Source organism: Streptomyces sp. CA-146814 (assembly GCF_050942385.1).
In the GTDB taxonomy this organism is placed as follows: domain Bacteria; phylum Actinomycetota; class Actinomycetes; order Streptomycetales; family Streptomycetaceae; genus Streptomyces.
In genome coordinates this window covers 4469282-4520692 of sequence record NZ_CP192068.1, presented here as the reverse complement: position 1 = coordinate 4520692, position 51411 = coordinate 4469282, and the positions used below count along the sequence as shown (strand labels likewise).

The following is a 51411-nucleotide window of genomic DNA, read 5'->3' as shown; positions in this document are numbered from 1 at the left end:
GGCGAGCCCGGCACCGGCAGCCGGGGCCCCTCCCGCAGGCACGGGCTCCCGCTCCTCCGCGACGGCCACCGGTCCGTACACCTTCACGCCCCACTCGGCGTGGTGCGCGATCCGTTTCAACACGCTGTGGAAACGGTGCGCCTCGTCGTCGAGCGCGCGGCGGGCCCGGTCGTCGTCGTGGTAGAGCGTGGCGAGCGGCAGCGGGACGGCGGGCCCGTGGACGGCCGCGGCGGACACGACCTCGTGGTGCGCCCGTGCGTACCGCTCGATCTCCTGCCGGTCGGAGAGCCGCGCCTGCCAGACCTCGTCCGTGAAGTCGGCGGCCGGAACGGTCTGGACGACGGCGGTCAGCGGCCCGGACGGCAGCAGCCGGACCGCCGCGCCTCCGGGCAGACCGGCGAGCCCGGTGACGTCCGCCGTGTTCACGGCACGGGTACCCCGGCAGACAGCGAACACGTACGTGACACCGGCGCCCGGCGCCTGGTCCCGTTCCCGGGGGGTGGGGTGCGGGTGCGTCATCGCCGGCCGGCCTCCTTGCCCTCGTCGCTGTCGCTGTCCTTGTCCCTGTCCCTGTCCTTGTCCCTGCTCCGGTACGGGTCCGGGGCGCCGTCCTCGTCCGTGGCGTCCGTGGCCGGTTCAAGGGCCCGGAGGCGTTCCCTCAGCTCACGGTTCTCGTCCTCCAGCGCGTTGCGCCTGGCCCGGGAGCTGAGGGCCGGATCGGTCTCCCACCAGTCGATGCCCGCCTTCTTCGCGGTGTCGACGGAGGCCACGAAGAGGCGGAGGCGGATGGTGAGCAGCTCGATGTCGAGGAGGTCGATCTTGATGTCCCCGGCGATGACGATGCCCTTGTCCAGGACGCGTTCGAGGATGTCGGCGAGGTTGGTGGTGTGCGGGCCGTTGGCCGGCTGTCCTGCCTGGCGGAAGTCGAGGTCGGTCACCGCGCGGCCTCCGACCGGCGCCTGCGGCTCGCACGCTTGGGGCTCGCGCGCTTGGGAGCGGGCGGCTCCTCGGGTTCCTCGTCTTCTTCTTCGTCTTCGGCGTCTTCGGCTTCTTCGTCTTCTTCCTCGTCCCCGTCTCCTTCCTCTTCCTCCTCTTCCTCCTCTTCCTCGTCCTCGTCCTCTTCTTCGTCTTCCGGTTCCTCGTCCTCTTCTTCCTCGTCCTCTCCGGGCTCTTCCTCGTCCTCGTACTCCTCGCCGTCCTCCTCGGACTCCTCGGCTTCCTCCGCCTCCTCGCGTTCGACGGCCTCCTCGTGCGTGACCACGACCTCGCCGTCGCGGATCTCGCCGCGCCACCCCTCGGGCTCCTCCTCGGTGAGGGTCACGTACCGGTGGAAGTGCTTGAAGTCCAGCCGTACGCGGCGGCCTTGGGCGCGCCAGAGGTTGCCCGTCTTCTCGAAGAACCCGGACGGGTAGTACTCCACGACCAGCACGATCCGCGTCAGGTTCGGGGCCAGTTCGTGGAAGCTGATGGCGCCGCGCGTGCTGCCCTTGGCGCCCTCGGACGTCCAGACGATCCGGTCGTCGGGGACCTGTTCCTGCACCGTGGCCTTGAAGCTGCGGGTGGAGGGGCCGACCTTGACCTTCCAGTCGGTCTCCTCGTCCTCGCCCTTCGAGACGCTCTGGACGCCCTTCATGAAGCCGCTGAACTCGTCGTACTGCGTCCACGCGTCGTACGCGGTGCGCAGCGGTACGCCGACGTCCATCACCTCGATGATGTTCATGAACTTTCCGCCGCCGGCCTTGCGGTTGCCCTTTCCGCCGCCGCCGTCGTCGCCACCACCGCCGAAGAGGCCCTTCGCCTTGTCCACCACCGCGTCCTTGGCTCCCTTGGCCTTCTCCGACACGAAGGCCTTGGTGGGGGATTCACCCTGGAGCACGCGCGAGGCGATGGAGGGCAGCGAGCCGCCGTTCTCGGCGCTGTCGGTCAACTGGCCGGTCAGGTCCTTGAGTTTGCCGCCCGCCTTGTCGGCGAGCTGCTGGACCTGGGCACTGGCGAACTTCGACAGTTCCTCTTTGATGCGATCGACGCCCGACTCCGCCGGAGCCTCGGATGCGTCCTTGTCCGTCGTTGCCATGGCTGACTACCTCCGGCGGTCGGCGCGCTTGGATGCTGACCGCTTCGATGTCGCTGCCTTCTTCGCGGCAGACTTCTTCGCTGCCGCCTTCTTCGGAGGAGCGGACTTCTTCGCGGCGGATTTCTTGGCGGGGGCCTTCTTGGCGGCGGGCTTCTTGGCCGCCGAGGTGCCGGACGCCGACTTCTTGGCTGCCGACTTCTTGGCCGGGGCGGCCTTCTTCGCTGCCGACTTCTTCGCGGGTGCGGACTTCTTGGCCGGTGCCTTCTTCGCCGGGGCGGACTTCTTCGCTGCCGACTTCTTGGCTGGGGCCGCCTTCCTGGCGGGTGACTTCTTCGCCCGGGACGGAGGCGGCGGGGCCGCCTCTTCTTCTTCCTCCTCCTCTTCGAACTCCTCGTCCTCCGCGGGCTCCTCGTCCTCTTCCGGCTCCTCCTCGTCCTCCTCCGGCTCCTCGTCGTACTCCTCGTCCGGCTCCTCGTCGTACTCCTCGTCCTCGTCCTCTTCCTCGTACGCGCCTTCCGGCTCCTCCTCGTACTCCTCGCCGTCCACCTCGTCGTCCGCCTCGTCGTCCGGCGCCGCGGTGAGGCGGGCCGTCCGGTCGCCGATGGCGTCCGCCAGGTTGGTCATGGAGCGGTTGGCGGCGGCTGTCACCGCCTGGCGGCCCGCTTCGAGGACCTCGCCCCGCAACTGCTGCTGCAGTTCGGCCACTTGCGGGACTTCGCCGAGCCGGCGCATGCCTTCGGCGGCGAGCTGACGGGGTTCGAGTCCGAACCGGCGCCCGGCCAGATAGGTCGCGACGCTCAGGGCCAGCCGGCCCTTCTTCGTCCGGCCCAGTACGTATCCGCCCACCACGGCGGCGGCCAGCGCCACCTTCGCCTGGTCATCCATGCCTGTCACCTTCTGTCGTCGGTGTCCGGCCGGTCTGCGCGGCGTACAGCCGGTCGAGCAGCCTCTCCTCTTCCGCTTCGAACTCCTCCAGCCCGATGTGCCCCTCGTCGAGCTCGTGGTTGAGGGCCGCGAGCTGCGCGCGGATCACCCCGGGGTCGTACAGCTCGCGCTCGGCGGCGTCCTGGAGCCTCTCCGCGACCCACACCACGCCCCGGGCGGGTGCGAGGGGGAGCAGCAGCAGTCCGGAGATCAGGCCCATGGCTTCAGCCACCACCCACGGCCGCGGGCGGGGCCGGTGCCCCGGGCGCGACGGCCTCGACGAAGCTGTAGCAGGGCAGCGGGCCCGCGAGGCGGAGGTCGACGTGGTCGCCGTGGGCCGCGGCGAACCGCTCGGCGGTCGCGCGGAACCGGTCGCTGTCGGCCTGCGCCACGAGGAAGCACACGTTGAGCGCGCACCCGGGGACCTCGGGGCCTCCGGCGGTCGCGCGGGCCATCGGTGCCAGCTCGCGCAGCGCACGCCGGCCCGCCTCGCCCGCCCGGCGCGCCAGGGCGGAGGCGACGGCTTCGCCCAGGCGCACATTGGCCTCGTAGCCGGGGCGCCTGCGGGTCGCGTCGCGCAGCCGCCGTACGGTCGCGTCCCCGGCCACCAGCGCGGCGAGGGAGTCGTGGGCGGGCAGCGCCTTGAGGTTCATCTCGATGTGCCCGGCGACCCGGTCCAGGGAGGCGAGGTGGCCCGCCTCCGCCGCGGCCAGCTGGGCGCGCAGGGCGTCCTCGTCCGGCGCGACCATGCCGAAGCGCATCGGCAGCACGGGCCCGCTCGCCGCCAGCCGCGTCAGGAGATCCTGGTGGGCCAGCAGGTCGCGGCGCCGGGCGCGCAACTGGGCGGGGGCGGCACTGACCACCGCGGCCACCGGGCCCGCGCCGACGGTCCGCAGCGGGGCGGGCGGGCTGCCCACGCCCCCGGACTTCCGGGGCACTGGCGTTCCGGCCCGGACGACCGCGTACACGTACAGCCCCGGTCCTTCGGCGGCTCCCGGTCCCTCGGCGCGCATCTCAGACCTCCGCTCGGCGGCGACGGCTCGCGGAGCCGCCACCGCTGCTGACGGGGGCGCGCCGCTTCTTCGGGCGCGCGGGCTTCTCCTCGGCCTCCGCCTCGTCGTAGTCGTCGTACGCGTCGTCGTCCTCGTCGTGGGAGTCGTCGGCCCCGACCGCCTTGCGTACGGTGTCGCCGACCGACTCCGCCGCCTTGCGCACCTTCCGCTTGCCGATGGACCGGGCCGCGGAGCCGCCCAGCAGCTCGGGGACGGTGGTGCTGCCGGAGTCACGTTCGAGGTCGAGGCGGTTGCACGCCTCCGCGAAGCGGAGGTAGGTGTCCACGCTCGCCACGACTATGCGTGCGTCGATCTTCAGGATCTCGATGCCGACCAGGGAGACCCGCACAAAGACGTCGATCACCATGCCCCGGTCGAGGATGAGCTCCAGCACGTCGTAGAGCGTGCCGGCGCGGGGCGGGCAGGGGGCGGCTCCGTCGACGTAGGTCGTGGTCGTCATGGGGGTCCTTCCAGCTGTCGTGCGGAGTGGACGGGGTCACTCGTCGGCGGCACCGCGCCGATAGCGGCGGACCCGGGTGTACTCCAGGAGTTCGCAGGACCTGTCGAGCTGCACCTCGTACGAGGCGAGGAGACTGGTCGTGTCCGGGATGCGGGGCACTTCGAGAACGTCCACGACGACGGCCCAGCCGTCGTCGGAGCGCCGGATCGCGGAGACGCCCTCGGCCGGGTGGCTGATCAGCGCTTCCAGGCTCTGACAGGCGGCGCGGGCGGCGTGCTCAGGCCCTTTCCTGGACGGGGCCTTCTTACGGGTCCCCGTCGAGGAGCGTGCGGCGCGCCCTGAACGTTGTTCTGCCATGGTGACCAGTCTGGTCACTGTGGGGCGCTCCGCATCTCGGGAGAGCCAGTGGTGCGACGCCTCCCGCCGGAGGCGAGGGGCGTGCCGGGCCGGCCTGCGGCGGACGGCCGGGCCTGCGGCGGAGGACTGGGCCTGCGGCGGAGGGCCGGGCCGGCACGGAGGCCCGGCGGCCCGGCCCGGCGGCCCGGCGGCCCGGCCCGGCGGGCCTGGCGCAGGCCCTCAGGCCCGGGACCGGCCGGAACAGGCCGGTCAGACCTCCCGCGGCCGCCGCGCGAGCACGAACCCCTGCGGCGTCCGCTCCGGGAACGGCCCCTCCGTCTCCCGCTCCTTCCGCACCACGGCCCGCACCTCCAGCCCTGCCGCCCGCAGCAGCGCGGCCACCCGCTCGGGCTGCCGCCGGTGGAAGACGAGCGAGACCTCCTCGCCCAGCGCCTCCGTCATCCGCAGCGGCTCGTCGCCCACCTGGAAACCGAGCTGTACGGGGGCGCCCGGCGCCAGTACGCGGTGGAACTCGGCGAAGGCGCGCGGGAGTTCCTCGTCCGGGACGTGGATGGTCGAGTACCAGGCGAGCAGGCCGCCGAGCGACCCGTCCGGGAGGCCGAGGCCGAGCATGGAGCCCTCCTCGAACCGCAGCCCGGGGTGGTCCTGCCGGGCGACCGCGAGCATCTGCGGCGAGAGGTCGATCCCGAACACGTCGAATCCCAGACCGAGTTCGCTCAGGTGCGCGGTGACCCGGCCGGTCCCGCAGCCGACGTCGGCCACGGGCAGGCCGCCACCGCCCGCCGCCGCGAGTTCCGCGAAGGTGGCCAGCACGCCGCGCTCCAGCGGCTTGGCCGCCAGCTCGCCGCGCGAGAACTCGGCGTAGGCGGGGGCGATGGCGTCGTACGAATCCCGGGTGGTGCGCTGGAAGTCGGCCGACGGGCCGGAGGCGGTCATGGCCGACACTTTAGGCGGCGCCTCCCCGGCACCGGAGCCGGCCCCGGACCCGGCACCGGCCCAGGCCCCGGTGTCAGACCATCGGTTCGCCGCTGACCGTCTCCTCCGGCGGGACGAGGTCCTGGACGACGTCCCAGTGCTCGACGATGCGGCCGTTCTCCAGCCGGAAGATGTCGACGATGGCGACGGGGCCCGGCGCCCAGCCGTGCACGACGCTGTGGGTGAAGACGAGGTCACCCTGTGCCGCGATCCGCTGCGGCTCCCACCGGAAGCCCCGCAGATCCGGGACCGCGGCGCGCAGCGCGTCCAGCCCGCCGGGCATCCCGGGACTGTGCTGGACGTAGGGCTCGGCCCAGTACCGGTCGAGCGCCGTGAGGTCCTTCTCGCCGAAGAGCTCCCGCATGGCGGTGAGCACGATCCCGGTGTTGCGCCGGGCCCGGTCCGCCTCGGGGTCTTGGGTCACAGTCATCTCTCCGCTCTCCTCATCTCTCCTCGATGGTTCTGACGGGCCGGGGCCCTCCCCGCCGCCCTCATGCGGAAGGGGGCCGGGCTTCCTCCCCGCCGTCCGTACGCTCGTACCGCAGCGCGCCCGAGGGGCAGCGCCGCACCACCTCCGCCACGCGATCGGCGTCGGCCCCGTCGGGCCGGATCCACGGACGCCGACCGGTGTCGAACACCTCCGGCAGACCGCGGACGCACTCGGCGGCGTGCCGGCAGCGTCCGGCCTCGAAGGTCACGGTGATCGACCGCCCTTCGTACGACCGCCTGTCCGTCCCCTCGCTCATTCCGGGCCTCCGTTCAGTCACTGACCCTGCTGCGGGACTGGTAGAGCAGGTCCTGGTACTCGGGGTGCCGGGCGATCCACCCGGCGAAGAACGGGCAGGTGGGCAGCACCCTCAGCTGCGCCGCGCGCGCCTCGTCGAGGGCGGTGCGGGCCAGGGCCGACCCGACGCCTTTGCCCTCGTACCGGGGCGAGACCTCGGTGTGGAGGAACGCGATGAGTTCCGCCGTACGGAGATAGTCCGCGAAGCCCGCGACCTCGGACTCCCCCTCGATCCGCGCCTCGTACCGCTTGGCCTCGGGAACGTCCTTCACTGCGACTGCCATGTGTCCTGACCTCTTCTTTCCGTCCGTGCGCACCGGCCCGGTCCGGGTGGTGCGTCCTCGTCCCTCGTCGTACCCGCCCGGGTCAGGCGGCGCTTGTGGACCGCCCGGTGGAGAGGAGCTGCATCTCCCAGGCGAAGGCCACCCCGGAGGCGCCGCCGTGCTGGGCCTGGACCTCCGCGGCGGCCTGCACGGTCTCCTCGCGGGCCCAGTCGCGCTGCCACTCGCCCAGCACGGCCATCCAGGTGATCGGGACGACGCCCGCCTGGACCATGCGCCGTACCGCCATGTCGTGGGCCTCGGCCGACACACCCCCCGACGCGTCGGTGACGGCGTAGACGTCGAAGCCCTCGCCGGCCGCCTGGATGGCGGGCATGGCCAGGCAGATCTCCGTCCAGAGCCCGGCGAGGATCAGCTTCTTCCGCCCGGTCGCCTTGACGGCGTCGACGACGCGCTGGTCCTGCCAGGTGTTGATGAAGGTCCGGTCGATCGGCTTCTGCTCCGGGAACACGTCCTGGATGCCCTGGATGAGCAGGCCACCGCGCTCCTCCAAGACCGTCGTCAGGATGGTCGGGACGCCGAAGGCCTTGGCCGCCTTGGCGAGTCCGACCACGTTGTTGACGACCATCGTCGGCTCATGGCTGTTCAGGTTGGCGAACTGGAACGGCTGGTGGTCGATCAGCACCAGGACGCTCTCCTCAGGCGTCAGCAGCGCGTCGAGTCCGGCCTTGTTCGGGGTGCTGACGGTGCTCGCGGTGCTCATGGGGGTGTCCCTTCTGGAGCCGTACGCCATTTAGTTGACGTGTCACCCACCCTAGGGAGTTGGTGGTTGATACGTCAACCATCCCTGATGGCAACTACGCTTCACCCCATGGACGCACCGCCTCGCTGGCTGACCCCGGAACAGCAGGCCGCCTGGGACAGCTTCATCCGCATGCAGGAGAAGCTCATCGGACGGCTCTCCCGCCAGGTCCAGGCCGACTCCCGGATGTCCGCCGCCGACTACCTCGTCCTGGCCAAACTCACCGAGGCCGGCGGGCGGATGCGCCTCACGGACCTGGCCAAGCTGCTGGAGTGGGAGAAGAGCCGCATGTCCCACCAGGTCGGACGGATGACCAAACGCGGACTGGTGGCGAAGGAGGAGTGCGCCGACGACGGACGCGGCTCGCTCGTGGTCGCCACCCCGGCCGGCCGCACGGCGATCGAGGAGGCCGCGCCCGTCCATGTGGACCACGTGCGGCGGCTGTTCGTCGACGCGCTCACCCAGGAGGAGCTGGACACCCTCGCCCGCATCTCCGACCGTGTCCTCGTCCACATGGAGAAGCAGCCCGACTGACAGCAGCCCGACTGACAGCAGCCCGGCTGACAGCGGCCCGGCTGACAGCAGCCCGACCGGCCGGCCGCCACGGCTCCGGGCCTCCCGCGCTCACCGACTCAACAGCCGGAACCGCCGTACCGCCAGCGGCAGGAAGACCAGCGTGATCACCACCGGCCACACCACGGCCATCAGCAGGGCGTGCTCCTCCACCCAGGTGGAGCCGCCGGCCACCGGATTGCCGAACAGTTCGCGGGTGGCGGTCGCGGTCGACGAGATCGGGTTCCAGGCGGCGACCGTGCCCAGCCAGCCCGGCATCAGGGACGGCGCGACGAAGGTGCTGGAGATCATCGTGAGCGGGAAGGCGACCGCGTACAGCCCGCCCGCGGCCTCGGGCGTCGGAACCAGCAGGCCCAGCCAGACGCCCACCCAGATCAGGCTGAACCGCAGCAGCAGGAGCAGCCCGAACGCGCCCACGGCAGGCAGCACCCCGCCGCCCGCACGCCAGCCGATCAGCAGCGCGGTGACGGCCAGGATCGCCAACTCGGCACCCGCCACCACCAGGTCGGCCGCACCGCGCCCGGAGGCGAAGGCGGACGGGGCCATCGGCATGGAGCGGAAGCGGTCGACGACGCCCTTGCCGGCGTCGGTGACGACGGCGACGGCGGTGTTCATGAAGCCCATGGCCATGGTCATGGCGAACATGCCGGGCATCAGGAACTCGCGGTAGTCGCCGCCGCCGGGCACCTTCATGGCGCTGCCGAACACGTACCCGTACAGCAGGACGGAGAGGATCGGGAAGCCGAGCTGCCAGACGACGGCGGAGGGCTGGCGCTGGTAGTGGGTGAGGGTGCGGCGGGTGATGTTCCAGCAGTCGGTGACCGCCCAGTAGACGAGGCCGTGGTCGCGGGGCGCGTCGGTCGCGGTGCGTACGGTCATGCCGCTGCCCCCTCTCGTACGGCCTGCGCGTCGCCGGCAGCCGGGTCGCCGGCCCCCGGGTCGTCGGCAGCCAGGCCGTCGGCACCCGCGCCGTGGCCCGTCAGCCGGAGGAACACGTCGTCCAGGCTCGGCCGGCGCAGCCCGATGTCCTCCACCGCGATCCCGTCGTCCTGGAGGCTGCGGGCCACCTCGGTCAGCGCGGCCACCCGGTCGGCGACCTGGGCGTGCACCCGGCGGGTGGCGTCGTCGGTGACGACGAGCCCGCCCCCGGCCACCCGACCGACGGCCCGCGCCACGGCGGCCAGGTCGCCCTCGTCCGCGGCGACGACCTCGATGCGGTCGCCGCCGACGCGGTTCTTCAGCGCGTCCGGAGTGTCGTCGGCGATGGCCCGTCCACGGTCGATGACGGTGATGTGCGAGGCGAGCTTGTCGGCCTCGTCCAGGTACTGCGTGGTGAGCAGCACCGTCGTGCCGTCCGCGACCAGGGCCCGTACCGCGTCCCAGACCTCACCCCGGCCGCGCGGGTCGAGCCCGGTCGTCGGCTCGTCCAGGAAGAGCACGTCGGGCGAGAGGATCATCGAGGAGGCGAGGTCGAGCCGCCGCCGCATGCCGCCGCTGTACTCCGTGGCGCTCCGGTCGGCCGCCTCCACCAGGCCGAACCGGTCCAGCAGCTCCCCGGCGCGGAGCCGGGCCCCGCGGTTGCCCAGGTGGAAGAGGCGCCCGAACATCTCCAGGTTCTGCCGCCCGGTGAGGCCCTCGTCGACGGCGGCGTACTGACCGGCGAGCCCGATCCTGCTCCGTACGCGGCGGGGCTCGCGCCCCACGTCGATCCCGGCGACCTCGGCCCGGCCCGCGTCGTACCGCAGGAGCGTCGCGAGGACGCGTACGGCGGTGGTCTTCCCGGCCCCGTTCGGGCCGAGCAGGCCGTGGACGGTACCGGGCCGGACGGCGAGGTCGAACCCGTCGAGCGCCCGCTTCTCCGCCCCGCCCCTCCCCCGCGCCCGGTACCGCTTGACGACCCCTTCGGCGAGCACGGCGTACCTGGACACCCCGGACGCGAACTCCGGTTTCGACGGAACGGACATGGCGCAACCCCCTGTCTCTCCGGCCTCCGACCGACCCGGAAGCGAATTGAGTACACCGTACCCCAAACTGAGTACGATGTACCTTAATACGAGTACGGCGTACCCACACCGCCTCCGGCGCACTACGCTGCCCCCATGGCGAAAGACGGATCGACAGCGGCGACAACACCGGCGGCGGCACCGGCGACGACACCGGCGACGACCGGCCGGACGACGGACGACACCACGGCCGGGAGCGGCGACATAGCGCGCAGCCTGGAGCTCCTGTGGGGCACCGGCGACCGCCCCAGCCGCGGCCCCAAACCGGGCCTCACGCTGGACCGGATCGTCACGGCCGCGATCGCCGTCGCGGACGCGGAGGGCCTCTCCGCCGTCTCCATGCGCCGGCTCTCCACGGAGCTCGGCACGGGCACCATGTCGCTCTACCGGTACGTCCCCGGCAAGGCCGAACTCCTGGACCTGATGCTGGACCGGGTGCTGGGCGAGCCGCTCCCCGCCGAGCATGACGGCGGGGACGGCGCGCCTGAGGCCGCCGAGCCCAGGAGTGGGGGCAGCACCCCCGGCGACTGGCGGTCGGCGATCGACACCATGGCCCGGACCCACCTGGACAACCTGCGCCGCCACCCCTGGCTGCTGAAGATCAACCAGGCCCGTACGGTGCTCGGTCCCAGCGCCCTGCGCGGCCTGGAACTCTCGCTCACCGCGCTGCGCTCGATGGGCCTGCGCGATCCGGAACTGATCGGCGTGATCATCACGGTCAACAGCTTCGTGGAGGGCCTCGCCGGCACCCAGGCCGACGCGGCGGAGGCGGTGGCGCAGACCGGGCTGAGCGACGAGGAGTTCTGGGACAGCCAGCGCCCGTACCTGGAGCGGGCCATGCTCAGCGGCGCGTACCCGATGATGGCGGGGATGGCCGAGGACACCTTCAGCGCCGACTTCGACCACTTCACGTTCGGGCTGGAACGGCTGATCGCCGGTTTCGAGGCCCTGGTGGCGGAGCGGAAGGCGGACGGGCCAGCCGGCTGACTGACGTACCGCACATGACCGGACATGACAGGGCGCCCGGCGCGTGCCCCAATGGATATATGGACGCCAGCCGGGAGCTAGCCCCTTTCGTGAAGCAGTACGCCGTCCTACTGAGCACGCACCGCCAGGACGGCACGTCGGTCGGTACGCCCGTGAACATCGCGGTGGAGGGCGATCACGCGTTCATCCGTACGTTCGCGTCCGCCTGGAAGGTCGAGCGGATGCGCAACCATCCGAAGGTGGAGCTGGCACCGTGCACGGTCCGGGGCAGACCCACGGGTCCGCAGATCAGCGCCCACGCACGGCTGCTGCGGCCGGGCACGAAGGAGAACACGTACGCGGCGCGGATGCTGTCGCGGAAGTACCCGATCGTGCAGGGCGTGCTGGTGCCGCTGGTGCACCGGCTGAAGCGGGACAGGACGCTGCATTACGAGGTGTGGCCGGTGGTGAACGGCGACTGAGGCCGGCGACCGGGGCTCGCGTACGAAGCGCTCTCCGCCCCCCTACCCCCTCACCCCCGCTTCTTCCGGAGCGCGAACCACAGAACTCCGACGCCGATGACGACCACGGCACCGAGCCCCACGCTCCCCTTGCCGTCCTCGCCCTGACCGTCACCGGCCCCCTGAGCAGGACTGCCGCTCCCCGAGGGCTTCCCCTTCTCCTCGCCGCCCCCCGACGGCTTGGCGCCACCTTCGATCTCGACCCGCACGACCTCGCTGCCCGCCCCCTCGGAGCCGAACATCAGGGCCGAACCGTCCGCCGTGTACGTCACGGACTCCGCCTGCCGCTGGAACGGCGCGGCGACCGAGCGGCTCTCTCCGAGGCGGCCGTCCGCGAAGTCGTACACGCGGGCGCTGAAGTACGAGCGCAGCACCAGCGAGCCGCCGTCGGGCGAGAAGGCCCCGTCGGTCACCCACGGCACCTCGCCGACCCGCCGGAAGGTGTTCGTGGACCCGGCGGTGAGTTTGGTGGGCCCTTCGTAGAGCCTGCCGCCGTCCTCGTTCTTGGAGGCGATGTAGACGCGTCCGGTCTTCGGGTGGACCATCAGCGCCTCGGCGTTGCGCGCGCCGTCGGCGTACTTCACGTCGTACTGGGTGGCGGTGACGGTGGCGTCGCGGAGAGCCTTGGGCTCGGGAAAGCGGTAGATCCAGACGTGGCTCCAGGTGCCGTCCAGGTTGTCCCCGATGTCACCGACGTAGAGGTCCCCGTCGGGCCCGATCGAGATGCCCTCCACATCGCGCGGCTCCCCCACGCCCCGCATGGTGATGGTCGCGACGGTCTTCCCGGTGCGGGAGTCGACGGCGAAGACGTAGGGGCCGTCGTCGCTGTCGTTGTGCGTCCAGTAGACGCCGGGGTGCAGACGGCTGGCGGCGAGGCCGCTGGACTCGGTGATACGGGGGTCCTCGATCGTGAAGTCACGGTCGGGCTCCCCGTCGGCGGCGACGGCGGGGCAGGCGGCCCCGAGGAGCAGCAGGAGGGCTGCGGCGGGAACGGCGAGACCTGCGGCGGCCCGGTGGCGGCTCGGATACGAACGCATGGCCCAAGTGTCCACGGTCGCGGGCCCGTCCACCGCGGAGTCCGCCCCCGCCCACCCCACCGTGTCCATCGTCACGTCGCAGGCCACAGCCGTGATCGGCCATGATGACGCCATGCGTTTTCTCCCGGTCGGCGACTCCATGACCATCGGCGCCACCGGCGACTTCACCTGGCGCTACCGGCTGTGGCAGCACTTCGAGGCGGTCTGCCCGGCCTCGTACGAGATCGTCGGCCCGCGCACGGCGCTGCACGACCCCGAGGCGAACGCCCCGCTCTCCGACGCGTACGCCGACCCGTCCTTCCCGCCCGCCGCGCGCAGGCACCTGGCGGGCTGGGGCGAGGGGTGGCTGCACATGGCCCCGGTGATCGCGGACGCGGTGCGCGCGGCGGAGGCGGACGTGCTGCTGGTCTCGCTGGGCCTGATAGACCTCGGGTTCTACACGGACGCCGAGCAGACGGCGGCCAACGCGCGCACGTTCATCGCGGCGGCCCGCACGGCCGACCCGCACATCCGGATGGTGCTGCTCCCGGTGATACCGAACGTCCGGGCCGAGTCGGACGCGCCCTTCGCCGCCTCCTGCGCCCGCTTCAACGAACTCCTCGCCAAGGCCGTGGCCGACCTGGACACCCCGGTCTCCCCACTCCTCCTGGCCTCGCGCCCGCCGGGCTACGACATCCACACGGACACGTACGACGGCACCCACCCGGGCCCGACCGGCGAACACCTCCTGGCGGCCGCCTTCGCGGACGCGATGCACCAGGCGTGGGGGCTGGGCGGCCCGTACGCACGGCAGCCCGCGCTCGTCGGCGCACCGGTCACCGCGGAGGGCTGACACGCCCGGACGCCGGCTCCCACACCGAGCAGTCGTGCGCGAAGAACACCCGCCCCGGCCCGAACGCGGCCAGCCGGTCCATCCAGGGCCGGTACGGCGGAAGTGGCGGCGCCATCCCGTCGAGCGCGGCGCGGCGGGCCAGCTCGTCGGAGGCGTAGTGCGAGGCGAAGTCATGGGCCTGCCCGGCAAGGACGACGACCGTGCCGTCCCCCTGCCGGACGACGAGCGACTGATGCCCGTCGGTGTGCCCCGGGGTCGGCACGACCCACACCCCGGGCCAGATCTCGGCCTCCCCGGACAACTCCTCGTACCGGGCGCCGGGAAAGTCGACCAGCGCGTCGATGGTGTACCCGCCCCGCCGCGCGGTCGCCAACTCGGCCTCCTGCACCAGGACGGGCACGCCCGCGAGCAGAGGATTGCCGCCGATGTGGTCGAAGTGGAGGTGACAGTTCACGACGAGGCCCACGTCCTCAAGTCCCGCCCCCACAGCGGCCAGCGCAGCCTGCAACGGCCGCCGCCGGGGCCGGTAGTGCGCCTCGGCCCCGGGATCCCCGGCCCCGATCCCCGTATCGAAGAGAAGCCGCCCGCGCTCATGCTCGACGAGGTAGGCGAGGACCGGTTCCACTCTGGGCTGCGGCCCGCCGGTCTCGGACGCGGGCCGCACGAAGAATCCGAGGTCGAGACGGTGGACGGCGACGGTCCCGGTCCCGGTCGCGGTCGCGGTCTCGGTCTCGGTCTCGGTCGCGTTCGTACGCTGGGTCATGCGGCCAGCCTGGCATGTGGGCGGGGCGGTGTGCGGGGGATCTGCCGACAGCAGAGCCGCACCCAAGGGCGTGGGCCACGGCAGACTGGTAGAAGCACGGCCGAGGCCCTCCGGCTCGTTCCCGCCGGTCAGCTCAACGCCTTCTCCACGTCGTCGAAGATGTCGGCGTCGGTCTCCTGCTGCCAGCCGGGCAGGTCGGCCCAGTCCGCCACGTAGCCCGGCTTCGGGTCATCGAAGTGCCGGAACATCTGAGCCGTCCAACAGACCGCAACGAACCGCCCCCGCTGCTCACGGGACAACCGCGACGTACGCCCGCCACTGACCTCGACGAACTGCCGCACCTGCTCGTACACGGCCCCGGCCGCCTCGCGCTCCCACTGCGGGGTCTCATCCCACGGAGTCACGTAACCGGCCTTCGGCTCACCGGGAAAGTGCCGGTGAACTCCCGCGATCCAGGCTTCCCGGAACAGTCGTGCACCTTCGATCTCGGTCTGCGACATGCCATCCCTCTCTCGTCACGGCGTACCCAGCGTGGCGATCTCCGCCCTCAGTTCCGCCACACGGTGGTCACGGCTCAAGGGCCCGAACTCGTCGCACAGGCCTCGGAGTCTACGGCCGACATACCCCGATCCCGAGGCGCGCGCCAGGCTGATCGCCTCCTTGCCGTACGCGACGACCTGCTCTGCATCGCGCCGCTTCGCCCCGACCGCCGCCAGGTCCGTCAGCACCGCACCCCGTCGGCGGTAGGACTGCCCCGGCGCCAGGGCCGTCTGCGCCAGCGCACGCTCCAGGGCCTCCTCTGCCAGGTCGAGACGGCCGAGCCGTACGTAGCGTGAGCCCCGTTCCTCGGCCAGCCTCGCGCCATCGAAACGGAGCCATCCACCGTTGACGCTGTCGGCGGTGAGATCGCGGACAGTCTCCGCGCGGTCCATCGCGCGTTCACACGCCTCCAGGTCGCCGAGAGCCGCGTACGCCTCAGCCTGGACCGAAGAAACCCAGTGACGGGTCGAAAGGTTCCGGTCACCCCGGCCCGCCAGGCGCTCGGCCGCGTCAAGCATCTGTGCGGCCTGCCGGTAGCGCCGCTCGGACATGTCCACGTACGCATGCCGCACCAACGCGCATGCCCACAGGTCGTACGCCTGGGCATCCTTGCTGACCGAGGCCGCGAGCGCGTACGAAGCCGAGGCATCGGCATACCGATTCCCGTCGAACGCCACCTCACCGGCCAGCTGGAACAGATCGGCCGCCGCATTCAACAGCAGGCGAGTGCTTCCATGATGACCGGTCAAGGCATCATTGAGCGTGGCAAGTTGGTCGCGCACGACCGGATAGACGGCTCCCTTGGAACGGGACAGCTGGTAGACCTGCCACAGATGGCTGTTCATCCGGGCGAAATCGGCAGGAACGCCGCCTCGGACACCCTCGGCTAGGGCTTCCGCCTCGTCTACGGGCAGCACGGTCAACGCACCGCTGACGGTCAGTATGCGGAGGAATGCGCGGCGGATCATTTCGTCAGGGTCTCCCGCGTTCGGGGGCTCGCTGGACTGGTTACCACCGGTTTCCCGGGCTGAGCCTCGCAGTGGGCCGAGGAGGGCGTCCAGCTCTTCGAGGCTGACTTCGAGCACGGCAGCCAGGCCCCGCCGCTGGGGTGGCTGCGGGTAGACCCTGCCGTTCTCCCAGCGCCCAACCGTTGTGCGGTCCACACCGAGTAACTGAGCCAACTCTTCCTGACTGTAGCCCAGGGCCTTGCGCCGTTCCGCCAGTCCCATGCCCCCCACTCCCCGCAGCGTCGGCCCCTTCGGCGACTATGCACAGATCTGCTTCAAGAGTGCCGCACCGATGCCGTGGTTGCTCCCGACTCCAGCCGATTTCCTGGTTGTTGACCCGGACGAGTCCCGGGACAGCTGAAGGAGCCCGGCGAATGACCACGAGAGACGAGACCTCCGTGTACGAGCTCGGAGGCGACACACAGGCCGATGACCTCAGTACCCGACCGCGAGTTCTCCTGAGACTCAGAGTGTCCCGTGACTCGGGCCGGACGTGGGGGCCGGTGACGGAAGTACGGGAGGACGACAATCTGCCGCTTCTGGACAACCCCTGTGCTCTCCCGCCCTGCGCATGCCGGCTCTGCACGGGGTGCGGCTCGGACACCGAAGGCTCTCTGCAGGAGGTGTCGTGATGCGGTGCACACACTGGCGCCGGGTACCACTCGCCCTGGCACAGGAAGCACGGCAGAAGGCCCCGGACGGCTGCGTCGACCGCGCCCTCCAGTGCCAGTTGTCCTCCCACGAGGGCGACGAGCACTACGGCCTCCTGGCCGAACTCGCCACGTACGGCACCGCGCTGTGGCTCCGCTGGCGCGCGGACTACGTGAACCTGGTCGTACTACGCGACTGCCCCGTCACCGGCCCCGAACCCGAACCCGACAGCCAGGGCTGCTGCCTGTTCGCCGGCCACCCCGAGCAGCACACCTGGCAGAACGCCCCGGGGGAGGCCTCGTGCGCCAGCTGATCGCGAGCCCGTACAACGGAACGTTCCTGATCGCCCGCCCCGGCTCCAAGGGCGGCATGCGCATCCCCAGGGCCCTGTACGAGGAGCTGGCCTCGACCGCTGAGAGCAGCAGCCCCTTACCGCCCTGGCTCCTCGACCATGCCCGTGCGGCCTGGAAGGTGGACCTGACGGCCTCGGTCATGCGGGACGCCGTCGTCGTACGGCCGGAAACCGGGCTCGGTTACGGCCGGGCCACGTACGAGATCAACAAGGGCTGCAACTTCAACTGCGAGCACTGCTACCTCGCGGAGCGGAAGTTCGAAGGGCTGCCCTGGCCGGACAAAGTCCGGCTCCTGCACCTGCTGCGGGACGCCGGAGTGCTGTGGCTCCAGTTCACCGGCGGCGAGCCGCTGATCGACCGGGACTTCGTGGGCGCGTACACACTCGCCCACCGCTCCGGAATGCTGATCGAGATCCTCACCAACGGCTCCCGGCTCCACCGACCCGAGATGATCGGCCTCCTGCGCGACCTGCCACCGCACAAGGTGACCGTCTCCCTCTACGGAGCCACCCCGGACAGCTTCGACGCGCTCACCCGCAAGCCCGGAGCGTTCAAGCTGGTCGAGAAGGGCCTCGTCGCGGCACACGCGGCCGGCATCGCGCTGGAACTCGCGCTGATCATCACCCGGCACAACGCCCACGAGCTGGACGACATGCGCGCTCTGGCCGACCGCTTCGGAGCCGTGCGTACGGAGTACGGGTCGATCTCCCCCACGTACACCGGCACGCCCGAACCGCTGGCCGCGCAGGCCCCCGGCTTCCTGGACAAGACCAGCATCTTCAAGGGCTGCCCCGCCGGCCACACCTTCTTCCACGTCGACCCGCACGGCCTGGCGACCATGTGCAAGGTCGGCCGCGAGAACCCCATCGACCTCCTCGCGGAGGGCCTGAACGGACTCCTCCGTCTGCCCGGCATCGCCGATGCCCAGATGCTTCGCACCGGTGGCTGCGGCGGCTGTCAGCTCTCCGGCACCTGCCGGGTCTGCCGACCGCTCGCCAAGGCCTACCAGGAAGCGAAGGCACCACTGAACACCTACTGCCAACACGGAAGCGAGGAAACGCCATGACCACTGTCACGGTCGAGATCAGCCCCCGGCCACCCGCCCCGGAGGAGCCCGAGGGAGTGATCCTCCTGGACGACCTGGAGGCGCTGTCCGAAGGGGCCGTCCCCGGCTGCAACGACGACAACCCCTACCGGTAGACAACCGGCCGCACAGAACCACGGGGGCTTCGGAACGTTCTTCCATCCGAAGCCCTCACCACTGCCCTCATGGAAAAGTGAAGCCCCATGGCGACCACCCGCATCGGCCTCGACGACCTGCCGCCCGCCGCCCGCGCCGCCGTCGAAGAACACACCGGCCCCCTCCTCACGGTCACGGAGACCACCGAGGGCTTCAACAGCGAGGTCGCCGCCCGGGTCACCTCCGCCACGGGCGCCTGGCACATCAAGGGCCTGCGCACCGACCACCCCCGCGCCTGGACCCAGCACCGGGAAGCCGCCATCGCCCCCTTCCTGAACGGCCTCGCCCCCGCCCTCCGCTGGCGCGTCGAGACCGCCGGCTGGGACCTCCTCGGCTTCGAACCCCTCGACGGCCACCACGCCGACTACACCCCCGGCTCCCCCGACCTCCCCGAAGTCGCCGCCCTCCTACGCCGCCTCGGCACCACCCCTTGCCCCACCATCGAACTGCGCCGAGCCGAACAGCGCCTGGAGCGCTACGTCACCCACCCCGACGAACTCCGCTACTTCGCCGGAACCCACCTCCTCCACACCGACCTGAACAACACCAACGTCCTCATCGACGACCACGGCCCCCAGGGCGACCGGGCCCGCCTGGTCGACTGGGCCTGGGCCACCCAAGGAGCCCCCTGGCTCGACGCCGGCTACTGGATCATCTGGCTCATCGCCGCCGGACACACCCCCACATCCGCCGAACAACGGGCCGCCGAGATCCCCGCCTGGCACACCGCCCCCGCCGAAGCCGTCACCGCCTTCGCCACCGCCAACCACAACCTCTGGCACGAAATCAGCACCCGCGACCCCGACCCGTGGACTCTGCGCCTCGCAACGGCCGCCACCACCTGGCACACACACCGCAAGGGCACGTGAACCGCACCGTCGCATCGGTCGTGCACCACGACGACGAACGGCAGTACGCATCGGCGGAGTCGGCTGCCTGAGCAGGAGGGCCGTCCATTCTGCGGGGCCTCGAAGAGGGCCCGGCACAGTCATCTTCGACGGCATGCGCACACTGCCCGGCCTCCTCGCCGAGCAGTGACCGCCCCGCACCTCCGCCCCCTCACCCCACCCGCTGCGACCCCAGCATCGTCAGGGCCAGCTCCGTCAGTTCGCGCGAGACCTCTTCCGGGCGGGCGCGGCGGCAGCGGCGGGTGTGGTGGGCCATCAGTTCGTGGACCGTGCCGACCATGACCATGACGTCGACCCGGTGGTCCCGGTCCTCCGCCTCACCCCGCTCCACCGCCCGCTCGGCCTCCCCTGTGAGGAACTCCGTCCACAGCGCCCGCCAGAGCTTGCAGTGCTCGTCCACCACCGCGCTGACGCCCAGCACCTCGACGAAGGTCACCCTCGCCTCGCGCGGGTCCCGGGTGACGGACTCCACGTACGCGTCGAAGAGGCGCCGGACCCGCTCCGCGATCGCGCACTCGTCGATCCCCTCGGAGAGCAGGGCGGCCTCCGCGGCCCGCAGGCCGACGGTGGTGACCCGGTTGTGCAGGGCGATGAGGAGCCCCTCCCGTGTCCCGTACTCCTGGCGGAGCACCTCGGGCGTGACCCCGGCCGCCTCGCACAGGTCCGCCTCGGAGGTCTCCCGGTAGCCGACGACCCCGTACAGCTCCCGTGCGGCGTCCAGCAGTTGTTCCCTCGCCTGGGTACGGGCCTGGTCACCGGGCCCCGTCCGCTGAACCGCCCAGCCATCAGCCACCGGTCCTCCTTCAGCGCAAGGTGCGGGAGAGGGCCTCGGCACCTCTGCACGAACCGCCGCCCCATTGTGCGCGTCCGGAGGGCCGCCGGAGCGCCACGCCACACCCGTACGGGCGAATGCCCGCACGCGGAAACGCTTCTTCTCGGCGGGTCGATCGGCGCGTCGCTCGTTGCGTCGCCCGTTGCGTCGGGAGTCGGGGTGGGATTCGGGGCGGAAGTCGGGGTGGGCCGCAGCGGGCGTACTCCCTGCGACCACCCCCGTTGAACGCGTTCAAACGGCTCTGACACGATGGTCCCGTCGGCGCGCGCTGGGGGGATGGAACGGTGGAGAAGAAGCGGCTCTACGGGTTGTCACTGCTGCTCTCGATATGGGTGCTGTTCCTGGAAGCGGCGCTCGCGTTCGTCGTGTCCGACGTGTACGCCAGCACACAGGAGTCGCCCAACTACGGTGGCGGCTCACCATTGTTCATCCTGTTCCTGCCGGTCCTCGCCGTACTCGGGGCCTTCGTCGCGGCCGGGCTGTCCGTGGCCTTCGTCCTGCCCACGGCTTGGCTGAGCGATGCGCTGGGACGCCGGTTCGGCGGGCGCGAGGTGTGGTGGTGGGTGCCTCCGGTGGCGGCGGCCGTCTCCCTCGTCCTCGTCGGCGTCGCCGTGGCCGTGCGCGGCGGCGGGGAGCCGGGGGACATCGCCCTGGGGTGGCTGCTGACCACGGCCGCGCTCACCGTCCCGGCCCTGCTCTGGCGGTCGCCCCGGGAACGGATCTTCGGCCCGGTGACGCTGTGGGGCCTGGGCACCGTGATCCTCACCGGCGTCCTCGGGAGCGTCGCCCTGTCCACGGGCCTCCTCCAGGAGTACCGGCCGCCGACGGTGACATCGGCGGAGGTCGTCGGGCGGTGGTCCGACGGGCAGGGCGGAACACTCACCTTCGGGGCGGACGGCCAGGTCACGGCCGTCGGCATCGAGGACGACCTCCACGACAGGCGCTTCGAGGACAGCGCGGACGAAGAAGGCCACGAGGGCGGCGCGGACAGCAGCTGTACGGGGCAGGGCACCTGGACCTACGACGCGGGCGCGAGCAGCTGGGCTCAGGAGGTGGGCGTCACCGTCGACACGTGTGCGTTCGCCGAGTGGTCCGTCGGCGGGACGGAGAGCCGGCCCACCCTCTACCAGTACATCGGCGACCCGGACTCCTGGGATCTGTACAAGCTGACGAAGGTCTCAGCCGGCTCCTGACGAGCGGCGAACAGCGAACGGCGAACGACTCAAGGGGCCCCCGGCCCATCCTCAGCGCTGCTCCTCCGCGTACGAGAACGCCTCACGGTGCTCGTCGACGCTCTCGATCCCGTCGCGCGCCCGCAGGGCCAGGTCGTGGGCGAGGCGGCGGGCCAGCTCGCGCAGGACGTCGTCCGGCGTGGCCCCCTCGACGTACTCCAGCAGGCCTGCCAAGGCCTCCAGTTCGCCGGTGTGGAGTGCTACGTCGACGATCTCCTGGTCCTCCGCCGTCAGCGCCTCCACGGCGCGCCGCCGACAGGCCGTACTCCGCAGGCGGGTCACGACGTCTTCGGGCCCCGACTCCGCGTCGAAGGCTTCGAGCCGCCGGAGCAGTGTGTCCGGATCGCTGTGCGGCGCGCGGTAGAAGGGCCGCTCACCGCTGCCCGCCTCGCGCGGGTCCAGCCGTACCTCGGAGAGGAACGCGGCGACCCGTACCGGCTCCGGCGTCAGCCCGCTGCCCATCCAGCGGGCCGAGTCCAGGAGCGAGCGGCCGGAACCTTCAGGGATGTGGAAGAAGCACCATCCGGAGACGCCGCACCAGAGCAGCCCCGTCTCGCCGCCGTCGCCGAGGAGCGTCCGGCTGAACGCGGGCGTGAACTCCACGCTCCCTTCCACGTCCCCCGCGAAGTCGTCCTGGCTCGGGTCGTGCACATCCCCGTACGCCGAGACGCCGGCCACCGGAACCTCCTCGGCCAGCAGCACCTCCGCCACCGACGCCATGTAACCGCCTATCACCGATTCGAGCGCGCCCCGCAGCTGAGGCGAGCAGTCTTCGGCATCGGTGTACGTCACGGCGGTTCTCCCACGTCGGTCGCGGCGGCGGGTCCGCCTTCCTATCCGCCGTTGCCCCCATAACGCCTGTTCACACCGGGGGCCGACGCTTCGGCGGGCCCGGTTCCGCTTCCGGCTCCGGTTCCGCTTCCGGTTCCGCTTCCGGCTCCGGTCGCGGTTGCGGCTCCCGCTCCGGCCTCACGTCCGCTCCGCCACCGACTCCACGGGCTCCACCGCCGCCACCGGCTCCACCCGCGCCAACCACCCCGTCAGCAGCCGCTCCAGCTCCGCCGCCTCCTGCGGATCCAGCGCGTCCAGCAGGTTCCGCTCGTTGCGCATGTGCTCGGTGAACGCCCGGTCGATCAGGGACCGGCCCGCCGGGGTGAGCGCCACCACCCGGCCCCGGCCGTCCGCCGCCGAGCGGCGGCGGTCCACCAGACCGGCGCGCTGGAGGCGGTCGATCCGCTTGGTCATCGCGCCCGTGGTGACCATCGTGTGCGCGGCCAGTGCGCCCGGCGCGCGCTCGAACGGCTCCCCGGCCCGGCGCAGCGCGGCCAGCACGTCGAACTCGCCCTCGGACAGGCCGTGGGCCGCGTAGACCACGTCGAGGCGGGCCGTCAGGAGTCGGCCCAGGCGGTGCAGTCGGCCGATGACCGCCTGCGGGGACACGTCCACGTCAGGACGCTCCCGCGCCCACTCGGCCTGGATACGGGCCACATGGTCGAGGGCTCCGCGCTCCACCACGGCCCCGTCCCGGCCCGCACGCTCCGGCATCTCCACCCCCATCTCCGCCCCCACCTCCGCCTCCGCCTCGTCCGAGTCCTCCGGAGCGACGTCCCCAAAATTACCTTCCATAGAAGGCATAATAGCTTCCATGGAAGGTAACCTGAAATGGTCGCTGGTCACGGCGGTGGCCCCCGTGGCCTGGGGCACGACCTACTTCGTCACGCGCGAATACCTGCCCGAGAGCCACCCGCTGTACGGCGCCGCCTTCCGCGCGGTCCCCGCCGGGCTGCTGCTCCTGGCGCTCTGCCGGAAGCTGCCGCACGGCGACTGGTGGTGGAAGTCCCTCGTGCTCGGCGCGCTGAACATGAGCGGCTTCTTCGCCCTCGTCTACGTGGCGGCTCAGCGCCTCCCCACCAGCCTGGCGTCGATCGTCATGGCCCTCGCGCCGCTCTTCATGATGATGCTCGCCTGGCCGCTGGTCGGTGAGCGGCCGGGCTGGAAGCACCTCGCCGGGGCCCTGACCGGCGTCGGCGGCGTCTGCCTGATGGTGTTCACCGCCGCCGGGTCGGTGGACGCCATCGGTGTGCTCGCCTCGGTCGGGGCCATGGCGATGTCCTCGTACGGGTACGTCCTGGCCAAGCGGTGGAGCGGCGGGGTGGACGTACTCGCCGCCACCAGTTGGCAGTTGCTCGGCGGCGGGCTGCTGCTCGTGCCGTGCGCGGCCCTCGTGGAGGGCGCACCGCCCGTGCTCGACGGACCCGCGCTCCTCGGGTTCGGCTACCTCGCCGTGGTCGCCACGGGCATCGCGTTCGCCGCCTGGTTCCTCGGGCTGAAGCACCTGCCGGCGGGGACGGTCGGCCTGCTCGGGCTGCTCAACCCGGTGACGGGCGTGCTGCTGGGGCTCCTGCTGGCCGGCGAGAGCCTCTCGGGCCGGCAGGTCCTCGGCCTCGTCCTCACGCTGTGCGGAGTGGTGCTCGGCCAGCGCGCCGCCCGGACGCCCGCACCACCACCCGAGGCCCCGGAACCCTCCGAGCCCACCACGGCCACCGACCACCCCTCCCGTATCAACCGCTCACCGTGAACTCCCTCCCCCATCGCGTCCACCGCGCTCACCCCTTCACCGTGAACTCGCCTGCAACTGAGCCCACCTCACCCCTTCACCGTGAACTCCGCCCGCAGCAGCGCCTCGTCCCGTGACGACGGCCCCACCAGCAGTTCGAAGCGGCCCGGCTCCACCACACGCCGCCCCTGGGCGTCCACCAACGTGCATTCGGAGACCGGGACTTCGATCACCACCTGGCGCGAATCGCCCGGAGCCAGCGCCACCTGCTCGTACGCCTTCAGCTCCTTCTCCGCCCAGGTCACCGACGTCACCGTGTCGCTCACGTACACCTGGAGGGTCTCCAACGCGGGCCTGGCCCCGGAGTTGGTGAGCGTGACCCGCGCTCGTACCGTCTCCGTCGGCTCGACGACCGCCGTCAGCAGCTCCAGGTCGGTGTACGTGACCGTCGTGTAGCTCAGGCCCTCGCCGAACGCGAACGCCGGGCTCTGCGTGAGGTCCGCGTACCGCGTGCCGTGCTGGCCGCGCACCTGGTTGTAGTACGTCGGCTGCTGCCCCGCGTGCCGGGCGAAGGAGAGCGGGAGGCGGCCGGTCGGCTCGATCAGGCCGAGGAGCAGCTCCGCCACCGCCGTACCGCCGAGCATCCCCGGGTTGGCCGCGTACACGATCGCCGCCGCACCGAGCGCGGACGGCGGCAGCACCAACGGCTTGGAGCTGATGACCACGACGACCAGCGGCTTGCCGGTCGCCGCCAGCGCGTCGAGCAACGCGACCTGGTCACCGACGAGTTCGAGCGTCGCCGTCGACTTGCCCTCGCCGATCAGCTCGATCCGGTCGCCGACGACGGCGACCACGTGGTCGGCGGCCTCGGCGGCGGCAACTGCCTCGCCGATCAGCGCCGGGTCGGGTACGGCCGGGACGACGACCTCGGGGCGCGGCTGCCCGTCCGGGAAGAACTCGCCCTCCGGGTCCGGCCCGACGTCCAGGATGCGGGCGCCGGGCGCGTACGCCACGGTCCAGTCGGCGGGCACCTTGTCGCGGAAGCCGTCGAGGACGGTACGGATCATGGCGCGCGGCTGTCCGTCCGGCAGCCAGTCCGCCTGCCCCGAGGAGCCCGCCCAGTCGCCCAACTGGGTCTGTGCGTCATCGGCGTTGGGGCCGACGACGGCGACCGTACGGGGCCCGGGGCCCGTGGCTCGCCCGTCCCCGGGCGTCTCCAGGCCGCCCGCCAGCGGCAGCGTGCCGTCGTTGGTCAGGAGGACGAGCGAGCGGCGGGCCGCCTCCAGGTTGAGGACCGCGTGCTCGGCGCCGCCGATGAACGCGGCCTGGCGGGCGGGGTCGGGGTGGCGGGGGTTCTCAAAGAGTCCGAGTTCGAACTTGAGCGTCAGGATGCGGCGTACGGCGGCGTCGATCTCCGCCTCCGTGAGCGTGCCCTCCGCCACCGCTTCCTGGGCGCCCTCGAAGAACTTCGACGTCGTCATCACCATGTCGTTGCCCGCGCGGACCGCCGCCGCCGACGCCTGCGCGTAATCGGCGTAGATCTTCTGCTCCCACACCATGCGGCCGACGTTGTCCCAGTCGGTGACCAGCGTGCCGGTGTAGCCCCACTCGCCGCGCAGTACCTCGCCGAGCAGCCAGTCGTTGACGGTGATCGGCACGCCGTCCATGGACTGGTAGCCGAGCATGAACGTCCGGCAGCCCTCCTTGGCGACCCGCTCGAACGGCGGCAGGAACCACGACCGCAGCTTGCGCCGCGAGATGTCCGCCTCGCTGGCGTCGCGCCCGCCCTGGGTCTCGGAGTACCCGGCGAAGTGCTTGGCGCAGGCCAGGATCGCGGTCGGGTCGGAGAGCCCGTCGCCCTGGTAGCCGCGCACCATCGCGGAGGCCAACTCACCGATGAGGTACGGGTCTTCGCCGAAGGTCTCACTCACCCGGCCCCACCGCAGGTCCCGCGTGATGCAGAGGACCGGCGAGAACGTCCAGTGCACGCCGGTCGCCGCGACCTCCACCGCCGTGGCCCGCGCGATCCGCTCCACCAGCTCCGTGTCCCAGGTGGCCGCCATGCCGAGCTGCGTCGGATAGATCGTGGCGCCCTCCCAGAAGGAGTGGCCGTGGATGCAGTCCTCCGCGACGAGCAGCGGAATCCGCAGCCGGGTCTGCTCGGTGAGGGCCGCGGCCTCCAGCACCCGCTCGGGCGAGGCGTGCAGGATCGATCCCGCGTGCAGGTCCTCCACGAGATGCCGCACGCCTTCCTTGGCGTTGAGCTGGAGCATCTGGCCGACCTTCTCGGGCAGCGTCATGCGGCCCAGGAGGTCGGCGACCCGGTCCGCGACGGGAAGCGCGGGGTCGAGGTACGGCGGCAGGAGGCCCACAGGAGTTCCTTTCACGACGGCACTCCGCAGTACCGTACGCTCAATACCGACCGCTTGGTAAGTATTGGAAAGATACGTCTTCACCCCTGTGAGAATCTGAGCCGGAGCACCGGACCCACGAGGAGCGGGCTCGACCCACGCGGAGCGGCCTCGGCGGCAGCGCGGGGGCGGGGACGGGGACGGGGACGGGGACGGCGGGAACGAGAGAGGCGTTGCGATGACAGCGGGTGAATGCGCGTGACTCCGGGAACGCGGCGCGGCTACGCCAAGGGCCGGGCCAAACGGATCGAGATCCTCGACCAGGCGATGACCCTGTTCGGCGAGGCCGGGTACCGGGGCGCTTCGCTCCGCGTCATCGCCACCCGCTGCGGCATCTCCCACCCGGGCCTGCTGCACCACTTCCCGACGAAGGAGGCCCTGCTCCTCGCGGTGCTCCAGCGCCGCGACGACGTGGACGACGAGTGGCTGGCGCTCGGGGTGACCCAGGGTGTGGACCATCTGCGCCGGCTGGTGGACCTCGCGGAGCTGAACGCGAAGCGGCGCGGGATCGTCGAGCTGTTCTCGGTGGTCGCGGCGGAGGCCACCTCCCCGGACCACCCGGCCCACGCGCACTTCGAGGCCCGCTACCGTACGTCGGTCGCCAACACCGAACTGGCCTACCGCCAGGCCCGGGAGGCGGGCGAACTACGCGACGACATCGAACCGGCCGCCGCCGCGCAGCAGTTGATCGCCCTGATGGACGGCCTCCAGATCCAGTGGCTGATCAGCGACTGCGCGACGGACATGGCAGGTGTCCTGCGGGCCCATGTGCAGGCGCAGTTGACCGTACGGTTCTGAGTTCGGGCCCGCGCCCCACGCGACCCGCGGCCCGCACGCGGGCGGCTCGCCCCTTAGCCCGTACGCGGGGAGGCTCGCCCGTCACAGCCTCTTCAGCGTCCACGGCCCCCACGTGGAGACGGAGAGGAAGCCCTTGCCCGGCACGACGACCACACCTCGGATGGCGTGCTCCGCGCTGATCTCCCGGGCGATTCCCCCCGTCACCGAGGTGAAGCGCAGCCGACCGCCCTCGAAGCGGCCTTCCCACACGAACGAGCAGCGTGCGGGGCCGTCGAAGAACACCACGTCGTCGTTCCGGCCGGACAGGGTGTCCGTCAGTACGGAGAGCTCAGCCACATCGAGGGTGCGCAGCTTCCAGCGGGCGAATCCCGAACCGGTGCTCTTCCCCGGGCTGACCCGGTGGACTTCCACACGGTGGTAGCCGCTGGGCAGCATCGCCCTGCGGGCCCTGGGGCCGTACGTGCTCGTGATCTCGTCGCCGTACGACTTGTGCGTGCTCGATCTCCGCATCGCCCGCAGCCTGAACGACGTGGTCAGGCCGCCCTTGAGCTCCAGCACGACCGGCCCCGCCACCCGGCCGGAGCTCGGTATCTCGACCTCCCGCCCGCGCCACCCGCTCGCCCGGAACCGCCCCTCGTCCGCCATGGATCCCCCCTCCGCCCACGAGCCCCTGCCCATGGACCCGCCCTCATCCAACCAGGCCCCCGCCGGCCCCTGCGCCGCGCCCCAGCAGCCGCTCAGGGGCTCAGGGGCCCGCAGGGGCCGCAGGGGCTCAGGGGCTCAGGGGCTCAGGGGCTCAGGGGCTCAGGGGCTCACCCGCGCAACGCCCCGCCGGTCGGCGAGCCACGCCATGCCCAGGCAGTACAGCGGCGCGAAGACGAACTCCAGGGCCATCGCCTGCCACGGCGCGTCGGCGGCCGTCTCGGTGGAGGCGAGTTCGCCGAAGCCGGCCGCAAGGCCGAAGGCGAGGAGGTTGTTGGCGACGTGCAGGGTGATGACCGCCTCCAGGCCGCCGGTCCGGATCACCAGCCAGCCCCACCACAGCGCCGAGTAGAAGAGCAGGATGAACCCGGTGAGTTCGCCGAACCCGTGGGCCAGGGCGAAGAGGAGCGAGGAGAGGACGACGGCGGGCCACGGCGACCGCACGACCCGCCCGATCACCTGGACGAGCCAGCCCCGGAAGACGTACTCCTCGGCCGCCGCCTGGAACGGCACCAGCGCGGCCAGCACCGCCAGGCTCACCAGAAAGGCGGTCCAGCCGGGGAAGCCGTCGCCGGCCGGCTCGGCCGACTCCTCGCCCCAGGTCCACGCGAACATCACCCCGAACTGGACGATGATCAGCGGAACGGCCACGGCGGCGCAGAGCCCGAGCCACTTCCACCGGAGCCGCCCGAGGACCGAGGAGACGGTCCCGGCCGGCCGCCTGCCCAGGTAGCGGGCGCCCCACAGGACGACCGGTATCCCGATGGCGATGCCGGCGAGCTGGAGGGCCGTGTCGGCGACGGGGTCCGCGAAGAACATGTCGCTCTCCGCCGACGCCGGCCCCGCGTCCAGCACCTCCGCGAGGACGAGCCCGATCACCGAGACGACCAGGATGCCGACCACGACCAGCAGCACGACGAGCGACAACTCCCCGAGCCACCCGAACCTGCCGCCTTGCCCGTTACGCCCCTGCTGGTCGTACCGCGACCCGGCCTCGGCCCGTACGGGCCCGGCCGGCGGTACGGCACCGGGCGGCGGCCCGAACCCGTGTGCCGGCCCCTGCCAGCCCTGCTGCCAGGCGGGTCCGGGCGGCTGCTGCCAGGCGGATCCGGGGCCTTGCGGCGGCCACCCAGGCCCGGACGCCTGCGGCCACCTGCCTCCGGGCCCCTGCGGCCAGGCGGGCCCACCGGCCGGAGGCGTGGTCGAGGGCGCGGGCGGGTCCCAGGGCGAAGGCGGTGGTATGTCAGGTTTCACACCGGAGATCTTGCTGGCGCCCGGCACCCGAGGTCAATGCGGCGCGAAACAGCCTCGGGCCATCTCACTTCCGCCAGAACAGGTGGTGCGTCACCCCGCTCGCGCTGGGCACGGCCTCCAGGTGGAACCGGTCGAGCAGCTCGTCCGGCGACTCCCAGAGCCGCAGCCCGGTCCCGAGCGTCACCGGGGAGACCACCACGTGCAGGGTGTCGACGAGGTCGGCGTCGAGGAACTCCCGGATGGTGGTGACCCCGCCGCCGAGCCGCACGTCCTTGCCCTGAGCCGCCTCCCGCGCCTGCGCGAGGACATGGGCGGGGTCGCCGCCGACGAAGTGGAACGTGGTGTCGGAGAGCGTGAACGAGGGCCGCTCGTGGTGGGTCATGACGAACACCGGCGTACGGAACGGAGGCTCATCGCCCCACCAGCCGCGCCACGCGTCATCGGGCCAGGGCCCGCGCTGGGGCCCGAACTTGTTCCGGCCCATGATCTCGGCGCCGATGTTGCGCTCGAAGTCCCGGGTGAAGTAGTCGTCGAGCCCGCGGCTGCCCCCCGTATCCGTACGCATCGGCCAGCTCGCCGTGGCACCGGCCCAGGAGAACATCTGCCCGGGGTCGACATGCCCGAAGGGCCTCTCCAGGGTCTGGTCCTCACCGGCCGCGATGCCGTCACTGGAGACGGTGAAGTTCTGGACTCTCAACAGCTGAGCCATGCGTTCCTCCTGCGTGGTCGACGACGCCCGCACTGCCGGCGGACTCGGGAAGCCATGGCATCGATGCTGCCAGCCGCCACTGACAACCGGCCCGTCACCGCGCGGCTCCGCAGCGAGGAACAGGCTCCAGGTCAGCCCTGAACCGCGGCAGTATGCGAAGCGCTGTCGGTACCGGCCACGTTCTGGAGCCGGGCACGCAGGGTGGCGGCGAAGTCTTCCGCCCGGCTCAGCTGGGTGCGCAGCTCCTCGATCTTCCGGGCCGCGGTCTGCTCGTAGACGGCCATGCGCTCCAGAAGCTCCGCGCGTTCGGCCCTCTCGGCTGCTCGGGAGGCGTCGAGACGGTCGGTGACGTCGAGCAGATCGCGCATCTCGTCCAGGGTGAAACCGAGGGGCTTCATCCGACGGACGACCATGAGTCGCTGCACGTCGGTCTCGGTGTAGAGACGGAAGCCGCCCTGGGAGCGGGCGGAAGGGACGACGAGCCCGACTTCCTCGTAGTGGCGGATGGTGCGCAGGGACAGTTCGGTACGTGCGGCGACTTCGCCGATCTGCATGTGGTCGTCGTCCACGCCTGTGGCCCTCGCCCTTCTCTTCTCTCGTCGTGGCGGCCGCATCGCGCTCGACCCACCCATCCCTACTCTAACGTTAGGGTAGAGTTGCCGATGCGGCAGCGACCGGCCTGCCCCGTTGCTGCCGTTCCCGGGGCCGATGACGCCCCGGCGGACGTCCCGATTCTTGCAGGAGAGAGCGTGCGCGAGCCCATGACGCCGATCGCCGCCGCCTGCCCACCGTGATCCTTCGCGCCCCCTGTGAGCCGCCGGCCGCCCCGCCGCCCGAGCCAGGCTCCGCCCTCTCCCCTTCCGGCCCCCTGCGGGCCGTCCGCAGGTCTCCGCTCCGGCCCTGCGCGTCCTTCCCGCACGCCCCGGCCCGCCGACGGGCTGTGGCCGAGCACGACAGGTGCCTGCTCCCTTGCCCACTTCCGCATCGACTCCCACCGCACGCCTGCGCGGCCTCAAGCCCGAATGGCTGAACAACCCGAAGGTCTGGCGCACCGAGATCCTGGCCGGCCTGGTGGTCGCGCTGGCCCTGATCCCCGAGGCGATCTCTTTCTCGATCATCGCCGGTGTCGATCCGGCGGTCGGGCTGTTCGCCTCGTTCACCATGGCCGTGGTCATCTCGGTCGTCGGTGGCCGCCGCGCGATGATCTCCGCCGCCACCGGTGCCGTCGCCCTCGTCATCGCCCCCTTGAACCGCGAACACGGCCTGGGCTACCTCATCGCCGCCGTCATCCTCGCCGGAATCATCCAGATCGCCCTCGGCGCCCTCGGCGTGGCCAAACTGATGCGGTTCGTCCCGCGGTCGGTGATGGTCGGCTTCGTCAACGCCCTCGCCATCCTGATCTTCATGGCTCAGATCCCCGAGATGCACGACGTCCCCTGGGCGGTGTACCCGCTGCTCGCCGGGGGCCTCGCGCTCATGGTGTTCTTCCCGAGGATCACCAAAGCCGTCCCGGCCCCGCTGGTCTCCATCGTCATCCTCACCGCCATCACGGTCGCGGCCGGGATCGCAGTGCCGACCGTCGGCGACAAGGGCGAGCTGCCCTCGTCGCTGCCCGTGCCCGGGCTGCCGGACGTGCCCTTCACCATGGACACCTTGACCACGATCGCCCCCTACGCGTTCGCGATGGCCCTGGTCGGCCTCATGGAGTCGCTGATGACCGCCAAGCTGGTCGACGACATCACCGACACCCACTCCTCCAAGACCCGCGAGTCCATCGGCCAGGGCATCGCCAACATCGTCACCGGCCTCTTCGGCGGCATGGGCGGCTGCGCCATGATCGGCCAGACCATGATCAACGTGAAGGTCTCCGGAGCCCGCACCCGCCTCTCCACGTTCCTGGCGGGCGCGTTCCTGATGGTGCTGTGCATCGTGTTCGGACCGGTCGTCTCCGACATCCCCATGGCCGCGCTGGTGGCCGTCATGGTCATGGTGTCGTTCGCGACCTTCGACTGGCACTCCATCGCCCCGAAGACGCTGAAGCGCATGCCCGCCGGGGAGATCGCCGTCATGGTCATCACGGTGATCGTGGTGGTCGCCACCGACAACCTCGCCATCGGCGTCGTCGTCGGCTCCGTCACCGCGATGATCATCTTCGCCAAGCGCGTCGCCCATCTCGCCCGCGTCTCCAGCGTCACCGATCCCGACGGCAGCACCGTGGTGTACTCCGTGACCGGCGAGCTGTTCTTCGCCTCCTCCAACGACCTCGTCGGCCAGTTCGCCTACGCCGACGACCCCGACAAGATCGTCATCGACCTGTCCGCCGCCCACATCTGGGACGCCTCCTCGGTCGCGGCCCTCGACGCCATCGAGACCAAGTACGGGCAGCGCGGCAAGACGGTGGAGATCATCGGCCTGAACGATCCGAGCGCCGACCTCCACGGCAAGCTCACCGGTGAACTCACCAGCCACTGACTCCGGCCGACTCCGCACATCGCCACGGCACGCAGACAGCCGACGCGCGCGGACCCGGCATCGCGCGGCCCCGGCAACGCACGCAGCCCCGGTTCGCCGGTCCACCCGCCTGCCTATCCTGGTGGGCATGACAGCCCATCAGCCTCCCGAGCCCTCCCCGCGCCCTGCCGTCGCCCCAGGAGACCTCCGGGCCTCCCACGACGACCGGGAGGCGGTGGTGGAGCGGTTGCGTGATGCGGCGGCCGAGGGGCGCATCGATCTCGACGAGCTGGACGCGCGGCTGGAGCAGGCGCTGACGTCCAGGACCTACGCCGAGCTGGCCGTCCTGACCGCCGACCTGCCGGGCCCGCCCGCCCCGACGAACCAGCCGCCGTTGGTGGTCACGGGCGGCACGTTCGGCGCTTCGCGGGGCCCCGAGCGCTGGGAGGTCCCCGGCCACGTGACCGCTCACGGAGGCGTGGGAGGCGTGACACTCGACTTCACCCGCGTCGAGTGCCGGCTCACGGAGGTCGCGGTGGAGGCGTACGGAGAGATCTCCGGCGTCACGATCATCATCCCCGACACCTGGGCCGCGGACACCAGCGGCATGAACCCCGGCTTCGGCGGCCTCAAGGACGACACCACCCCCGACCGGCTCCCGGGGACCCCCCTGATCCGGCTCACCGGAACCGGCGGCACGGGAGGCGTGGTCATTCGCCACCCCAACCAACGAGAACGACGCAAGCTCCGCAGCAACCCGACGTAGGCCTGGGGTCAGTCGACAGTCGGCAGAATTGGTCTGTACCTGTCGGGGCAAGAGAATGACATGAGCGATGACACCACCTCCATCACCGTCGAACTGCACGGCGGGCCACTGGACGGCCAAGCCACGACCGTGACCCTCACGGATGAGGATCCCTGGGTCGCGCTTCCCAACGACGGTTGCACTTTCCCGGGCGGCAGCAGCCTCTACGCTCCCGACCCCGCCGGCCGCTGGGTCTGGCAGGACGACCAGCCGGCCGACGCCCCGTGACCGAATTCCGCTGACCACAGAAGCTGACCGCGGAAGCTCACCAACGAAGAGGGAGCGGAGCGATGGAGAACGGCAGCCCTCGGAGGAGGACGCCATGGACCGCGTCCGTATGACAGGTGCATGGCTGGCCGATCTCACAGCGGCCTTGCTGTGCAGGGAGGAGGAGGTGCTCCTGGGAGTTCTTCAGCGACCCGACTATCCGGCGCTCGTGTCGTGTCCGGTCTGCGACGAGCCGCCGGAAAGCGTCGTGTCGCGCGTCGAGGACCCGGGCATCGACGGACACCCGGCGGTCGTCGTGGACTTCAAGCCCTGCCGACACGGGGTGTGGGTGCCCGCCGACGCATCGCGAGCGGCCTGATCGCTGGACGCCACGCCGTACGGTCCCGAGGTGCGGACCGGAGGTCCGTCCGGTGCGGCCTACGGAAGAACGATGTTCCGGCCGGGGCCACCTTCGGCCTTGTCCTTTCCGGAGCCGCCGACGAGCAGGTCGTTGCCGCCCTCGCCGTGCAGCATGTCGTCGCCGGAGCCGCCGAGGAGGACGTCGTTGCCGTCGCCACCCATGACGTGGTCGTCGCCCGGGCCCGCGTACACGAGGTCCCGGCCGCCGTAGCCCTCGATCATGTCCGCGCCCCGGCCGCCGTACATCCGCTGGTCGCCGTCGTCGCCCATCAGGTGGTCCATGCCGTCGCCGCCGTCCAGGACGACGCGCCCCATGACCATGTCGTCGCCCTCGTCACCCCGGACCGTGTGGGCGGTGTGTGCGTGCAGGGTGTCATCGCCGGGGCCACCACTGACGGTGGCCACGGCCAGGTCACTGGTGGCGATCTCGTCGTCGCCGTCGCCGAGAAGGACGTCGATCCGGTCCGGCAGGTCGCTATCGGTGGGCAGCTCGCAGACCACGTACGTCTCGACCCCCGGCTCCAGGTAGGTGCAGTGGTCGCCCGGCTGGAGCGGCACGGCGTCGCGGAAGCCGATGCGCCGCACCCCGTCACCCCGGTCCATCGGGACCACGTGGAGGTCGTTGGCCTGCCCCGGGGCGGCGGTGAAGGTGATCGACTGCTTCGCCCAGTCGGCGCCGACGCGGGCCTTGGCCGCGGTGGCGGCAGGAGCCGCGACGGCCGGGGATACGGCAAGGCCGGTGGCGAGCAGAGCCATGACGGCTGCACGGGCGGTGACTCGGTGGTGGTGCACGGAACCTCATCTCGGTGGAGCGGCCGGAGGATTCGGCTGACATCGCGCTGGACTGCGTACGAGCGTCAGTCCTCCGTGGTCACTTGGGTGCGGGCCGAGTGCCGGCCCGGAGCCCGGAGCGGACGGTGCGGCATCCGCCCCGGGCATCGGCCACGGACTCGGCCGGATCTGTTTCTCTCTCTGGTTCTGCTTCCCGCCGACGGAGCCGGGGTGGCGCCGCCGGGTCGGGTGTCAGCTCACGTTCACGTCCACGCAGGCGTAGAAGGCGTTCGCGGTGTCGGCGATGTTCCAGACGGCCAGCACCTTCTGCTTGCCGGTCAGGGTCCCGAAGTTCACCTGGTGAGTGACGGTCTCGCCCGGACGGGCACCACCGTCGTTGAACTCGGCGATCTTCCGGCCGCCCGCGTAGTACTGCCAGGTGCTGGTCGCGTGCCGTGCCGTCAGCCGCCAGTTGAAGCTGGTCGTGCGGCCGACCGGGGTGACCTTCCAGCCTTTGTTGTCGTTGTTGAGCTCGGCGAAGGCGGCGTTCCCTCCGCTGCAGCTCGTTAAGCCCTTGGGGCCCTCGACGCTCTGCGGCTCGTACTTGATGGCACCGCAGGCGACCGTGCCGGCGGCGCACTGTGCCTGACGACTCGGGGGCGAGGATATGTACCCGTGCGCGCTCGCACCGCCGGCGGGCAGGGTCACGGCCAGGAGCGGGGCGATTCCCGCGCCGATGGCCACGGCCAGCATCTTCTTGCTCTTCATGACAACTCCTCTGTTGACACGGTTACTTGACTGCGCACACTCTGACGTGTACATGACATGCGCCGCTGTGCGCGACGTTCGGTACCGCCACGCATCTCAGAGGAAGCGTACCCCTCTTGGTCTAGACCAAGCCAGGGTGCGGCCTTGACCCGGCTGACGGGACCATCACCCAGAGCGGCCGCTACGGAGCACCCACCTCCGCATCCGCATCCGATACGGCTCCGCCCTCCGCGACGGCCGCAAACCGCTCCCGCCATGGCGCAGGCTCGGGAGCCGCCTCGGCCCGGGCCTGCGCATCGGCCCAGAAGGCGCGTTGCTCCTCCCGGTGACAGGGCCCACAGGTCGTGGCCCACGGAACGTGGGGCCGGAACATGTGCTCCTCACCCGGCCCGGCGCAGGCGATCAGGGCAGGTGGCGGCGGGGACGGCTCCGGCGCAGGCACGCTCTCGGGAGCGGCGGGCAACTTCTCCCGGAGCCGGTGCGCCAGGAACCCCACCGCCGTACGCACCCCTTCCACCGGCAGCCCACTGCACAGGGCCCGCCGCAGGTCCGCAGCGGTGACCCCGCGCCGCAACCACTCGGCGGCGAGCCCGGCGAGGGTACGGGCCTCGCGCACGCCGAGATGCAGTTGGCGCTGCTCGTGGCGGAGGGAGAGCAACACGCGCTCGGCGAGAGCCACTTCAGGCCCGTCGGGAGGCTCCTCCGAGAGCCCCTCGGAGGGTTCCTCCTCAAAACCCTCCGACCCCTCCAGACCCTCAGACCCCTCCGGCTCGCCCTGCTCACCCTGCCCGCCCTGCTCGTCATCGCCCGAGCCCGCTTCGGTGGGTGGGTGGGATGCGTTCTTCCCCAGTTCTTCGTCTGCGGGTAATTGACCACCGACCACCCGGCCACTCGGAGCACCGACCGTCGGAAAGTGCGCACTCGGATCGGGCCCCGTGCTCACCAGCTCGTACCCGTCGGCCGGGACCCCGGCCCGCAGCCGCGCGGCCTGGTCGTCCGTCAGCGGGAAGTTGGAGAACACCTGCACGGTCCGCCACCGCCCACCGGCAACGGTCTCCCGCTTCTCATGGACGTACCCGCTCGCCACCAACTCGGACTTGGCCTTCTGGTACCGCCGCCCGGTCATGTGCAGGTCTCGGGCGTGCTCACTGAGGGCCTTGTCGCGATCGCCTTCGGGCAACCCCTGCACGTAGATGACCAGGATCTTCGCGTCACTGCCCAGACGCGACTGACGTACAAGGCCGTTGGAGACCTTCGTATAGCCCCGAGGGGGCGGGATAACATGCGACAGCATCGCGGGTGGACCTCTGATTCCACTAGTGGTGAAGGTCCCCGGGCCGGTGCTCGAACACCGCCGGGGGCCGCTCCATATGCGCACGCGTCACCCACATGCACACACAGAACGTGATGTCACGATTACGGTACCGCAACCTGAGGACTCAGATCTGCCTACTATTGCACCCGAGGCGCACAACAGATGTACATCTGATACATTCAGGCCATGAGTGAGCCTGTGATCGCATCCATGGCCGAGGTCCGCAAGCATCTCGCGGACGTCATAGACCGCGCCCGCCGCGAGGAAACGCCTACGATCATCACGCGCCGAGGCAAGAGCGAAGCGGTCCTGGTCGACATCGACGAGTACCGCCGCCTCCGCGAAGCCGCCGAACGGTACGAGGATGAATGGCTCAACCGCCTCGCCGACCAAGCCGAGGCCGAGGGCACCGAAGGGTCCGTATCCATGGAGGAGATGGCCGCACTCCTCCGGTCGGCCAACTGACCCATGGGCCACGCCACGCGTTTCACAGCCCCAGCTCAGCGCAGCCTTCTGAAGATCCCTCTGCCGGACGCCAGGCGCATCCTCGGCCGCCTGGCGGACCTGCAGAAGGCACTGGACGCAGGCGACCTCTCCGAGTTCGACGTCAAACCGCTTCAGGGCCACCATGCCCGTTGGCGCCTCCGCGTGGGCAACCACCGGGCCGTCTACACAGTCGAGGACGGCCGGCTCATCGTCTGGGTGCTCGCGATCGGCCATCGGCGCGAGGTCTATCGCCACCCCTGAACACGCCGAACCACGCCGGTCACTCCTTCACCGCGCACCCCGCCCGCAGCCAGGCCATCTCGTGCAGCAGCGCGACATCCACGAACGGCTCCTCCGCCGTGGGCCGCGACCTCCAGTCCAGCGGCCAGGTCGCGCCGTCCAGCGCAGGCACCCCCACGAAGGCGTCGCCCCGCGCGCTCCGGCTCATCGCCTCCACCCCGGGCGGCCACCGGTGCCCGGCCGCCGTACCGGGCGCGAGGAGGAAGTACATGCTGCGCTCCCCGACGCCCGAGCGGACGATCGGCCCGGCGCGGAAGTCGGTGAACTGCATGACCTCGTACGCGATTTCCTCGCCCAGCATGCCGATGGCCCGTACGGCGTCGAAGTGGATGCCCACGTGGCGGAGGGCGTGGCCGGAGGCGGGGATCCAGGACGGCACCGGATCCAGTGAATTTCCAAGTTCCATGCGCTCAGCTTTGCGGCGGACACGTACCGTGACCAGGGTCACAAGCAGGTTGTGAACAGTGGTGTACAGACGAGGTGACCCGTGCACTCCAGTGATCAGGCCGAGACGGCCGCCGCGATGTTCGGCCTGCTGCTCCGGCATTTCCGGGAGCGGGCCGGGCTGTCGCAGGAGCAGTTGGGCAAGCGCATCGGCTACTCCAAGTCCCAAGTGGCGATGGTGGAACGGGGCGCGCGACCGCCGAAGGGCGTCTTCGTGCAACGGGCGGATGAGGTGCTGGGTGCACAAGGTGCACTGATCGTCGCGGCACCGAAGCCGCCGAAGCAGACAGAGCAGCGCAATCCACTGCCGGGCTGGTTCACACCGTTTGCGGACGAGGAAGCCAGAGCCACAGTTCGGCATGCCTACGAGACTCACGTAATCCCTGGACTGCTCCAGACCGAAGCGTATGCACGGGCAGTTCTCGCTGGGCAGTACCCGGCTTTCGATGACGACGAGATCGAAGAGAAGCTCGCCAGCCGGTTGGCTCGCCAGAGCCTGCTCTCTCGCAGGCCCCTGCCGGACATCAGCTTCGTACTGGAGATGGCCGCGCTCACCCGGCCGATCGGCGGCCGGCGGGTTCGCAAGGCGCAACTGCACCACCTCGCGTCACTGGCCCAGTTGCGGCATGTCCAGATTCAGTTGATGCCGGAGGACGTGGAGAACCACCCGGCTCTGGACGGACCATTCGTTCTTCTGGAGAACGCGGAGCGTCATCGGATGGCCTACATCGAAGGCCAAGGGGGCAGCTTTTTCGTCACCCAACAGCCCGACCTAGGGAACCTGTTCGGAAAGTATGGACTGCTGCGGGCACAGGCATACACTCCGGACAGGACTCAGGAGAAGATCGAGAAGATGGCAGAGGAACTATGAGCACCGACCTCCACTGGTTCAAGTCCACCTACAGCGGGAACCAGGGCGGCGACTGCGTAGAGGTGGCGCTCACCTGGTCCAAGTCCACCTACAGCGGCAGCGAGGGCGGCGACTGCATCGAGGTCGCCACCTGCCCCCACACCATCCACGTCCGCGACTCCAAGGACCTCACCGTCCCCCCGCTCGCCGTCTCCCCCACCACCTGGACGTCCTTCGTGGAGTTCGCCGCCTCCTGAGTGCCCCAGGCCCAGCGCGCGGTCACGCGAACGACGGCCACCGGGCGGCGGCCCATTCCCGCCAGCCCGCCCACCCCGGCGGTGGGCCGGAGATCGCACCGCCTTCCAGTTCCGCCGCGTCCGGCTCCTCGAACTGCGCCCACCCGTGCAGGATGTCGGCCTCGGTCATCGGGAACGTCTCCCCGGCGGCGGTCGCCCAGCGGTGGGCGATCCGGGTGCGCTGGGTCTCGGCGTCGACCGGCAGGTAGAGGAGACGGAAGCGCGCGCCCTCCGCCTCCGCCAGCCACCGGATCGCGGATCGTTCGTCCCGGGACCAACAGCCGTAGTCGACCACCACGTCGGTCCCCACCTTGACCGCCTCCAGGGCGAGCCAGAGCATGCGCCCCTCCAGCACGTCCCGCTTCCCGTCCGGCTCGGCCTCGCCGAAGAGGGGCAGCATCCATTCGTCGGGCGTCAGGCGCAGCGCGCCGTGCTCCTCGGCTAGCTGCCGGGCTCTCGTGGTCTTTCCGGCCCCTGGCAGGCCGACCATCAGGAACAACGTGGTCACGCGCAGATCGTGTCAGGAGGTCGGGACGGACCACCACCGCCTTTCCGGGCTGACCACGGGCGGAGGTCCGGCCGCGCGGTGCCGATCCAAAATTCTCCGCGCGGATCCGAACGCCTTGCGATCATGCCGCCACGGGAACACATCCGGGGCAGGGAGCGAAGAGATGCAGGTACAGGTCCGTCCGTACGAGGCGCGGGATCTCGACCCGATAGTCGATCTTTCGCTCCGCGCCTGGGTGCCTGTCTACGAGAGCTTCGCCAAGGTGTTGGGGCCGGAGGTGTTCCAGCGGCAGTATCCGGACTGGCGTACGTCCCAGGCGAAGGAAGTCGAAGCGGCCTGCACAGCGGGCAAGGCTCACGTCTGGGTCGCGGACGCCGGAGCGAAGGTCGTCGGGTTCGTCGCCGTGGTGCTGGAACCCGAAGGCGGCGCGGGAGCCGTCGAGTTGCTGGCGGTCGACCCCGACTGCCAGGGGCAGGAGGTCGGTACGACGCTGACGGAGTTCGCGACCACCTGGATGAGGGAGGCCGGGGTGACCCTGGCCTCCATCTGGACCGGCGGCGACCCGGGCCACGCACCCGCCCGGAGAACGTACGAGAAGGCCGGGTACACGGCGTTGCCCCTGGTCCGCTACTACAAGGCCCTGTAGCCGGCGCGCAGGTGCTACCTACGCGCCAACGCCTCTCGCGCCGCGTTGACCAGCCGGTGGGCATCGGCGCCGTACACAGCCGACTCCCGCAGCGTCGCCCAGGTCCGCAGGTACGTGTCCACGCTGACCTCGTCGTCGATCCACAGCTCCGCGTGCCAGTTCTCGACGATCACCTGGCGGTCGTCGTAGACCCAGAAGGCCGTGGCAGGCGGGATCTTGAGCGAGGCGGACAGCGGGATGATTCCCAGCTCCATGGTGTCCAGGCCGATCGCTCCTGAGAGACGGTCCAGCTGGGCCGTGAGCACCGACGGCGGGCAGACCAGGGCGTGCAGGGCAGCCTCCCACATGACGAGGTGGAAGCGCTTCGAGGAGTCGTACAGCTCCCGTTGCCGCTGCATACGGGATCGGACCGCCTCCTCCGTGTCACGCGGCGACCGCTGCAGCTCCGCGTACCTCGTGAAGATCGCCCGAGCGTAGTCCGGGGTCTGGAGAATCCCGAAGACCATGGACGGCTCCCAGCCACGGAACACCGTGGCGTCGGCGTGAGCACTCAGGTGGGTGTCCTGGACCGGCTTGTGGCCTGCGGCAAGCTGCCGCCGCCATGATCTGATGTGTGACTCGAAGCCCCTTAGGCGTGCCAGCAGTTCGTCGTACAGATCCGGCCGGCCAGTTGCCTCCGCCCAGGCGCGCAGGTCCTCGGGCGAGGGCGTCTGCCTGCCGTTCTCCAGCCTGCTGACCTTGGACTTGTTCCACCCGGCCTGCCCGGCGAGCTCCGTACCGGTGAGTCGGCCACCGGCGGCGGAGAGGCGGAGTTCGCGCAGCCGTACTCCAAGTGCCTCTCGCGCCTGCTGGTAGTCCGTGCTCACCGGTACACGCCTGTCTCAGCTCTCCTTCGCGATCAGCTTCTCCGCCAACTCCGCGTACTGCACGGCGTGATGTTCCGCCGCGTCCCGCACCATGGCGTACCGCAGCACCTCCGCGGGCTGCGTGATCAGCTCGACATCGACCAGGTTGTCAGTGTCGTCGAAGTTGAGCAACGCGACCAGCCTGGAGTCGAAGAGCCAGAAGTCCTCGGCGGGCAGGCCAAGCCGGTCGGCGTCCTCGCGCCACAGGTTGCGGATTCTCTCGCCGACCTCGCTGTTGCGCCGCGCGTTGTCGAGCAGATAGAGCTGGCCGGGTGTGGGCGGGTCGTCGACGATGCGGACGCGCTCGAACCGCTTGCCGAGCGCCACCTGCCCGTGGCGCTCGGCACACCAGGCCGCGTCGACTCCGGCCCAGTTGACCGGCGTCCCACGGGTGAACTGGGCGTACGTTTCGGTGAGCTCGTCGGAGGCGTACCGGCTCCGCGTCTCCAGGCGCCAGGCGGTGTGCTCGAACTGGGTGAAGAGCCGGTCGAACTCCTCCAGTCCGATGATGTCCGGCACCCGGACGACGTCCTGCGGACCGAAATCGACCAGCAGCTCGCGCGGGACCACGACAGGCACCTCACCGTCGCCCAGGTGCCTCAGTTGAGCGATGTCATCGGGGTCGGTGAGAGGGAGGCCGTGAACGACGACCTCGCCCGTGTCGAGGTCCTCGTGAAGGGACGGGCACCCATTGACACCACTACCGGTGCCGTTGAACCGCAGTCGCCGAGCCATGGTGAGTCCTTCCCTGGGGGACAGGTCTCCCCCAGCTTCCATGCAGTGGCCGCCCGCAGTCCTGGTTCCCGTCGTCCTGAATCGACAACCTTGCGCAACCCCACCCCACAGGCGAGCAACATCGCGCAACTCCCCTGCCGCCCGACGACTCTCCCTCGCTAGCTTCGCTCTCAAGGCCGGAGCACTGCGGACCTGGGTGCCGAAGCCGCGACGAAGAAGGAGTAGTCCATGAACGCAACGCTCCACCGGTCCACGGACATCATCCGCACTCGGGACCCGAGAGGACTTCTCAACGCGGTACAGCCCCTCGTCCAGCACCTGACCGTCAACGTGCTGGACGGCGGGATGACTCTCTGGGACCGGGAGGTCGCCCTGCTGCTGCGTGACCACACGATGGTCCGCGACATGGCCGAACGCATCCTCGGGAACGCCGTCATGTACACCATCGGCTGCATGGAGAACCCGGAGGTCCACCTGGGGGTGGGCAAGCTCGTCGACATCGGTGTCCACCAGCTCATCCTCGACACGCCGGTCTGGTGGGCTCTCTGCGAGGCCTACAACGAAGGCCGCTACAAGCACCACGCCCCGTTCGTCGAGCGGCGTCGCGACGGCTTGTGCCTGCGTACGGCGGACTTCCTGCGGTCCATCGGCTTCGATGTCGACGAGGAGCTGTGGGCGATCGACGGCACGGAGTGCTCGCCGTGCGACAACAAGGTCCCCGACAGCCACTGAACGGCCTGCGCCGGTCCCTGCCCCCGCGCCCGTCAGAGGGAAGGGACCGGCCTTCACCAAGAGGAACCACCTTGCCCGCGCACCACGACATCGCCGCAGAGACCGAGCTGTGGGACACCTACGCCGGCTCCGCCTTCAAGGACGACGCCGAACCGGCCTTCTGCTGGACCCAGTACGCCGGTCACGGCCCCGGCCCTGAGGTGCTCGGCGAGCCGGGCTCCGCGCTGGAGATCGGCAGCGGCACCGGCCGCGCCCTCGCGTACCTGGCTCAGCGGGGTGTCGTCACCCGAGGGGTCGACCTGTCGCCGGTCATGGTGAAGAAGACCACCGCGAAATGGGCTGCCGACGGAGCACAGTTCGTCTGCGCCGAGGTCTTGGAGCACCTGCGTGGGCACGAGGAGACGTACGACGCGGTCTACTCGATCTTCGGAGCCGCCTGGTTCACCGACCCCGGCCGGCTCTTCCCGCTCGTCCGTCAACGACTGGCCCCCGGAGGCGTGTTCGCCTTCTCGCAGCCTCCGGCCATCCCGGGCGCTTACGGGCCGCAGGGTATGTACAAGGGTGGCTTCGCGGGCAAGGCCATGTTCACCTACCGCTACAGCTACCGCCCGGCCGTGTGGGAACGCCTGCTGACCCGGGCCGGGTTCGCCACGGCCGAAGCCCAGGTACTCGACGCGCCGCTCCCCGGACACATCGGTACGCTGCTGGTCCGCGCTGTGGCTCCGTGACGGGAAGCCTGCTTCTCCGACGCCCGGTGCCCAGCGGCCAAGGAGGGGGGCGTGACCGGGATACGCGCGCGCCGTCAGTCCTGCGTCAACGGCAGGCACTCGGCGAGCAGGTCGACGACATCGCGCCAGGCTCGTTGCGCGTGCCGTGGGTGGTAGCCGACGCCAGGGACCGTGGGGTGGTCGACCGGCGGGTGGTGGAAGGCGTGCAGGGCACCGCCGTAGACCGTGAGGCGCCAGTCGACGCCCGCGGCCTGCATCTCGGCGGTGAACGCGTCCCGTTGCGCGGGCGGCATGATCGGGTCCTCCGAACCGACCCCGGCCCACACCGGGCAGCGGATGTGCGCCGCCTCGCCCCGTCGGCCCGTGGTCGTCGCGTTGACCGTTCCGATCGCGCGCAGACCGACGCCGGCGCGCCCGAGTTCCAGCGTGACCGCGCCCCCGGTGCCGTAGCCGACGGCGGCGATCCGGTCGGGGTCGGTACGCGGTTCGGCGCGCAGCACGTCGAGCGCCGCACGGCCGATGTCCCGCAGCCGGTCGGGGTCGGCGAGCAGCGGCAGGCAACGGGCCAGCATCTCCTCGGGGTCGGCCAGATAGCGCCCGCCGTGCAGGTCGAAGGCCAGCGCCACGTAACCCAGTTCGGCGAGCGCGTCGGCCCGGCGGCGCTCGACGTCGCTGAGGCCCATGCCCTCCGGCCCGAGCAGCACCGCGGGGCGGCGGTCGCGACCGGCCGGGAGCGCGAGGTGCCCGATCATCGTCAGACCGTCGGCCGGGTACGCCACCGTACGCGTCGAGATCGTCGTAGGCGTCATCGTCGTCGTGGTCGTCGTCATGAGGCTGGACTGTAGGGGTCGTCCACCCCGGTCCGGCTCGTGTTCTGCCACCGGCAGAGCGAAGGCCGATCCGGTGCCGTCACAGCCGCATGATCCGCCGGGCCATGCCCGGGTGGCGTGATCAGGGTCACCCATGTCCCTCTGGCTGACGCCCCTGCGCTGCCACCGACGCGCCTGTCAGGCAGGTGGTGTGAGGCTGATGAGGACGGTGATCTGCTTTCCGTCCGGAAGAGCGGTGACCGCGACGTGCCGCGCGAGGCGGCAGACCAGCGGCCAGCCGAACCCGCCGACCTGGCCTTTCTCCCGGCTCTTGGGGTCGGTGGTCACCGGTGGGCACGTACTGGCGTCCGCGACATTCAGGATCAGTCCGTCGTCGGTGATCCACAGGTCGAAGGCGGTGAGTCCGTCGCCGTGCCGGATCGCGTTGGTGACGAGCTCCGAGGTCACCAACAGCGCGTCCCCCAGCACCCGCGCACCGGCTTCCTCGTCCTGCAGATCCGGAGCACCAAGAGCCATCTGTTCCCGTACGAGGGCACGCGCGTCGGCCGCCGTCGCGGGCAGACCGCCCCCCGGCCCCGGCAGAGGGGCCGCTTGGGCGTGATGCGGGTCACCCCCCGCACGGGCTTCGGTTCCGGCACAGTCATCGGTCATCGCACGTCACCTGCCCTGGCCTCCTGACGGCACACCCCGCTCGTCCCCGCGCCGGGACATACGGCGCTCCAGCGGCAGTGCCGCCGAAGGGCACCGGGCGGAACCCCCGGCCCTGAGCGCCATGGGAGGAAGGGCACAGCCCGCCCGAGGGTGATCATACGGACAGGAACCACGCGAGGCACGGCCCGCTCCCGCACGACGATCAGATGACGTTTCACCCGGCCGTGGGGACCGGCCTGGCTTGTGGTGGCTGATGTATGGGACGGTGGAGAGACAAGAGACCGAGCCGGTGCGACCCTGTGCCGACTCTTCGGGAGCCGGACGTTGCCCCCACCACGGGCATCCGGCCCCGCCCTAGCCGTACAGAGCCCCGCACGCGGGGCTCTCCTCGTCTTCGGGCTCGGCAACCCCCAGAAGGGGGGCGCACACCATGTACGTCACAACTGAACTGCACGGCCGCGGCGCCACACTCACCCCGCGCGGCGACATCGACTTCGAGACCCTGGATCAGCTCCGGGCCTGCCTCAACGGCCTCCCCGACACCGTGGCCGAGGTCACCTGGGACCTGCACGCCGTCACGTTCATGGACATCGCCGGACTCCACCTCATCAGTACACCGACCGCCCCCGCGCAGGTCACCCTGACCAACCTGACACCGTCGGTCACCCACCTGCTGGAAGTAGCCACGGCTACCTTCCCGGACCGGGGATGGGACCGGCTCCTGCCCGCCCCGGTGGGCCGAGGGGCCATGCGTACCACGGTCTGAGCCGGACAGGTGCCGACCGGCAGGCGTGACGGGATGCACCAGGCGCTGCTGACATGGAATCAACATTCCGGGGCATTGGTCTGGACCACCGTGCAGTAAGGAGGCACCCCCATGCCCTGGAGATCCCAGGCCCGTGTCCACGTGCGCCGAGAGCTGGGCGCGCTGGTGGTCACCGCTTGTGGTGACTTCGACGCCGACGAGCAGGACCTGCTGCCGGCCGCCTGGAGAGAGGCCGACGAACAGGCCCTGCCTGTCACCGTCCTGGACCTGACCGGTGTCACCTTCGGGGACAGCTCCTTCCTCGACACCCTGCTCCGCGCCCGCCGGATGCACCACGCCGCCGACCGCCGCCTGGTCCTCGTAGGCCCCCTCCAGCCGAGCGTCATCACCCTTCTGACCGTCACCCGGGTGCTGGAGCACTTCGACATCGCCGACAGCCTGGACCAAGCCCTCGGCGGCGAACCCCTCTCCGACGGGACCGCGACGGCGTAAGCACCGGCAACGGCTCCTCCGGGGTGACGAAGCCCGCCGGAGGAGCCGGGCCCCGGAGTGCCGGCGTGTCACGGCTCCGGTCAGCTCACGCGATCCACCGGTCAGCCCCTAGGCTGGGTGACGGTAGGGCGCTCCGGCTCCTGCGCCCAGGCCCCCTCCCCCCTGCACCTCCGCCCCTGCCGCCGCGTCCTGATGGAGGGATCCGATGATCACCTGGCGCAGGCTCACCGAGGACGACTTCCCGTTGCTGATCTCCTGGCTGGAGCAGCCGCACGTGGCCCGGTGGTGGAACCATGAGACCTCCGCCGACGCCGTACGACGGGACTTCGGGCCCGCCGCCAGAGGTGAGGAGCCCTCGGAAGACCTGGTCGTTCAGGTCGGCGGGAGGCCGGTCGGGCTGGTGCAGCGGTGCCGGCTGGCGGACTATCCCGAGTATCTGGTGGAGGTCGCCACCCTCGTCGACGTTCCTGCCGGGGCCATGAGCATCGACTATCTGATCGGTGAGCCGCAGCTGGTCGGCCGTGGGCTCGGGCCGCAGGTGATCCGGTCGGCCGTCCAGGCGATCTGGGACGAGCATCCCGATGCCTCGTGCGTTCTCGTGCCCGTGTCGGCGGCCAACCGGGCGTCCTGGCGGGCCCTGGAGAAGGCCGGGCTGGTGCGGGTCGCCGAAGGGGAGCTGGAGCCGGACAATCCTGTCGACGACCGGGCCCACCACCTCTACCGGATCGACCGACCCTGACGACCCGTCAGTTGCTTCTTGCGAGCGCCAGTACGCTCAGGCCGAACATCAGCACCCCAACGGGAGATGGACCTCCGACAGGTGGGCGGTACCGACCGCGACCTGCGCCGAGGCGAGGGCCAGGAAGCCGGTCACGTACCAGATCTGCCGAGGCGATCCGCCGCCCGGCTTCCAGGCCAGTACCGCCGCGAGGACGTACAGCATCGACGCCCCGTACATCACGCGCGCCCCGACGCTGTGCACTATCTCTCCGTACGACGTGGTGAACAGCAGTCCGGTGGAGACCGCCTGGACGAAGATGGTCTGACCGTGGCGTCGTTCGACGTCGCCGCCGACGGCCGCGTCACCCGGATCTGGGTCGTCCGCAACCCGGAGAAGCTGCTGCCCTGGCTGCGGGAGAGCTGAGGCGGGGTCCTCAGGCCGGCGCCTGACCCGTCTCGAAGCGGCTGATGCGGTCGCCGGTGACCGTGAAGGACCAGCGCGTCCGCATCGTGCCCCACGTGTCGTTCGTGTAGTCGACGACGAGGGTGCGGCCGTCGTCCGAGGCCTGTACGACGTCCATCCGGCCGTTCGCCTTCGGGGAGAAGATCTCCTTCTCCGTCCAGGCGGCCAGATCCCGTTCGCTGCCGTCGTCGGACATCGTGGCGTCGTCGGTGAGGACGGCGGTGAAGGCGCTCTCGTCGCCCGCGTTGACGGCGGCGACGAACTTCTCGACCACCGGGTCGCTGATCGATGTGGTCATGGTGTTCCTCCTGAGTAGGCCCAGGGCCGGGGCCACCGGGCTCCCGGGATGCTGTCGAGGCCGAGTCTCCGTCAGCGGGCCCATCACGGCATGTCGAAACCTGCCGGTCGAACCCCGCCTATCGAGGCCGCCGGCGCGGCCGCGGCGCTCTCTCCCTGGCCGGAGCAGCAGGCGTCGCCGCCGGCGACGGCGCTCTTGCCCAGCTGGTCGGCGTCGGCCTTGACGACGTAGACCTCCCAGGGCTCCTTACCGGGGCCGGTGACCCACACCTTGTCCTGGAGGGCGTAGCAGCAGGAGGTGTCGTTCTCCTCGAACGTCACCAGCCCCGCGTCCTTCAACCGGGTGGTGGCGGCGCTGACCTGCTCGGTGGAGGCGACCTCGACGCCGAGGTGGTCCAGGCGGGTGTCCTCGCCGCTCTCGCCTTCGATGAGGACGAGCTTGAGCGGGGGCTCGGTGACGGCGAAGTTGGCGTACCCGTCGCGGCGCTTGGCGGGCTCGGCACCGAAGAGCTTGGAGTAGAAGGCGATCGAGGCTTCGAGGTCGGCAACACGGAGGGCAAGCTGAACACGGGACATGACGGTCTCCCAACGACTCTGTTTCGACACCTGTCGATACAACCGACCTTGCCATCGAGATCGACGACTGTCAATATAGAGGAATATCGAAACAAGCTGGTCTGCCGGTGCTCGGACAGAACGACGAAGCGGCGTGCTGCGCGCCGATGGTCCGCGAGCCGCTCGGCGAGGAGGCCGCGGCGGAGCTGTCGCGGATGTTCAAGGCGCTGTCGGACCCGATCCGGCTGCGGCTGCTGTCGCTGATCGCCTCCCACGAGGGCGGCGAGGCGTGCGTGTGCGACCTCGTCGACCCCTTCGACGTCTCCCAGCCGACGATCTCCCACCACCTGAAGGTGCTGCGGGAGGCCGGGCTGGTCGGCTCCGAGCGGCGCGGGACCTGGGTGTACTACTGGGTGCTCCCCGAAGCCCTGGCCAGGCTGTCCGCCCTGCTGGAGATCCCCGCCGCACCCGTGAAGGTCCCGGCGTGAGCGCGCCGGCGCCGCTGCGGCGGGCGGCGGTCGAAGGGCTGGGGACGGCCGCGCTGGTCGCGGTGGTGGTCGGCTCCGGGATCCAGGCCACCGAACTGACCCGCGACATCGGGACGCAGCTGCTGGCCAACTCCCTCGCCACCGTCTTCGGGCTCGGCGTGCTCATCGCCTTCCTGGGACCGGTGTCCGGGGCGCACCTCAACCCCGCGGTCACCCTGGCCGCCTGGTTCACCGGCCGCCGCACCGGCGGCGGTCTGACCCTGCGCGACGTCTCCGCGTACATACCTGCCCAGGTCGTCGGCGCGGTCAGCGGGGCGCTGCTGGCCAACGCGATGTTCGACAAGCCACTGGTGGCCTTCTCCACCCACGAGCGGTGGGCCGGGCACTTGTGGCTGGCGGAGGTCGTGGCCACCGCCGGGCTGGTCTGGCTCATCTTCGGCCTGGCCCGCGCCGGCCGCGCGCACCTGGCGCCGCTGCTGGTCGCCTCCTACATCGGCGCGGCCTACTGGTTCACCTCCTCCACGTCCTTCGCCAACCCGGCCGTCACGACCGGCCGGGCGTTCACCGACACCTTCGCCGGTATCGCCCCCACCTCCGTGCTGCCCTTCCTCGCCGCTCAGCTGATCGGCGCCGCCGTCGGGCTCTGCCTGGTCGCCGTCTGCTTCGGCAGCCCGGCCACCGGGGACGAGGACGAGGCCCTCGTCCCGCACGACGGGCAGCAGCCCTCCGCCCGTTCCACTGAAGAAGGCGTCCTGGCCTGATGAGTACTTCCGCCGTTCCTTCCGTGCTGTTCGTCTGCGTGCACAACGCCGGCCGGTCCCAGATCGCCGCCGCCTTCCTCACCCACCTCGGCGGCGACCGCGTCCAGGTCCGCTCGGCCGGATCCGCGCCCGCCGACACGGTGAACACGGCTGTGGTGGAGGCTCTGGCCGAGGTCGGCATCGACATCTCGGCCGAGACGCCCAAGGCCCTCACCGCAGAGGCAATGCAGGCGTCCGACGTGGTGATCACCATGGGCTGCGGCGACGCCTGCCCCTACTTCCCCGGCAAGCGGTATCTGGACTGGCAGCTGGAGGATCCGGCAGGGCAGGGCGTCGCGGCCGTCCGGCCGATCCGCGACGAGATCGAGCGGCGCATCCGGGGCCTGCTCGCCGAACTCGGCATCGAGCCTGCGGCGTGACGGGCACCGAGACCGGCGTGCGCATCACACCGCTGCGGCCGGAGCACGCCGAGCAGGTCCTGGCGATCTACCAACTCGGCATCGACGAGGGCAACGCCACCTTCGAGGCCGCCGCCCCGGCTTGGGAAGCATTCGACAGCGTCAAGCTGCCCGCCCACCGCCTGGTCGCCCTGCACAAGGACGGCCAGGTGCTGGGCTGGGCCGCCGTGGTGCCGGTCTCCGACCGGTGCGCGTACGCCGGCGTCGTCGAGCACTCCGTCTACGTCCACCCCGACGCCCGCGGCCGCAGGGTGGGCCTGGCCCTGTTGACCGCCCTGCTCGCCTCCACCGACGCCGCTGGTATCTGGACGGTGCAGTCCGGCATCTTCCCGGAGAACACCGCCAGCCTCGCCCTGCACCAGCGCGCCGGGTTCCGTGTCATCGGCACCCGCGAACGTATCGGACGCCACCACGGCGCCTGGCGCGACGTCGTCCTCGTCGAGCGCCGCAGCCGCAGCCGCCGGAGAGGGCCCTCAATCTCGCGTACGACATCAAGGAGGCCGCCGCCGCTAAGGGCAACCACAGCGGACGCCGCAAGGTGATCGACGACGACTCGCTCCTGTTCGCCCGCGCACTGAAGGACCGCGGCGTCCCTGTCCCCGAGATCGCGGGCAGGCTCACCATCAAGACCGGCAAGAACGTGGGCAAGCACCCCTCAGTCGCCTCCCTGTACCGCGCGCTCGCCAAAGCCGAAAAAGCCGCCGGGACCGACGATGCACAGGTCATCGGCCCCCGCCGTCCGGGCCGCGTCCGTACCCCCGGGCCCGGCAGCGGCACCGACCCCGCACGTCAACCGTCTCCCGCTCCATCCCCCACCCGGCCGAGGAACATCTCCCGGTCCGGACAGGTCGTATGCGCGGGCCACAGCGCGTGGACCGGGACGTGGACCGGCGGCTCCAGGCCGACGACGTACGCCGAGCCGCCCGCCACCGGACGGGGAGACACAAAGATCGGGTCGGCCCACCAGGAAGATAGATCGTCGCAGGTCAGCGGTGGCGCGAAGGGGCCGGAGAGGCGGCCGGGAAAGCCGTTGACGTACGCGTACGGGTCACGAAGGATCGGCCCGTGACGATCAACGAACAGCCCTCGGCCGTGGCGGAGCGGACTTCCCGACGGGCACCGGCCCGCCCCATCGCGCTCATCACCGGCGTCGGCCGCTCCATCGGCATCGGCGCGGGCATCGCCCGGCAGCTGGCGGCCTCCGGCTGGGACATCGCCTTCACCTACTGGACGCCGTACGACCGGCGGATGGAGTGGGGCGCCGAGGACGGGGCGGCCGCGTCCATCGCGCGGGAGCTGGAGGACGCCGGAGCCCGTACGGCGGCGATCGAGGCGGACCTGACCGATCCGGATGGCCCCACCCGCATCTTCGACGAGGCGGAACAGCGCCTGGGCCCGGTCACCGCGCTGATCCTCTCGCACGCGGAGTCGGTGGACTCGGGACTGCTGGACACCACCGTGGCGGCGTTCGACCGGCACTTCGCCGTGAACGCGCGGGCCAGTTGGCTGCTGATCCGCGAGTACGGGCTCCGATTCCGCGGCGAGCCCGGAAGCAAGCCCGGCGAACCGAGCGCGGACACGGGCACGGGCACCGGCACCGGCACCGGCACCGGCACCGGCCGCATCGTCGCGCTCACGAGCGACCACACCGTGGGCAACCTCCCGTACGGCGCGAGCAAGGGCGCCCTGGACCGCATCACGCTGGCCGCCGCGCACGAACTGGCCCACCTCGGCGTGACCGCCAACGTCGTCAACCCCGGCCCGGTGGACACGGGTTGGATGAACGACGAGCTGCGCGACGCCCTCATCCAGGGCACCCCGCTGGGCCGCCTCGGCACCCCTCGGGACACCGCGCACCTGGTGGACTTCCTGTGCTCGCCACAAGGCCAGTGGGTCAACGGGCAGTTGCTGAAGAGCAACGGCGGCGCGGCGCCCTGAGCACGCCCGGGAACGCCATGCCCCGCA

Annotated in this window: 68 protein-coding genes and 3 pseudogenes (1 of these 71 running past the window's edge); 31 read left to right on the top strand and 40 right to left on the bottom strand. The window is 70.9% G+C overall.

Going from position 1 to position 51411, the window contains the following annotated elements; genetic code table 11:
- The 13 genes from ACQP09_RS20210 to ACQP09_RS20150 form a co-directional block, all read right to left on the bottom strand.
- Window positions 1–519: the 5' portion of a GvpL/GvpF family gas vesicle protein gene (locus tag ACQP09_RS20210; RefSeq protein ID WP_433401675.1), read on the bottom strand. It extends 303 nt beyond the left edge of the window; the window shows 519 of its 822 coding nt (coding positions 1–519); the start codon lies at window positions 517–519; its stop codon lies off the left edge, out of view.
- Entirely contained in the window at window positions 516–938 is a 423-nt protein-coding gene (locus ACQP09_RS20205; protein WP_433401673.1) for a gas vesicle protein, read from the bottom strand. The genes ACQP09_RS20210 and ACQP09_RS20205 overlap by 4 nt, the downstream gene beginning before the upstream one ends.
- Window positions 935–2074, bottom strand: a complete 1140-nt coding sequence (locus tag ACQP09_RS20200; protein ID WP_433401671.1) for an SRPBCC family protein — start codon at window positions 2072–2074, stop codon at window positions 935–937. Before ACQP09_RS20200 ends, ACQP09_RS20205 begins: the two co-directional genes overlap by 4 nt.
- A 6-nt stretch (window positions 2075–2080) precedes the next feature.
- Complete coding sequence (locus ACQP09_RS20195; RefSeq protein ID WP_433401669.1) at window positions 2081–2959, bottom strand: histone protein; 879 nt, start codon at window positions 2957–2959, stop codon at window positions 2081–2083.
- Window positions 2952–3218, bottom strand: a complete 267-nt coding sequence (locus ACQP09_RS20190; protein WP_030567135.1) for a gas vesicle protein GvpG — start codon at window positions 3216–3218, stop codon at window positions 2952–2954. The genes ACQP09_RS20195 and ACQP09_RS20190 overlap by 8 nt, the downstream gene beginning before the upstream one ends.
- Window positions 3219–3222: 4 nt before the next feature.
- Window positions 3223–4011 (bottom strand): GvpL/GvpF family gas vesicle protein, encoded by a 789-nt coding sequence (locus ACQP09_RS20185; protein WP_433401667.1) that lies wholly within the window; start codon window positions 4009–4011, stop codon window positions 3223–3225.
- 1 nt (window position 4012) lies between these two features.
- Window positions 4013–4510: a gas vesicle protein GvpJ gene (gene gvpJ / locus ACQP09_RS20180; protein ID WP_433401665.1), complete on the bottom strand. Its 498-nt coding sequence runs from the start codon at window positions 4508–4510 to the stop codon at window positions 4013–4015.
- Between the two features lie 36 nt (window positions 4511–4546).
- The gene (locus tag ACQP09_RS20175) at window positions 4547–4867 is read right to left on the bottom strand and encodes a gas vesicle protein (protein WP_433401664.1); all 321 of its coding nucleotides are present in this window, start codon (window positions 4865–4867) and stop codon (window positions 4547–4549) included.
- Window positions 4868–5116: 249 nt separating this feature from the next.
- Window positions 5117–5803: a class I SAM-dependent methyltransferase gene (locus ACQP09_RS20170; protein WP_433401662.1), complete on the bottom strand. Its 687-nt coding sequence runs from the start codon at window positions 5801–5803 to the stop codon at window positions 5117–5119.
- A gap of 73 nt (window positions 5804–5876) precedes the next feature.
- Complete coding sequence (locus ACQP09_RS20165) at window positions 5877–6272, bottom strand: nuclear transport factor 2 family protein (RefSeq protein ID WP_433401661.1); 396 nt, start codon at window positions 6270–6272, stop codon at window positions 5877–5879.
- A 61-nt stretch (window positions 6273–6333) separates the two neighbouring features.
- Entirely contained in the window at window positions 6334–6588 is a 255-nt protein-coding gene (locus ACQP09_RS20160; RefSeq protein ID WP_433401660.1) for a (4Fe-4S)-binding protein, read from the bottom strand.
- Window positions 6589–6601: 13 nt separating this feature from the next.
- Entirely contained in the window at window positions 6602–6910 is a 309-nt protein-coding gene (locus ACQP09_RS20155; protein WP_433401658.1) for a GNAT family N-acetyltransferase, read from the bottom strand.
- Window positions 6911–6992: 82 nt separating this feature from the next.
- Window positions 6993–7670, bottom strand: coding sequence for a hydrolase (locus ACQP09_RS20150; protein WP_433401657.1), 678 nt, complete (start codon window positions 7668–7670; stop codon window positions 6993–6995).
- Between the two features lie 108 nt (window positions 7671–7778).
- Here ACQP09_RS20150 and ACQP09_RS20145 point away from each other — a divergent pair, with 108 nt between their 5' ends.
- On the top strand, window positions 7779–8243 hold the full coding sequence (locus ACQP09_RS20145; protein WP_433401655.1) for a MarR family winged helix-turn-helix transcriptional regulator: 465 nt from the start codon (window positions 7779–7781) through the stop codon (window positions 8241–8243).
- Window positions 8244–8333: 90 nt separating this feature from the next.
- On the opposite strand, the gene ACQP09_RS20140 is transcribed toward ACQP09_RS20145, so the two are convergent.
- Window positions 8334–9161 (bottom strand): ABC transporter permease, encoded by an 828-nt coding sequence (locus tag ACQP09_RS20140; RefSeq protein WP_433401653.1) that lies wholly within the window; start codon window positions 9159–9161, stop codon window positions 8334–8336.
- A complete protein-coding gene (locus ACQP09_RS20135) occupies window positions 9158–10246 on the bottom strand; it encodes an ATP-binding cassette domain-containing protein (protein ID WP_433401652.1) in 1089 nt (362 codons plus the stop codon). The genes ACQP09_RS20140 and ACQP09_RS20135 overlap by 4 nt, the downstream gene beginning before the upstream one ends.
- Window positions 10247–10381: 135 nt before the next feature.
- Here ACQP09_RS20135 and ACQP09_RS20130 point away from each other — a divergent pair, with 135 nt between their 5' ends.
- Both ACQP09_RS20130 and ACQP09_RS20125 read left to right on the top strand, forming a co-directional pair.
- On the top strand, window positions 10382–11272 hold the full coding sequence (locus tag ACQP09_RS20130) for a TetR/AcrR family transcriptional regulator (protein WP_433401650.1): 891 nt from the start codon (window positions 10382–10384) through the stop codon (window positions 11270–11272).
- Between the two features lie 59 nt (window positions 11273–11331).
- Complete coding sequence (locus tag ACQP09_RS20125; protein ID WP_433401648.1) at window positions 11332–11733, top strand: PPOX class F420-dependent oxidoreductase; 402 nt, start codon at window positions 11332–11334, stop codon at window positions 11731–11733.
- 50 nt (window positions 11734–11783) lie between these two features.
- On the opposite strand, the gene ACQP09_RS20120 is transcribed toward ACQP09_RS20125, so the two are convergent.
- On the bottom strand, window positions 11784–12809 hold the full coding sequence (locus tag ACQP09_RS20120; protein WP_433401646.1) for a WD40 repeat domain-containing protein: 1026 nt from the start codon (window positions 12807–12809) through the stop codon (window positions 11784–11786).
- Window positions 12810–12870: 61 nt separating this feature from the next.
- Here ACQP09_RS20120 and ACQP09_RS20115 point away from each other — a divergent pair, with 61 nt between their 5' ends.
- Window positions 12871–13641, top strand: coding sequence for a GDSL-type esterase/lipase family protein (locus ACQP09_RS20115; RefSeq protein WP_433406680.1), 771 nt, complete (start codon window positions 12871–12873; stop codon window positions 13639–13641).
- Here the strand turns inward: ACQP09_RS20115 and ACQP09_RS20110 are convergent.
- From ACQP09_RS20110 to ACQP09_RS20100, 3 genes are all read right to left on the bottom strand, one after another.
- Window positions 13625–14404, bottom strand: a complete 780-nt coding sequence (locus ACQP09_RS20110) for an MBL fold metallo-hydrolase (protein WP_433401645.1) — start codon at window positions 14402–14404, stop codon at window positions 13625–13627. The two genes, ACQP09_RS20115 and ACQP09_RS20110, sit on opposite strands and share 17 nt — an antisense overlap.
- A 128-nt stretch (window positions 14405–14532) precedes the next feature.
- Window positions 14533–14904: a hypothetical protein gene (locus ACQP09_RS20105; RefSeq protein WP_433401643.1), complete on the bottom strand. Its 372-nt coding sequence runs from the start codon at window positions 14902–14904 to the stop codon at window positions 14533–14535.
- 15 nt (window positions 14905–14919) lie between these two features.
- Window positions 14920–16173 (bottom strand): helix-turn-helix transcriptional regulator, encoded by a 1254-nt coding sequence (locus tag ACQP09_RS20100; RefSeq protein ID WP_433401641.1) that lies wholly within the window; start codon window positions 16171–16173, stop codon window positions 14920–14922.
- A gap of 409 nt (window positions 16174–16582) precedes the next feature.
- On the opposite strand from ACQP09_RS20100, the gene ACQP09_RS20095 reads away from it, so the two are divergent.
- The 4 genes from ACQP09_RS20095 to ACQP09_RS20080 all read left to right on the top strand — a co-directional run bounded on the left by ACQP09_RS20095 (window position 16583) and on the right by ACQP09_RS20080 (window position 19064).
- Window positions 16583–16915, top strand: coding sequence for a hypothetical protein (locus ACQP09_RS20095; RefSeq protein ID WP_433406678.1), 333 nt, complete (start codon window positions 16583–16585; stop codon window positions 16913–16915).
- Window positions 16903–18021 (top strand): radical SAM protein, encoded by a 1119-nt coding sequence (locus ACQP09_RS20090; protein ID WP_433401639.1) that lies wholly within the window; start codon window positions 16903–16905, stop codon window positions 18019–18021. Before ACQP09_RS20095 ends, ACQP09_RS20090 begins: the two co-directional genes overlap by 13 nt.
- A complete protein-coding gene (locus tag ACQP09_RS20085; RefSeq protein ID WP_433401638.1) occupies window positions 18018–18155 on the top strand; it encodes a hypothetical protein in 138 nt (45 codons plus the stop codon). The genes ACQP09_RS20090 and ACQP09_RS20085 overlap by 4 nt, the downstream gene beginning before the upstream one ends.
- 87 nt (window positions 18156–18242) lie before the next feature.
- Window positions 18243–19064, top strand: a complete 822-nt coding sequence (locus tag ACQP09_RS20080; RefSeq protein ID WP_433401636.1) for an aminoglycoside phosphotransferase — start codon at window positions 18243–18245, stop codon at window positions 19062–19064.
- 190 nt (window positions 19065–19254) lie between these two features.
- Here the strand turns inward: ACQP09_RS20080 and ACQP09_RS20075 are convergent, their stop codons facing one another.
- Complete coding sequence (locus ACQP09_RS20075; RefSeq protein ID WP_433401635.1) at window positions 19255–19896, bottom strand: TetR/AcrR family transcriptional regulator; 642 nt, start codon at window positions 19894–19896, stop codon at window positions 19255–19257.
- Window positions 19897–20219: 323 nt separating this feature from the next.
- On the opposite strand from ACQP09_RS20075, the gene ACQP09_RS20070 reads away from it, so the two are divergent.
- Window positions 20220–21128: a hypothetical protein gene (locus ACQP09_RS20070; protein ID WP_433401633.1), complete on the top strand. Its 909-nt coding sequence runs from the start codon at window positions 20220–20222 to the stop codon at window positions 21126–21128.
- 51 nt (window positions 21129–21179) lie between these two features.
- On the opposite strand, the gene ACQP09_RS20065 is transcribed toward ACQP09_RS20070, so the two are convergent.
- Window positions 21180–21959 (bottom strand): hypothetical protein, encoded by a 780-nt coding sequence (locus ACQP09_RS20065; RefSeq protein ID WP_433401631.1) that lies wholly within the window; start codon window positions 21957–21959, stop codon window positions 21180–21182.
- Between the two features lie 177 nt (window positions 21960–22136).
- Window positions 22137–22712 carry a MarR family winged helix-turn-helix transcriptional regulator gene (locus ACQP09_RS20060; protein ID WP_433406677.1) on the bottom strand — a complete coding sequence of 192 codons (576 nt, stop codon included), beginning with the start codon at window positions 22710–22712 and terminating at the stop codon, window positions 22137–22139.
- Between the two features lie 100 nt (window positions 22713–22812).
- Between ACQP09_RS20060 and ACQP09_RS20055 the strand changes: the two genes are divergently transcribed.
- Window positions 22813–23745, top strand: coding sequence for a DMT family transporter (locus tag ACQP09_RS20055; protein ID WP_433401629.1), 933 nt, complete (start codon window positions 22813–22815; stop codon window positions 23743–23745).
- 68 nt (window positions 23746–23813) lie between these two features.
- Here the strand turns inward: ACQP09_RS20055 and ACQP09_RS20050 are convergent, their stop codons facing one another.
- Window positions 23814–26096: a glycoside hydrolase family 3 N-terminal domain-containing protein gene (locus ACQP09_RS20050; RefSeq protein ID WP_433406675.1), complete on the bottom strand. Its 2283-nt coding sequence runs from the start codon at window positions 26094–26096 to the stop codon at window positions 23814–23816.
- Window positions 26097–26333: 237 nt separating this feature from the next.
- Between ACQP09_RS20050 and ACQP09_RS20045 the strand changes: the two genes are divergently transcribed.
- The gene (locus tag ACQP09_RS20045) at window positions 26334–26933 is read left to right on the top strand and encodes a TetR/AcrR family transcriptional regulator (RefSeq protein ID WP_433401628.1); all 600 of its coding nucleotides are present in this window, start codon (window positions 26334–26336) and stop codon (window positions 26931–26933) included.
- Between the two features lie 81 nt (window positions 26934–27014).
- Here the strand turns inward: ACQP09_RS20045 and ACQP09_RS20040 are convergent, their stop codons facing one another.
- From ACQP09_RS20040 to ACQP09_RS20025, 4 genes and pseudogenes are all read right to left on the bottom strand, one after another.
- Entirely contained in the window at window positions 27015–27578 is a 564-nt protein-coding gene (locus tag ACQP09_RS20040; RefSeq protein ID WP_433401626.1) for a hypothetical protein, read from the bottom strand.
- A 159-nt stretch (window positions 27579–27737) separates the two neighbouring features.
- A pseudogene (locus tag ACQP09_RS20035) lies at window positions 27738–28640 on the bottom strand (lysostaphin resistance A-like protein); the annotation flags it as partial.
- A gap of 313 nt (window positions 28641–28953) precedes the next feature.
- Window positions 28954–29598 (bottom strand): dihydrofolate reductase family protein, encoded by a 645-nt coding sequence (locus tag ACQP09_RS20030; protein ID WP_433401624.1) that lies wholly within the window; start codon window positions 29596–29598, stop codon window positions 28954–28956.
- Between the two features lie 131 nt (window positions 29599–29729).
- Window positions 29730–30167 carry a MerR family transcriptional regulator gene (locus ACQP09_RS20025; RefSeq protein ID WP_433401622.1) on the bottom strand — a complete coding sequence of 146 codons (438 nt, stop codon included), beginning with the start codon at window positions 30165–30167 and terminating at the stop codon, window positions 29730–29732.
- A gap of 400 nt (window positions 30168–30567) precedes the next feature.
- On the opposite strand from ACQP09_RS20025, the gene ACQP09_RS20020 reads away from it, so the two are divergent.
- The 4 genes from ACQP09_RS20020 (at window position 30568) to ACQP09_RS20005 (ending at window position 33440) form a co-directional block, all read left to right on the top strand.
- Window positions 30568–32070 carry a SulP family inorganic anion transporter gene (locus ACQP09_RS20020; RefSeq protein ID WP_433401620.1) on the top strand — a complete coding sequence of 501 codons (1503 nt, stop codon included), beginning with the start codon at window positions 30568–30570 and terminating at the stop codon, window positions 32068–32070.
- A 127-nt stretch (window positions 32071–32197) separates the two neighbouring features.
- Complete coding sequence (locus ACQP09_RS20015) at window positions 32198–32815, top strand: DUF1707 SHOCT-like domain-containing protein (RefSeq protein ID WP_433401618.1); 618 nt, start codon at window positions 32198–32200, stop codon at window positions 32813–32815.
- Between the two features lie 60 nt (window positions 32816–32875).
- Window positions 32876–33082, top strand: a complete 207-nt coding sequence (locus ACQP09_RS20010; protein ID WP_433401617.1) for a hypothetical protein — start codon at window positions 32876–32878, stop codon at window positions 33080–33082.
- A gap of 94 nt (window positions 33083–33176) precedes the next feature.
- Window positions 33177–33440, top strand: a complete 264-nt coding sequence (locus ACQP09_RS20005) for a hypothetical protein (RefSeq protein WP_404065323.1) — start codon at window positions 33177–33179, stop codon at window positions 33438–33440.
- Window positions 33441–33499: 59 nt separating this feature from the next.
- Here ACQP09_RS20005 and ACQP09_RS20000 read toward each other — a convergent pair whose 3' ends face one another.
- The 3 genes from ACQP09_RS20000 to ACQP09_RS19990 all read right to left on the bottom strand — a co-directional run bounded on the left by ACQP09_RS20000 (window position 33500) and on the right by ACQP09_RS19990 (window position 36314).
- Window positions 33500–34237, bottom strand: a complete 738-nt coding sequence (locus ACQP09_RS20000; RefSeq protein WP_433406674.1) for a calcium-binding protein — start codon at window positions 34235–34237, stop codon at window positions 33500–33502.
- Window positions 34238–34504: 267 nt separating this feature from the next.
- On the bottom strand, window positions 34505–35020 hold the full coding sequence (locus tag ACQP09_RS19995) for a lytic polysaccharide monooxygenase auxiliary activity family 9 protein (protein WP_433401615.1): 516 nt from the start codon (window positions 35018–35020) through the stop codon (window positions 34505–34507).
- A gap of 181 nt (window positions 35021–35201) precedes the next feature.
- The gene (locus ACQP09_RS19990) at window positions 35202–36314 is read right to left on the bottom strand and encodes a hypothetical protein (protein WP_433401613.1); all 1113 of its coding nucleotides are present in this window, start codon (window positions 36312–36314) and stop codon (window positions 35202–35204) included.
- A 207-nt stretch (window positions 36315–36521) separates the two neighbouring features.
- Here ACQP09_RS19990 and ACQP09_RS19985 point away from each other — a divergent pair, with 207 nt between their 5' ends.
- Together ACQP09_RS19985 and ACQP09_RS19980 are read left to right on the top strand one after the other, a co-directional pair.
- Entirely contained in the window at window positions 36522–36800 is a 279-nt protein-coding gene (locus ACQP09_RS19985; RefSeq protein WP_380959497.1) for a type II toxin-antitoxin system Phd/YefM family antitoxin, read from the top strand.
- 3 nt (window positions 36801–36803) lie between these two features.
- Window positions 36804–37082, top strand: a complete 279-nt coding sequence (locus ACQP09_RS19980; protein ID WP_433401610.1) for a type II toxin-antitoxin system RelE family toxin — start codon at window positions 36804–36806, stop codon at window positions 37080–37082.
- Window positions 37083–37101: 19 nt separating this feature from the next.
- On the opposite strand, the gene ACQP09_RS19975 is transcribed toward ACQP09_RS19980, so the two are convergent.
- Complete coding sequence (locus ACQP09_RS19975; RefSeq protein WP_432147419.1) at window positions 37102–37527, bottom strand: hypothetical protein; 426 nt, start codon at window positions 37525–37527, stop codon at window positions 37102–37104.
- A gap of 81 nt (window positions 37528–37608) precedes the next feature.
- On the opposite strand from ACQP09_RS19975, the gene ACQP09_RS19970 reads away from it, so the two are divergent.
- Together ACQP09_RS19970 and ACQP09_RS19965 are read left to right on the top strand one after the other, a co-directional pair.
- Window positions 37609–38436: a helix-turn-helix domain-containing protein gene (locus tag ACQP09_RS19970; protein ID WP_433401608.1), complete on the top strand. Its 828-nt coding sequence runs from the start codon at window positions 37609–37611 to the stop codon at window positions 38434–38436.
- Window positions 38433–38672, top strand: coding sequence for a DUF397 domain-containing protein (locus ACQP09_RS19965; protein ID WP_433401606.1), 240 nt, complete (start codon window positions 38433–38435; stop codon window positions 38670–38672). Before ACQP09_RS19970 ends, ACQP09_RS19965 begins: the two co-directional genes overlap by 4 nt.
- A gap of 22 nt (window positions 38673–38694) precedes the next feature.
- Here the strand turns inward: ACQP09_RS19965 and ACQP09_RS19960 are convergent, their stop codons facing one another.
- On the bottom strand, window positions 38695–39219 hold the full coding sequence (locus tag ACQP09_RS19960) for an AAA family ATPase (protein WP_433401604.1): 525 nt from the start codon (window positions 39217–39219) through the stop codon (window positions 38695–38697).
- Window positions 39220–39382: 163 nt separating this feature from the next.
- Between ACQP09_RS19960 and ACQP09_RS19955 the strand changes: the two genes are divergently transcribed.
- Window positions 39383–39865, top strand: a complete 483-nt coding sequence (locus tag ACQP09_RS19955; RefSeq protein WP_433401602.1) for a GNAT family N-acetyltransferase — start codon at window positions 39383–39385, stop codon at window positions 39863–39865.
- A gap of 14 nt (window positions 39866–39879) precedes the next feature.
- Here ACQP09_RS19955 and ACQP09_RS19950 read toward each other — a convergent pair whose 3' ends face one another.
- Window positions 39880–40731, bottom strand: a complete 852-nt coding sequence (locus tag ACQP09_RS19950; protein WP_433401600.1) for a helix-turn-helix domain-containing protein — start codon at window positions 40729–40731, stop codon at window positions 39880–39882.
- A gap of 15 nt (window positions 40732–40746) precedes the next feature.
- Entirely contained in the window at window positions 40747–41505 is a 759-nt protein-coding gene (locus tag ACQP09_RS19945) for a DUF6879 family protein (RefSeq protein WP_433401599.1), read from the bottom strand.
- A 228-nt stretch (window positions 41506–41733) separates the two neighbouring features.
- Between ACQP09_RS19945 and ACQP09_RS19940 the strand changes: the two genes are divergently transcribed.
- Complete coding sequence (locus tag ACQP09_RS19940) at window positions 41734–42237, top strand: hypothetical protein (protein ID WP_433401597.1); 504 nt, start codon at window positions 41734–41736, stop codon at window positions 42235–42237.
- Between the two features lie 71 nt (window positions 42238–42308).
- The gene (locus ACQP09_RS19935) at window positions 42309–42965 is read left to right on the top strand and encodes a class I SAM-dependent methyltransferase (protein ID WP_433401595.1); all 657 of its coding nucleotides are present in this window, start codon (window positions 42309–42311) and stop codon (window positions 42963–42965) included.
- Window positions 42966–43039: 74 nt separating this feature from the next.
- On the opposite strand, the gene ACQP09_RS19930 is transcribed toward ACQP09_RS19935, so the two are convergent.
- A complete protein-coding gene (locus tag ACQP09_RS19930) occupies window positions 43040–43795 on the bottom strand; it encodes a dienelactone hydrolase family protein (protein ID WP_433401593.1) in 756 nt (251 codons plus the stop codon).
- Between the two features lie 177 nt (window positions 43796–43972).
- On the bottom strand, window positions 43973–44311 hold the full coding sequence (locus ACQP09_RS19925; protein WP_433401592.1) for an ATP-binding protein: 339 nt from the start codon (window positions 44309–44311) through the stop codon (window positions 43973–43975).
- A gap of 565 nt (window positions 44312–44876) precedes the next feature.
- Between ACQP09_RS19925 and ACQP09_RS19920 the strand changes: the two genes are divergently transcribed.
- The 3 genes from ACQP09_RS19920 to ACQP09_RS19910 all read left to right on the top strand — a co-directional run bounded on the left by ACQP09_RS19920 (window position 44877) and on the right by ACQP09_RS19910 (window position 46443).
- Window positions 44877–45212, top strand: a complete 336-nt coding sequence (locus tag ACQP09_RS19920; RefSeq protein WP_433401590.1) for an STAS domain-containing protein — start codon at window positions 44877–44879, stop codon at window positions 45210–45212.
- 111 nt (window positions 45213–45323) lie between these two features.
- Entirely contained in the window at window positions 45324–45704 is a 381-nt protein-coding gene (locus ACQP09_RS19915) for an STAS domain-containing protein (RefSeq protein WP_433401589.1), read from the top strand.
- A 205-nt stretch (window positions 45705–45909) separates the two neighbouring features.
- Window positions 45910–46443: a GNAT family N-acetyltransferase gene (locus ACQP09_RS19910; RefSeq protein ID WP_433401588.1), complete on the top strand. Its 534-nt coding sequence runs from the start codon at window positions 45910–45912 to the stop codon at window positions 46441–46443.
- Window positions 46444–46450: 7 nt separating this feature from the next.
- On the opposite strand, the pseudogene ACQP09_RS19905 reads toward ACQP09_RS19910, so the two are convergent.
- Window positions 46451–46746: pseudogene (locus tag ACQP09_RS19905) on the bottom strand (hypothetical protein); the annotation flags it as partial.
- Here ACQP09_RS19905 and ACQP09_RS19900 point away from each other — a divergent pair.
- Window positions 46747–46848 (top strand): annotated as a pseudogene (locus ACQP09_RS19900) (RNA polymerase subunit sigma-24); the annotation flags it as partial. It abuts the pseudogene before it with no gap.
- A gap of 10 nt (window positions 46849–46858) precedes the next feature.
- On the opposite strand, the gene ACQP09_RS19895 reads toward ACQP09_RS19900, so the two are convergent.
- The gene (locus ACQP09_RS19895; RefSeq protein WP_433401586.1) at window positions 46859–47185 is read right to left on the bottom strand and encodes a nuclear transport factor 2 family protein; all 327 of its coding nucleotides are present in this window, start codon (window positions 47183–47185) and stop codon (window positions 46859–46861) included.
- An 83-nt stretch (window positions 47186–47268) separates the two neighbouring features.
- On the bottom strand, window positions 47269–47760 hold the full coding sequence (locus tag ACQP09_RS19890; RefSeq protein ID WP_433401584.1) for an ArsI/CadI family heavy metal resistance metalloenzyme: 492 nt from the start codon (window positions 47758–47760) through the stop codon (window positions 47269–47271).
- A gap of 146 nt (window positions 47761–47906) precedes the next feature.
- Between ACQP09_RS19890 and ACQP09_RS19885 the strand changes: the two genes are divergently transcribed.
- The 4 genes from ACQP09_RS19885 to ACQP09_RS19870 are packed head-to-tail and all read left to right on the top strand — an operon-like array spanning window position 47907 to window position 49988.
- Entirely contained in the window at window positions 47907–48227 is a 321-nt protein-coding gene (locus ACQP09_RS19885; RefSeq protein ID WP_433406673.1) for an ArsR/SmtB family transcription factor, read from the top strand.
- Window positions 48224–48988 carry an aquaporin gene (locus tag ACQP09_RS19880; RefSeq protein ID WP_433401581.1) on the top strand — a complete coding sequence of 255 codons (765 nt, stop codon included), beginning with the start codon at window positions 48224–48226 and terminating at the stop codon, window positions 48986–48988. Before ACQP09_RS19885 ends, ACQP09_RS19880 begins: the two co-directional genes overlap by 4 nt.
- Window positions 48988–49407 (top strand): arsenate reductase ArsC, encoded by a 420-nt coding sequence (locus ACQP09_RS19875; protein ID WP_433401579.1) that lies wholly within the window; start codon window positions 48988–48990, stop codon window positions 49405–49407. Before ACQP09_RS19880 ends, ACQP09_RS19875 begins: the two co-directional genes overlap by 1 nt.
- A complete protein-coding gene (locus ACQP09_RS19870; RefSeq protein ID WP_433401577.1) occupies window positions 49404–49988 on the top strand; it encodes an N-acetyltransferase family protein in 585 nt (194 codons plus the stop codon). The genes ACQP09_RS19875 and ACQP09_RS19870 overlap by 4 nt, the downstream gene beginning before the upstream one ends.
- 247 nt (window positions 49989–50235) lie before the next feature.
- Here the strand turns inward: ACQP09_RS19870 and ACQP09_RS19865 are convergent, their stop codons facing one another.
- Window positions 50236–50391, bottom strand: coding sequence for a hypothetical protein (locus ACQP09_RS19865; RefSeq protein ID WP_433401575.1), 156 nt, complete (start codon window positions 50389–50391; stop codon window positions 50236–50238).
- Between the two features lie 120 nt (window positions 50392–50511).
- Here ACQP09_RS19865 and ACQP09_RS19860 point away from each other — a divergent pair, with 120 nt between their 5' ends.
- The gene (locus ACQP09_RS19860) at window positions 50512–51384 is read left to right on the top strand and encodes an SDR family oxidoreductase (protein ID WP_433401574.1); all 873 of its coding nucleotides are present in this window, start codon (window positions 50512–50514) and stop codon (window positions 51382–51384) included.
- Window positions 51385–51411 lie beyond the last annotated feature (27 nt).

Coding starts and splice junctions, on each gene's coding strand:
- ACQP09_RS20200 (WP_433401671.1), bottom strand. CDS start 2,074: ATGGCAACGACGGACAAGGACGCATCCGAGGCTCCGGCGGAGTCGGGC.
- ACQP09_RS20195 (WP_433401669.1), bottom strand. CDS start 2,959: ATGGATGACCAGGCGAAGGTGGCGCTGGCCGCCGCCGTGGTGGGCGGA.
- ACQP09_RS20190 (WP_030567135.1), bottom strand. CDS start 3,218: ATGGGCCTGATCTCCGGACTGCTGCTGCTCCCCCTCGCACCCGCCCGG.
- ACQP09_RS20185 (WP_433401667.1), bottom strand. CDS start 4,011: ATGCGCGCCGAGGGACCGGGAGCCGCCGAAGGACCGGGGCTGTACGTG.
- gvpJ (WP_433401665.1), bottom strand. CDS start 4,510: ATGACGACCACGACCTACGTCGACGGAGCCGCCCCCTGCCCGCCCCGC.
- ACQP09_RS20175 (WP_433401664.1), bottom strand. CDS start 4,867: ATGGCAGAACAACGTTCAGGGCGCGCCGCACGCTCCTCGACGGGGACC.
- ACQP09_RS20170 (WP_433401662.1), bottom strand. CDS start 5,803: ATGACCGCCTCCGGCCCGTCGGCCGACTTCCAGCGCACCACCCGGGAT.
- ACQP09_RS20165 (WP_433401661.1), bottom strand. CDS start 6,272: ATGACTGTGACCCAAGACCCCGAGGCGGACCGGGCCCGGCGCAACACC.
- ACQP09_RS20160 (WP_433401660.1), bottom strand. CDS start 6,588: ATGAGCGAGGGGACGGACAGGCGGTCGTACGAAGGGCGGTCGATCACC.
- ACQP09_RS20155 (WP_433401658.1), bottom strand. CDS start 6,910: ATGGCAGTCGCAGTGAAGGACGTTCCCGAGGCCAAGCGGTACGAGGCG.
- ACQP09_RS20150 (WP_433401657.1), bottom strand. CDS start 7,670: ATGAGCACCGCGAGCACCGTCAGCACCCCGAACAAGGCCGGACTCGAC.
- ACQP09_RS20145 (WP_433401655.1), top strand. CDS start 7,779: ATGGACGCACCGCCTCGCTGGCTGACCCCGGAACAGCAGGCCGCCTGG.
- ACQP09_RS20140 (WP_433401653.1), bottom strand. CDS start 9,161: ATGACCGTACGCACCGCGACCGACGCGCCCCGCGACCACGGCCTCGTC.
- ACQP09_RS20135 (WP_433401652.1), bottom strand. CDS start 10,246: ATGTCCGTTCCGTCGAAACCGGAGTTCGCGTCCGGGGTGTCCAGGTAC.
- ACQP09_RS20130 (WP_433401650.1), top strand. CDS start 10,382: ATGGCGAAAGACGGATCGACAGCGGCGACAACACCGGCGGCGGCACCG.
- ACQP09_RS20125 (WP_433401648.1), top strand. CDS start 11,332: ATGGACGCCAGCCGGGAGCTAGCCCCTTTCGTGAAGCAGTACGCCGTC.
- ACQP09_RS20120 (WP_433401646.1), bottom strand. CDS start 12,809: ATGCGTTCGTATCCGAGCCGCCACCGGGCCGCCGCAGGTCTCGCCGTT.
- ACQP09_RS20110 (WP_433401645.1), bottom strand. CDS start 14,404: ATGACCCAGCGTACGAACGCGACCGAGACCGAGACCGAGACCGCGACC.
- ACQP09_RS20105 (WP_433401643.1), bottom strand. CDS start 14,904: ATGTCGCAGACCGAGATCGAAGGTGCACGACTGTTCCGGGAAGCCTGG.
- ACQP09_RS20100 (WP_433401641.1), bottom strand. CDS start 16,173: ATGGGACTGGCGGAACGGCGCAAGGCCCTGGGCTACAGTCAGGAAGAG.
- ACQP09_RS20095 (WP_433406678.1), top strand. CDS start 16,583: ATGCGGTGCACACACTGGCGCCGGGTACCACTCGCCCTGGCACAGGAA.
- ACQP09_RS20085 (WP_433401638.1), top strand. CDS start 18,018: ATGACCACTGTCACGGTCGAGATCAGCCCCCGGCCACCCGCCCCGGAG.
- ACQP09_RS20080 (WP_433401636.1), top strand. CDS start 18,243: ATGGCGACCACCCGCATCGGCCTCGACGACCTGCCGCCCGCCGCCCGC.
- ACQP09_RS20060 (WP_433406677.1), bottom strand. CDS start 22,712: ATGCCGGAGCGTGCGGGCCGGGACGGGGCCGTGGTGGAGCGCGGAGCC.
- ACQP09_RS20055 (WP_433401629.1), top strand. CDS start 22,813: ATGGAAGGTAACCTGAAATGGTCGCTGGTCACGGCGGTGGCCCCCGTG.
- ACQP09_RS20040 (WP_433401626.1), bottom strand. CDS start 27,578: ATGGCGGACGAGGGGCGGTTCCGGGCGAGCGGGTGGCGCGGGCGGGAG.
- ACQP09_RS20030 (WP_433401624.1), bottom strand. CDS start 29,598: ATGGCTCAGCTGTTGAGAGTCCAGAACTTCACCGTCTCCAGTGACGGC.
- ACQP09_RS20015 (WP_433401618.1), top strand. CDS start 32,198: ATGACAGCCCATCAGCCTCCCGAGCCCTCCCCGCGCCCTGCCGTCGCC.
- ACQP09_RS20010 (WP_433401617.1), top strand. CDS start 32,876: ATGAGCGATGACACCACCTCCATCACCGTCGAACTGCACGGCGGGCCA.
- ACQP09_RS20005 (WP_404065323.1), top strand. CDS start 33,177: ATGGACCGCGTCCGTATGACAGGTGCATGGCTGGCCGATCTCACAGCG.
- ACQP09_RS20000 (WP_433406674.1), bottom strand. CDS start 34,237: ATGGCTCTGCTCGCCACCGGCCTTGCCGTATCCCCGGCCGTCGCGGCT.
- ACQP09_RS19995 (WP_433401615.1), bottom strand. CDS start 35,020: ATGAAGAGCAAGAAGATGCTGGCCGTGGCCATCGGCGCGGGAATCGCC.
- ACQP09_RS19990 (WP_433401613.1), bottom strand. CDS start 36,314: ATGCTGTCGCATGTTATCCCGCCCCCTCGGGGCTATACGAAGGTCTCC.
- ACQP09_RS19985 (WP_380959497.1), top strand. CDS start 36,522: ATGAGTGAGCCTGTGATCGCATCCATGGCCGAGGTCCGCAAGCATCTC.
- ACQP09_RS19980 (WP_433401610.1), top strand. CDS start 36,804: ATGGGCCACGCCACGCGTTTCACAGCCCCAGCTCAGCGCAGCCTTCTG.
- ACQP09_RS19975 (WP_432147419.1), bottom strand. CDS start 37,527: ATGGAACTTGGAAATTCACTGGATCCGGTGCCGTCCTGGATCCCCGCC.
- ACQP09_RS19965 (WP_433401606.1), top strand. CDS start 38,433: ATGAGCACCGACCTCCACTGGTTCAAGTCCACCTACAGCGGGAACCAG.
- ACQP09_RS19955 (WP_433401602.1), top strand. CDS start 39,383: ATGCAGGTACAGGTCCGTCCGTACGAGGCGCGGGATCTCGACCCGATA.
- ACQP09_RS19945 (WP_433401599.1), bottom strand. CDS start 41,505: ATGGCTCGGCGACTGCGGTTCAACGGCACCGGTAGTGGTGTCAATGGG.
- ACQP09_RS19940 (WP_433401597.1), top strand. CDS start 41,734: ATGAACGCAACGCTCCACCGGTCCACGGACATCATCCGCACTCGGGAC.
- ACQP09_RS19930 (WP_433401593.1), bottom strand. CDS start 43,795: ATGACGACGACCACGACGACGATGACGCCTACGACGATCTCGACGCGT.
- ACQP09_RS19925 (WP_433401592.1), bottom strand. CDS start 44,311: ATGGCTCTTGGTGCTCCGGATCTGCAGGACGAGGAAGCCGGTGCGCGG.
- ACQP09_RS19920 (WP_433401590.1), top strand. CDS start 44,877: ATGTACGTCACAACTGAACTGCACGGCCGCGGCGCCACACTCACCCCG.
- ACQP09_RS19915 (WP_433401589.1), top strand. CDS start 45,324: ATGCCCTGGAGATCCCAGGCCCGTGTCCACGTGCGCCGAGAGCTGGGC.
- ACQP09_RS19910 (WP_433401588.1), top strand. CDS start 45,910: ATGATCACCTGGCGCAGGCTCACCGAGGACGACTTCCCGTTGCTGATC.
- ACQP09_RS19895 (WP_433401586.1), bottom strand. CDS start 47,185: ATGACCACATCGATCAGCGACCCGGTGGTCGAGAAGTTCGTCGCCGCC.
- ACQP09_RS19890 (WP_433401584.1), bottom strand. CDS start 47,760: ATGTCCCGTGTTCAGCTTGCCCTCCGTGTTGCCGACCTCGAAGCCTCG.
- ACQP09_RS19885 (WP_433406673.1), top strand. CDS start 47,907: ATGGTCCGCGAGCCGCTCGGCGAGGAGGCCGCGGCGGAGCTGTCGCGG.
- ACQP09_RS19875 (WP_433401579.1), top strand. CDS start 48,988: ATGAGTACTTCCGCCGTTCCTTCCGTGCTGTTCGTCTGCGTGCACAAC.